The following is a 57,671-nucleotide window of genomic DNA, read 5'->3' on the forward strand; positions in this document are numbered from 1 at the left end:
GTATGCAAAGAAGTACTAGAGCAACAGCGTTAGGTTTAAGTGGGGAGCAAGTGGCCCAGCTAGATGAACCGGCAGACTTCACTACTCAAAAGGTTAGTTTCGCCTCAGATGGTACAATGGACGAAAAAGCGGATTACAGCGATATTCAAAGTATGGTTGCCATGGTGGCTACGATTTTACTTTTAGTTTTTATCATGACCTATGCCAGTATCATTGCCCAAGAAATTGCTTCAGAAAAAGGGACACGGATTATGGAAATCATTTTGTCCAGTACGAAAGCCCAAACGCACTACTACGGGAAATTGGTAGGAGTGTTGTTAGTTGCTTTGACGCAAATGGTGATTTACGCTTTGATGTTTGGCATTGGCTGGCAAAAATTCAAAGATATGGAAATGGTGCAAAACGTGATTGGCGGGTTATCATTGGAAAAAGTCTTTGGCCCATTCCTGATTTTCACCGTGATTTTCGTAATGTTGGGTATTTTGATTTATTCTGTGTTGGCTGCTTTATGTGGCTCTTTGGTGAATAAGGCTGAAGATACCGCCAAAGCCATAGTACCAGTGACTTATTTATCCATGGCGGGTTACTTTATCGCTTATTTAATGGGGTTAATGGATCCTCACAGCGCCGTCTTAAAAGTTTCCTCTTATATTCCTTTCTTTTCTAGTTTCTCTATGCCGGTGCGTTTGGCCTCGGATACCGCTACTATCGGCAATGGCATCGTCTCTGTGGTAATCTTGCTAGTGGTAACATTGGTGATGATGTTCTTATCAGTAGGACTCTACAAATCAAACGTTTTAGTCTACAATGACAACGGTGTTTGGGCAGCCTTTAAACAATCTTGGGTGCTTTTGAAAAATGAACAAAAGAAATAAAGACAACACGCCAAAGCTCTTTTATAAAAAGGGCTCTGGCGTGTTTTTGTTAGAGTAAGGAAAAGTGCCACAAGTAAAATTTCATAGTACCAAATCTAACTATGTTTGGCTTTAGGAGTTGGTTCAGTCTTTACTATTGGTTGCATAATTACAATTGTTGAACAAAGAAGTCAAATATTTTTTGTTCACTCGAAATGTTTTGACAAGTTAATTCCGGATGCCACTGGACGCCAAGAATGCGTTGTTCTGGATTTTCAACAGCTTCAATTACCCCATCTGGTGCTTGGGCAATCACTTTAAGACCTTTGCCTAGCGTGTTGATTGTCTGATGATGAAAAGAATTCACTTGATAGTTTTCCGGCAAAAATTGTCCTAGTAAACTTGTGGCATCGATTTTTACGGGATGGGTGGGCTGGTTAAAGGAAGTGGGAAGTTGGACGTGTTTTAACGTTGTATCAGGACGTAAGCTTAAGTCTTGATACAAGTTTCCGCCTAAGGCCACATTTAACAGTTGCATTCCCCGACAAATGGCTAAGATGGGCTTTTGCTGTGTCAACGCTTCCTCAATTAAAGCCAGCTCAAAAGCATCCCGCACCGGATCAATGGCGCCTAGTTTTTCATGGGGTAATTCTTGGTAGCATCTAGGGTCTACGTCTTGTCCGCCAATTAACAAGAGCTTATCAATACTTGCGACATAGTCTTTTGCATCTGACTCTTGTCCAATAGGCAAAAGCCAAGGCAGCCCCCCAGCTTGTCTAATCCCTTCCACAAAATTTCGGGGAGTGTAACTTATCCAGTGGGCTTCACTGGCTTCAATCATCGTGCGTTGGTTGCTGCTAATGCCAATCCGTGGTTTCACAAGCAAACCTCCCTTACCCTATTTTTCTCGAATCACTTCAATCTTATAGCCATCAGGATCGGTAATGAAGTAATAAGAAGGGCTAGTTCCTGGCAGACCTTTTAAGTCAGTGACAGTAAAACCTGCTGCTTGATGTTTTTCGTGAAGGGCTTCTAAATCAGCAACAGCAATAGCGATGTGGCCATAGCCATCCCCTAAATCATACCCGGGATGATCATAGTTATAAGTCAATTCTAACTCATAATCATCCTCAGGCAAGGTTAAGTAAACCAAGGTAAATTTGTTTTCCGGAAAATCCCGGCGACGGCTTTCCACAAAATCGAAAGCTCCTTGATAGAATGTTAAAGAAGCCTCTAAGTCTTTGACACGGACACAAGTATGGGCCATTTTCATAAGTTCTCATCCTTTCTTCGTACACAGTGAGTAATTTAGTACAGGCAACTTGCCTATTACTTTCATCTTACCATAAGAGGAATTTTGTGGAGAAGAAATACGCTTTTTCTTGTATCAAAGGCTTTCTTTCGGTAAACTTAGGGGAAAAGCAGATAGTAGGGGGATGTTTGGGCGTGGTACCAATTTTTGGGGAAAAAGAAGTGGGAAAGAATTATCAAGATCGTTTTGGAGCTTATGTAGTAATTCCAAATCAACAGGGAGAATTGGTTTTAGTCCAAGCACCAAATGGGGCGTATTTTTTACCTGGTGGTGAAATTGAAGCCGGAGAAAATCATGTGGAAGCCATTGAGCGGGAAATGTTGGAAGAAGTCGGCTTTGAAGTAGTCTTGGGGGACTACTTTGGCGAAGCGGTGGAATACTTTTATTCTCGCCACCGGGATACTTATTTTCAACACCCGGGGTATTTTTATGCAGTGACAAGCTTTAAAAAAGTGGCAGAACCTACAGAGACCACCAATGTAATCGAGTGGCATACTCCTAAAGAAGCTTTAGCGTTATTAAAGCGGGGGAGCCATCGTTGGGCTGTCGAACAGTGGTTAAAAAAGCAGTAGCATCGAAAAAAGCAAAGATACTAAATTAAAGAACCACTACTTTTCTCAAGTTATTCTTGAGAGAGTAGTGGTTCTTTTTGATTGTGCTTCAATTGTGGGCTAGTTGCCTAGAAGAGAATTACAGTACATATTGCTCCACAACCAATGCTACGCCATCTTCATCATTTGAGGCAGTTTCTACATCGGCAGCTTCTTTAACTAAGTCAATGGCATTGGCCATGGCCACGCCGATACCCGCGTAGTCAATCATGGTTAAATCATTTTCATTATCCCCAATGGCCATTACTTCATCGGCAGTTAACTCTAAATGGCTAGCCAATTGGGCCAAAGCCACGCCTTTACTTGCTCCTGGATGAAGGACTTCCAAGTAAAATGGTGCGCTTTTGACAACCGTATAGCGTTCGCGAAAGTCAGCGGGTAGTTGTGCAATGGCAGCATCCAAAATTTCTGGTTCATCAATCATCATCAGTTTGATCATTTCCACTGGATTGCTAATCATTTCATCAGCGGTACGGTATTTAATTGGCATGTGTACCAACCAAGATTCGTGGACTGTATAAGGGCTGATGTCCCGATTGGCAGTATAAATAGCATCGTTACTGGAGACATGGAGATGGACCCCTAATTTTTGAGCCATGTATTGAATATCTACATAGTCATCTTTGGTTAAATGAGCAGAGAAAATCTCGGCTTTTGTCCCCACATTTTGGACTAGGGAACCGTTATAGGTAATCACGTAATCTTGGTCGCTTAACAAGCCTAACGCTTCCAATTCTGGTTGGACACCAGGTAGGGGACGACCGGTGCACAAGACGATTTTGACCCCTTTGTTGCGAGCAGCAATCAACGTATTTTTTACCCGCTCGGTAAGTTGGCGTTCTGAATTTACTAAGGTACCATCGATGTCGATGGCGATAAGTCGAATGGACATGTAAGAAACTCCTTTTTATGAGATTGCGAGCTAGCATGAAAGAGCACAAGCACTGAGCTATACCAACGCGCCATTGTGAATATGGGCGGCAAATGCTTGATAGGTTTCGCTAAACAAATCATAATTGTTCGAACAAGCAGGGTCAACCATTTCTTTTGGAAAATAAAAGCGATGATCCCCGGTTTTCTGCCCAGCGATAGCGGCGACTAGTTGGCTGACTTTAGAAAGTTCCACCAAGGTGCCGTCATTTTGCTGCAATTCAATTTGAGTTCGATGCACTCCAGATTTTGGTCGATAAAAGTCATAAGGTAGATCATAACTGGAATTTACCGCTGTATAATAGTGAGGATCAAAGCCTACTTCTTCCACCAAATCTTTCAAAGTAGCAATTAACGGCATTTGCGTTTCTTCATCAAAAGTAGCGGATTTCAGTGGTTTTCGATTTAACCAGCGCTTCGCCAAATCACTGAGTAAAATGTCTTGTTCGTCAGACCATTGAATAAAATAAGTGGTCAAAACACCATCATCTAATTTCAAATAATCAGCTAAAGTAAAGTCTTCTGCCAAAAAAGGAATCAAAAGCTGAGAATGCAAAGCAAAGATTTCAGGTGTTTCCTGGTAGAGTTCATGGGCCCGATTTAACAAATGTTCCAACATGACTTCCATTCCTCGAGAGACTTTATGGAAGTAGACTTGTAAATACATTTGGTAGCGACTGACAATATAGTCTTCCACTGCATGCATACCGCTGTAACTAAAAGCAATTCCCCCGGCATAGGGCCGAATCACGCGCAAAATCCGGGTCAGGTCAAAGGTGCCGTATTCTGTGCCAGTAAAGTAAGCATCCCGCAACAGATAGTCCATACGATCGGCATCAATTTGACTAGAAATCATTTGCACTACTTGAGGATTAGGGTAGTCATGGGTGATCACACTGGCTACTTGTTCAGGAAAACCTGGTGCCACCCGGTTTAAAATTTGAAAGACCTCTGTCTCTGGGCTAGTGATAATTTCTACGGTAATGGCTTCGTGATCGGTGTGGAAGATGTGTTCAAACGTATGAGAAAAAGGACCATGGCCCACATCGTGAAGCAAAGCCGCACACAAGGTCACTAAGCGTTCGTTGTCATCCCAACCCCCAGGCCCAATTTTTTCTACAGAGTAGTTTCGGGCAAAAATATCACAAATTCGGCGGGCGATTTCATAAACTCCCAGGGAATGACCAAAGCGACTGTGCTCTGCACCGTGAAAGGTGAAAGAATTTGTGCCTAATTGTTTCACTCGGCGCAAACGTTGAAACTCCTTGGAATTGATTAAATCCAAAATCACTTGATGTTGCACGTGAATATAATTGTGTACAGGATCTCGAAAGACCTTTTCTAATGGTAGTAACTGTTCTTTATAAGGAATCATAACCGTGCTCCTTTATTATTTGATTGCGCTCTTGCATGCTGGCTAAGCGTTTTTGATAGCTGGATTGATCAGGCAAATTGTTTAACCAGTCTTTCGTATCGAGAAGTGGACTTTGGGGAAATGCCGAAGCTAAACGCTGCATCACTTCTGTTACAGTCAGTCTTTCCGGTAAAAATTCTTCTAAATTTGCCATGCTGTTTGGGTTTACCTCAGGATAGCCCATGGTGCCAAAGGCTTCTTTAAGACCTGCTTGGTAAAAGTTGCGAACCAATTTTCCCCGGTTTTCTTGGTTTCCGTTCACGCTTAAATAAAGCATGATGGCCACACCTTTTTTAATTCGGCGTTGGGCAATACCGGCAATTTTTTGCCCTGCCACGGAAAGATCAAATTCCCCTGGACAATAAGAAGTTGCCACTTCACCAGGAGTAATCACAACTTCAGGAAAAGCGTCTTGGATTAAATGATACATTTTTTCATAAGCTTCATCAGTGGTAAGTTTCTGCTCTTGTAAAGGTAAAATCAATGAGACATTCAAAATTCCTGCATCGGCCACGACGCCAAGACCTCCAGAATTACGCACCACCGGGTGATAACCGGTAGCAGCTAGACTTGTTAGACCGTCAGTAAGATGGGGTAAACGGGTATCTTTCATACCTAAGATCATACCAGACTCCAATTGCCAGAAATGCAAGAAAGGTTGATTTGTCTCTCCACATGTTTCAATTAAAACATCCGTTAAGGCAAAAGGCTCAAAAAAATGAGCTTGTTTGTAAATCGGTTGGTTCAATAGCTGAATAGGTTTCATAAAAAAACTCCTTTAGTTCGGTTAGGCACTCTTATTATATACGAAAACCGCAAATAAATAACTTTCTAGGTCTGCATAAAAAAGATTGTTTGACAAAATCTGAAAATCATTGAACAATAAGAAAAAAGAACTTAAAAGAATTGCTCCTGAGTGAGGATTGCTAGCTTAGGAGGTACATAGGAAGGAGTCATTTTATGGAACTAAAAAATGGTGTGCCAGTCTCAATTAAATTGGCCACAAAAGTTACCCAACAGCGAGAAACCCAAGATTTTTATTTTGAGCTAACCGGTCAATTGGTGACCATTGGAGATACTTTGTATATCCGCTACCAAGAAGTGCAAGAAGACGGGCAAAAGATTCCCGTAACCATTAAAATTATGCCGGATGGTGGGGTACAATTAACTCGGTCTGGGGAAATGCGCATGCGCTTGAAATTCGTCTATCGGGAAATGGTAAACACTTCTTATAATACACCCTATGGCACCATGCTTTTTTCCACTTATACGAAAAATTTACGGGTTAGCTTAAAAGATCGCCCGACTTCTGGCAAATTATTAGTAGAGTACGACTTGTACATGGCTGATGAACAAATCGGCAATTATCAAATTAATCTAGATTTCACTGCTTAATTTTACGAAATAAAAATTGCTTTTTTGCCTTGGGTTTTGTATGATAAGGGGTAGACTGTGAAAGGACGTGTCCTAATTTGGAAATTAAAGTATTTGAAGGCTTGAATAAAAACGAGCTATCCATGATCGAAGTGGCTCACGCGATCTTAGAGCAAAAAGAAGATGTGATGGATTTTTCTGATCTAGTAAATCAGATTCAAACTTACCTAGGGAAATCCGATAGTGAGATTCGGGATTCATTGTCGCAGTTTTATACTGATTTAAACATTGACGGCAGTTTCATCTCCTTGGGGGAAAACCGCTGGGGCTTGCGTTCTTGGTATGCCATCGATTCCATCGATGAAGAGTTGAACCACGGTCTAGATGAGGATGAAGAAGAAGCACCTCGTAAGCGGAAACGCAAACGGGTCAATGCCTTTATCAATGACGACGAAGATGCAATCGATTATAACGATGACGATCCAGAAGACAGCGACTTAGCTGATACCGAGGATGATAAAGAATTGTACGATGATGACGATGACGACGATGATGACGAAGAAATCGCAGAATACAATTCTGATTTACAAGAAATCGGCGCCGACGAACCAACGGATGATGAAGTAGAAGTTCCTGGTGGGATTGAAGAAGACTTGTCGATTATTGATGATGACGATGACAGCTTTGACGACGAAGAAGAAGACTAATCACTACTAAAAAACCACCAACGAAAATTGGATTTTCGTTGGTGGTTTTTGTTTGGTTTAAAGGATTTAATGAAATGGGCATGGATACGATGTTTTTTAATCTCAAAACAAAGAATGCTACTCTTATTGTTTTACAGGTTTCAAATTTGCCATCTCTAAATTTTATCGCTAAAATGAGTTCACTTGATTAGTTAAGCAGTGATGGAGGGATTTTTTTGAGTGCTTATACAACACCAATTCTTACGGCTTTGTTTTTATTTCCTTTTTTAGCAGCCTTAGCAATTGTTCCTTATGGCATTTGGCAATATCGCAAGTACGGCTCAGTTTCAAAGGGAAAACTGCTGATTTTATTTAGTTTTAGCTTTTATTTATTGTGTGCTTATTTTTTGGTGATTTTACCTTTGCCAGATCCTCATGAGGTGGCCAAACTGACTACGATTCGGTATAATTTAGTGCCATTTACCGCATTGCGAGGCTTTTTGCATGAAACGGTGTTGCAGCCAACAAATCCTAGTACTTATTTGCCAGCCTTAAAGCAAAATGTTTTTTTGCAACCTTTCTTTAATTTAATGTTGACATTGCCCTTTGGTTTTTACTTGCGTTATATTTGGAATCTTTCCTTAAAAAAAGTGATTATGGCAAGTTTTTTCTTATCTCTTTTCTTTGAGTTGACCCAATTAAGCGGTTTGTATTTTATCTATCCGCGCTCGTATCGCTTATTTGATGTAGACGATTTAATTTTAAACACTAGTGGGGGGCTCTTAGGTTACTTGTTGACGCCAGTCCTTACTTGGCTGTTACCTTCCATGGAAAAACTAAATGTCGAAGCGATTAAAAAACGAGACAAGGCGAGTTTTTCCCGGCGTTTACTTGCTTTAATGGTGGATTCTATTGTATTTAATCTAATTTTTGAAATCGTGGCGCTTTTTGTACCCCAGTTTTCTTTGGAAAATTATAGTATTTATCTGATAGGTATCTTTTTTTATTTCGTGATGATACCTTATTTTTGGCAAGGAGCAACCATTGGCAAACACTTGGTGAAGATTCGCATGGAGAAAGTTGATGGTAGAAAAGCGGGTTTTGGTGCGTTGATTTTCCGTCAATTTTTACTTTTTGGTATTTCAATCTCGACGCTGCGCTTTTTACTGCCTGTAGTCTTACTAGAAATGCAGAGAGATCAAGGGCGTCATTTGGAATTTTATCTACTGGTTTTAGGAGCAATTGCCTTGTTCTTACTCTTCTTTTTGATCAATGTCTTGTTTTTACTATTTAATAAAAATCAGCGGATGTTTTATGAAAGAATGACCGGGTTAAAAGAGGTAGGTTTTTAAAGTTTTTTTGAAATGGTAAGTAAATGGAAGAATGAAGTTCAAGTTTACGATTAAACCAGCTCAGTTAGTGATATAGCAGTTAGACAGCTCGTATTGTCTAACTGCTTTTTTAAACACTTAATGATAGTGAAAGGAAGGCAAATAAGAAAGCAGTTAATCTGAGCTGATTGGCAAAGAGAAGAAGCAATCAATTTTGTTGAGTAAAAATGAAAACCGCCATACTGAATAAAAATGTTTTCTCTTCAAGGAAAGATGAAAAAAATATCAGAGTATGCTAAGATTAAAACTCTGAAATACTATTTTTACATGAAGACGTAGGAGTGTGCGAAGCTCATCTCTAAAGCGTTGATTCATACAGAACTAAAGACAAGAAGAATCTGTGTTAATGTACGGATTTTGCTGATTTAAGTGTTCATGACAGTTTTGCTCTAACCTTGGAACGTGCTAAAGTTATGACGTAAGTGATGTATCTTTTTATGTATCTCTTAAACATAAAAAAACACCTTACAAAATGTAAGGTGTCAGAATCATTGAAATATCAACGATTTAAAGGACGCGCTCTAAGGGAATCGAACCCCTGTCTCAAGAACCGGAATCTTACGTGATATCCACTACACTAAGAGCGCTCAACTGGAACATTTAATAGTGTACCTAATAATTGAAAAAAAGACAAGAGGAAATTTTATGAAATTTCAACAAAACTTTTCACAAACCCAAAAACAAACACAAAAATTGGCTTTGACTCAAAAATTACAGCAATCCATCCAAGTTCTGCAATATTCAGTGGAAGAACTGACGAACTTTGTTGACAACGCGGCTTTAGAAAATCCTTTAATTGAAGTTACTGAAGCTAACTATACATTAAATTACTCCAAACCAAAAAGTAATAATGGGGAAGAATTGAATTATCTTAATCAAATTCCTGATACCCGTATCTCATTGTTTGAGCATTTAATTGATCAGATTCATATGAATTACCGGGATACTTACTTGCGCACATTGGTTTTATTTTTAGTAGAATCCATTGATCTAAACGGCTTTTTGACTATTTCTTTGGAAGAAGCCTGTCAAAAAACCGGGGCAGATGCCATTCAAATGCTGGATGCACTCACATTGATTCAGCGATTAGACCCTGCTGGGGTAGGCGCACGGAATCTTCAAGAATGTCTTATGCTGCAAACAGAACGGGATGATCATGCTCCGGCTATCGCTTATTTGGTTTTAGAAGAGCATTTTGATCAATTGGCAGATCGAAAATGGCCAGAGATTGCCAAAGCCATTGATGTGCCCATAAAAGAAATTCAAGGAGTCTTTGATTATATTCAGACTTTGACCCCAACACCCGGTGCAAGCTTTGGTTCGACTGATGGACTTTATATTATTCCCGATGTGCAAGTGATAATAGAAGGGGAGCAACTGCAAGTTCGCTCAAATCGCCGGGGAATGCCAGAAATAAAATTTCAAGAAAATTATTTTGAACAAATGAAAAAAAGTCAAGACACGGAAGTCTTAAAGTATTTAGAAGGGAAAAAACAAGATTTTCAATGGTTGCAAAAAACCATTCAACAAAGAGGAGACACGATTTTGCGTGTAACAGAAGCAATCTTGAGACACCAACGAGCTTTCTTTTTTGATGAGCAACGGCCCATTAAGCCGTTAATTTTAAAAGACATTGCAGAAGAACTGGAAATCCATGAGTCCACGGTCAGCCGAGCGGTAAATGGCAAGTATATGGAAACTCCGATTGGCGTTTTTGAATTGAAGACCTTCTTTAGTCAAAAAGTGGGGAATCAGACGGAAGCCGGGGATGATATTTCCGCGGATACAGTGAAACAAGCCTTACAAGAAATCATCCAAGGAGAAAACAAACAAAAGCCTTATTCTGATCAGAAATTGGTAGAATTATTGAAAGCCAAATCATTTGCTATTTCTCGGCGGACGGTAGCTAAATACAGAGAAGCACTGAAAATCCCCAGCTCATCCAAAAGGAAACGTTTTGACTAAGGTAGGATAGATGAAAATGCGGCAAAAAACAGCCGCATTTTTTCTGTTATTCAATAAAAAGGTCCTGTTCGACAAGCAAAAAAAGAGGGCCTATCAGTTGCAACGACTTTCCATAGATGGTATGATTACCAATGTGAGGTCGTTGATTCCTTCCCACAGGTTAATTTTTTTTGTGGTGAATGGGTCGATTTAGGTCTATGTTGGACTATATTGGTCCCACGGAGGAATGGCACATGCTTGATGAATTAAAATTGATTGAAGCGGTCGCCCCCGATATCCTCGCCGTTTTGCAAGAACGATTTAAGATTTTGCAAAACATCTACTGGATGCAACCTATTGGTCGGCGGAATTTGGCAGAGAATCTGGAGATGACAGAGCGAATTTTACGCTCAGAAACAGACCAACTCAAAAAAATGCAGCTGATTGAAGTGAGTAAAAGTGGCATGACCCTAACTGAAAAAGGGGAAGCAGCTTACAATGGTTTAGGTAAAATTATGGACCAACTGTTTGGGATGCACCAATTAGAAAAACGCTTGGCGGATCATTTTGGCATCGCCCGTTGTGTGATTTCGGCCGGGGATAGTGACCGGCAACGGAGGATCATCGAGGAATTTGGTGATTGTCTAAATGAGGCACTGGATCTTTTACTACCTGAAGGCAATAATATTATTGCGGCAATGGGTGGTACGACCATGGCAGCTGTGGCGGAGCGCTTAACCAATTTGGAAAGCGAGAAACGACACAATTTGTTTGTTCCTGCCAGGGGCGGAATCGGTGAAGCAGTTAATCTGCAAGCTAATTCAGTTAGCTCAGTGATGGCAATACGGGCAAATGGAGATTATCGTGCTTTGTATGTACCGGAGCAATTGAGCCCGGCAACGTATCAATCTCTCTTACAAGAACCTTCTATTTTAGAAGTCTTAAATCTGATTAGTCATGCCAACTGTGTGATTCACAGTATCGGTCGTGCTTTACACATGGCCGCCAGACGCAAGATGTCAGAAGAAGAAATCCTCATGCTGAAGCAAAAAAATGCTGTAGCAGAATCATTTGGTTATTTCTTCAATGAAAAAGGTGAAGTGATTCATAAAGTGCCTAAAATTGGAATTGAGTTAAAAGAATTACAAGATATTCCGATTATTTTGGCAGTTGCGGGTGGTAAAAGTAAAGCCAAAGCGATTCAAGCTTATATGAAAAACGCACCAAAACAAACGTGGCTCATCACAGATGAAGCCGCCGCAAATGAGATTTTAAAAGGGGCAACCCTTTAAAATAAAAAATATTTTTGATTTTCATAAGGAGGAAATCTCAAATGACAGTTAAAGTAGGTATTAATGGTTTTGGACGTATCGGACGTTTAGCATTCCGTCGTATCCAAGATGTGGATGGAATCGAAGTAGTAGCAATCAACGACTTGACAGATGCAAAAATGTTGGCTGACTTGTTGAAATACGATTCAACTCAAGGTCGTTTCAACGGTACAGTTGAAGTTAACGAAGGTTCTTTCACAGTTAACGGCAACGAAATCAAAGTCTTGGCTAACCGCAACCCTGAAGAATTACCATGGGGCGAACTTGGCGTAGATATCGTTTTGGAATGTACTGGCTTCTTCACAACTAAAGAAAAAGCTGAATTGCACTTGAAAGCTGGCGCAAAACGCGTTGTTATCTCAGCTCCAGGTAGCGCTGATGTTCCTACAATCGTTTATAACGTTAACCATGAAATCTTAACTGGTGACGAAACAGTTATCTCTGGTGCTTCTTGTACTACTAACTGTCTAGCTCCTATGGCTAAAGTGTTGAACGACCAATTTGGTATCGTTGAAGGCTTGATGACAACTATTCATGCTTACACTGGCGACCAAAACACTTTGGATGCTCCACACCCTAAAGGTGACATGCGTCGTGCCCGTGCTGCTGCGATCAACATCGTTCCTAACACAACTGGTGCTGCTAAAGCAATCGGCCAAGTTATCCCTGAATTGAACGGCAAATTAGACGGTGCTGCTCAACGTGTTCCTGTACCAACTGGTTCATTAACTGAATTGGTTACTGTATTGGATAAACAAGTAACTGCTGACGAAGTAAATGCTGCTATGAAAGCTGCATCTAACGAATCTTACGGCTACAACGTTGACCCAATCGTTTCAACTGATATCGTAGGCATGACTTACGGTTCATTGTTTGACGAAACTCAAACTAAAGTTATGACAGTTGGCGACAAACAATTAGTTAAAACTGTTGCTTGGTACGACAACGAAATGTCTTACACTGCACAATTGATCCGTACTCTTGAATACTTCGCTAAACTTTAAGATTAACTCTTAAACAGCGAATTTCAAAAGTTCGACTTGAAGCGGGGAAGCGCGTCGCTTCCTCGCTTTTTTAGTAATATCCCAATATATGGAGGTAAGAACATGGCTAAAAAAACTATTGAAGATATCGATTTAAAAGATAAAAAAGTTTTGGTCCGCGTTGACTTCAACGTGCCATTGAAAGATGGCGTAATTGGCGACGACACTCGGATTAAAGCAGCTTTACCAACAATCAAGTATGTACTTGACCATGATGGCAAAGCAATCTTGTTCTCTCACCTTGGTCGTGTGAAAACAGAAGAAGACAAAGCCGGTAAATCTTTGGCTCCTGTGGCAAAACGTCTAGGTGAATTACTAGGAAAAGAAGTAACCTTCGTTCCTGAAACTCGTGGTGCTGAATTAGAAGCAGCCATTGCCAACATGAAAGACGGCGATGTTTTAGTATTTGAAAACACTCGTTTTGAAGATGTTGACGGTAAAAAAGAAAGCAAAAACGATCCTGAATTAGGCAAATACTGGGCTTCTCTAGGGGATGTCTTCGTAAACGATGCCTTTGGGACTGCACACCGGGCTCACGCTTCTAACGTTGGGATTGCTTCAACTGGTATCCCAACTGTTGCGGGCTTCTTGATGGAAAAAGAAATCAAATTCATCGGCGAAGCAGTAGAAGATCCTAAACGTCCAATGATCGCAATTTTAGGTGGCGCCAAAGTATCTGATAAAATCGGCGTTATCAAAAACTTGATTCCAAAAGCTGACAAAATTATGATCGGTGGCGGGATGACTTATACTTTCTACGCTGCAAAAGGCATGAAAATTGGGAAATCTTTAGTTGAAACTGACAAAATCGAATTGGCAAAAGAATTAATCGCGGAAGCTGGCGACAAATTAGTTTTACCAATCGACAACGTTTGTGCAGCTGAATTCTCTAACGATGTACCTACTGAAACCATCGAAGGCGAAATCGAAGGCGACGTAATGGCGCTAGATATCGGCCCTGCATCTGTGGCTTTGTTTGCTGAAACATTAGCTGGTGCGAAAACAGTTGTTTGGAACGGACCAATGGGCGTGTTCGAAATGTCTAACTTCGCTAACGGTACAATCGGTGTTTGTGAAGCAATCGCTAACCTTGAAGGCGCAACTACTATCATCGGTGGTGGGGATTCTGCAGCAGCAGCTGAACAACTTGGCTTTGCTGACAAATTCACGCACATCTCAACTGGTGGCGGTGCTTCTCTAGAACTTCTAGAAGGTAAAACATTGCCAGGTCTAGCTGCAATCAACGACAAATAATTTCTGTTGTGTTCAGCCGCTTTTGGCTGAACCACAGTTTTGTAGAAAAAAGGAGCGAACAACATGCGCAAACCAATCATCGCAGGTAACTGGAAGATGAACAAAACTTTGTCTGAAGCCAAAGCATTTACTTTGGCCGTGAAAGATGCAATCCCTTCAAAAGATGTTGTGGATTCTGTTATCGGTTCACCAGCTTTGTTCTTAGCACCAATGAACTGCAAACGGAAAGACTCTGAGCTTCAATTAGCAGCTCAAAACTGTTTCTGGGAAAATGAAGGTGCCTATACTGGTGAAACTTCACCAGCAGCTTTAGCTGACATGGGAATCGAATACGTAATCATCGGCCATTCTGAACGCCGGGAATACTTCCATGAAACAGATGAAGAAATCAATAAAAAAGCCAAAGCTATTTTTGCAAATGGCATGACTCCAATCCTTTGCTGTGGCGAAACTTTGGAAACTTACGAAGCTGGCAAAACAGCTGAATGGATTGAAGGCCAAATCACTGCAGGTTTGAAAGACTTATCTGCTGAACAAGTTTCCAGCATGGTCATTGCTTATGAACCAATCTGGGCAATCGGTACTGGTAAATCAGCTGATGCCAACATCGCAGACGAAATCTGTGGCGTTGTCCGTAAAACAGTTGAAAAACTTTATGGTAGCGAAGTTTCCGAAAAAGTTCGTATTCAATACGGCGGTTCAGTAAAACCTGAAAACATTGCCGAATACATGGCAAAAGAAAACGTAGATGGTGCTTTGGTTGGTGGCGCAAGCTTGCAACCAGACTCATTCTTAGCTTTGCTTTCAGCTGTAAAATAATCTGAAAGTCTTATGAGAATTACGTCGTTTGATTTGCGAAATGGCGCTAAATTCACTAAAATTGTTCATAGGGCCTTGTGCCTTTAGAAAAACAACTCAAAGGAGAGAGACAAACATGTCAATTATTACTGATGTTTATGCACGCGAAGTCCTAGATTCCCGTGGTAACCCAACAATCGAAGTAGAAGTTTACACAGAATCAGGTGCTTTCGGCCGTGGAATGGTTCCTTCTGGAGCATCTACAGGTGAATACGAAGCGGTTGAATTGCGTGACGGCGACAAAGCTCGTTACGGCGGCAAAGGCGTTCAAAAAGCTGTTGACAATGTTAACAACATCATCGCTGAAGCTGTTATTGGCTACGATGTTCGTGACCAAATGGCAATCGACAAAGCAATGATCGCTTTGGATGGCACTCCTAACAAAGGCAAATTAGGCGCAAACGCAATCTTAGGCGTTTCAATCGCTGTTGCCCGGGCTGCTGCTGACTACTTGGAAGTACCTTTGTACCACTACTTAGGTGGATTCAATACAAAAGTATTGCCAACTCCAATGATGAACATCATCAATGGTGGTTCTCACTCCGACGCTCCAATCGCTTTCCAAGAATTCATGATCTTACCTGTTGGCGCGAAAACTTTCAAAGAAGGTTTGCGTATGGGTGCTGAAGTCTTCCACGCATTGAAATCTTTATTGTCTGCTCGTGGTTTAGAAACTTCTGTTGGTGACGAAGGTGGTTTCGCTCCTCGTTTTGAAGGAACTGAAGATGCTGTTGAAACAATCGTAGCTGCAGTTGAAAAAGCTGGTTACAAGATTGGAGAAGATGTACGTCTTGGTTTTGACTGTGCTGCTTCTGAATTCTACGAAGATGGCGTTTACGACTATACTAAATTCGAAGGCGAAGGCGCTGCAAAACGTACTTCTGACGAACAAGTAGCTTACTTGCAAGAATTAGTTGAAAAATATCCATTCATCATCACTATTGAAGATGGTATGGACGAAAACGACTGGGATGGCTGGAAGAAACTTACTGCTGCTCTAGGCGACAAAGTTCAATTAGTTGGTGACGATTTGTTCGTTACAAACACTGAAAAATTAGAAAAAGGTATCGACATGGGCGTTGGTAACTCAATTCTAATCAAAGTTAACCAAATCGGTACATTAACTGAAACATTCAACGCAATTGAAATGGCGAAAGAAGCTGGCTACACTGCCGTTGTTTCTCACCGTTCTGGTGAAACAGAAGATTCTACAATCTCTGATATCGCTGTTGCAACTAACGCTGGCCAAATCAAGACTGGTTCATTGTCTCGTACTGACCGGATTGCTAAATACAACCAATTATTACGTATCGAAGACCAATTGGGTGACGTTGCTGAATACAAAGGCGTTAACTCTTTCTACAACTTGAAAAATAAATAAGCCATTACGCTTGTTTACTTGATTGGAAAAGCCTGTGAGGAGAAATCCTTGCAGGCTTTTTCTTATGCAGTTAGATTATTTATGAGGTATACCAATTTTTGCGTACTGCCGTTTTTCAAGTATTGCTAAGTACAAAAAGCGTCTAATTTGTCATACCTGGTGATTTAACTTTCTTCTGTTTTTCTTAAGAAAAGGGGCGTAAAAAATGCTATTTCAAGAAGGCGTAGAAGAATTTTTGTTGGATTGTCGGGTAAGAAATTTGTCTAAAAGGACGATTGAAACGTATCAATCTCAAATACGAGTTTTTAGTCGTTACATAAAATCAGAGTTCGAACTAGATAAGTTGGAAGAAATCAAGAAACCTCATGTAAAGAGCTTTATCTTGTGGATGAAGGAAGAACGGAGTGCAAATTATATTAATCAGATTTTAAAAGCTCTCAGGACCTTCTATAAGTACCTTTTTACGGAAGAATATATTGATCGTAACTTTATGCTAGATATTCAATATTTGAAATCAGAGAAACGCTTAATCAATACTTTTAACGATCAAGAGGTAGCAGCGATGATTGGATTTTACGATCATTCAGGATTTGTCAATCAACGGAATCGACTAATCATTGAAATTATGGCTGATTGTGGTCTACGTGCAGAAGAAGTCCGCTGCTTATCAAATGATAATTTTAAGGGAACTTTCTTTCAGTTAATGGGGAAAGGTCGTAAAGAACGGGTTGTTCCTATTTCGCAATATCTGCAATTGTCCATCAAAAAATACCAGAAAACAAAACGAGGTTACTTTAATAATTTGCGCAATTATCGTGAAATAGATGACTATCTTGTCGTCAATAAATCTGGTAAGAAAATAACTAATAATGTTCTTTTGGAGAAAATAGTCAAAGATGCAGCAAATGGAATTGGGGTCAGGGATGAGGTCAAGCGAAGAAGTTGTCATAGCTTAAGACATTATTATGCACAGAAACTATTGAAGAGTGGTGTCAATCTTTATACAATTAGTCGCTTATTAGGGCACTCCAATATCAAGACCACGCAAACCTATCTCAATTCCTTGAGTGATGCGGATATTTTGGAAAATACAAAAGTCACACCATTGGAACGGTTATTAAGAGAGGGGAAGATGTGATGGGGATACAGATTAAGAAGCAGTTGAAAGTAGCTACAATTAGATTGAAAAAATAAAAAAAGATAGTTATTCTTTTCCTAGGCGATTTGTTGGTTGATCACAACAAATCGTCTTTTTAATGCTAGAATAGTAAATAGCAATGTACTTAATTAGGAGGAATAACCAATGGCTTCAGCCGAATTAAAAATCGAAGAACAGTTGTGGCAAACAGCTGATAAATTACGTGGCAGTATGGATGCTTCCGAATATAAAAATGTTGTTTTAGGATTAATTTTCCTGAAATATGTATCTGATAGTTTTGAAGAGAAGCATACAGAGTTATCAGAAGATGAATATGCTGATCCTGAAGATAAAGATGAATACTTAGCGGAGAATATCTTCTGGGTACCGATCGATGCTCGTTGGTCAAATATCAATAAGAAATCCAAGACTCCAGAAATTGGCCAGATCATTGATAAAGCCATGATTGCGATTGAAAAAGAAAATCCAACTTTAAAAAATGTTCTACCGAAAAACTATGCTCGACCTCAATTAGATAAAGTACGCCTAGGGGAAACTATCGATTTAATTACCAATATCAAAGTAGGGGATAAGGCAAGCCAAAGTACGGATGTTTTAGGTCGGACTTATGAATACTTTTTAAGTAAATTTGCCAGTGCAGAAGGTAAAGGTGGAGGCGAATTTTACACGCCTCGCTCAGTAGTTAGTTTGCTTGTAGCCATGTTAGAACCTTATGAAGGGCGTATTTATGACCCTTGCTGTGGTTCTGGTGGGATGTTTGTGCAATCAGAAAAATTTGTCCAAGAGCATCAAGGAAAAATTGGTGATATTTCGATCTATGGGCAAGAATCCAATCCAACGACTTGGCAATTGTGCAAAATGAACTTAGCCATTAGAGGAATTGATGGAAATATCGGGCAGCACAATGCAGATACTTTCCATAATGACTTGCATAAGGGACTACGAGCTGACTATATTCTTGCAAATCCACCTTTTAACATCAGTGATTGGGGTGGCGAAAAACTAACAGAGGATGCTCGTTGGAAATATGGGATTCCACCAGTTGGTAATGCTAACTATGCTTGGATTGAACACATGGTATCCAAATTAGCACCAGAAGGAACAGCTGGCTTTGTCCTAGCAAATGGTAGTATGTCTACTAGTCAAAATGCTGAACTAGCTATCCGTAAAAATCTAGTGGATGAAGACATTGTGGAGTGTATTGTCACCTTACCAGGACAGATGTTTTATTCCACTCAGATTCCAGTATGTTTGTGGTTCACAACAAAATCAAAAGCTAAGATTAATGAACGAGATCATCGTGGTGAAATATTGTTTATCGATGCCCGTAAAGAAGGCTTTATGGCCGATCGTACTCACAAGGAGTTTAGTCAAGAAGACATCGCTAAAGTAGCAGATACTTATCATGCATGGAAAGGTACAAATGAACAAGAATATGAAGATCTAGCTGGCTTTTGTAAATCAGCAAGCTTGGAAGAAGTTCAGAAACAAGACTATATCTTAACTCCAGGCCGTTATGTTGGTTTAGTGATTGAAGAAGAAGATAGTGAACCTTTTGAAGAAAAAATGGAACGGTTGACGACAACCCTTTCAGAGCAATTTGCTAAATCTCATGAGTTGGAAGAAGAAATTAGAAAAGCCCTAGGAGGAATAGGGTATGAGATTTGAACAACTATTTGAAACATCTTTAAGAAATGGATTAAGTAAACCTAAAAAGGTTCGAGGAATAGGATATCCGATGATAAACATGGGGGAAATCTTTTCTCATGATATTATTTATGATATACCAATGGATTTGGTACCCATGACGGAAAAAGAAAAAGAGAATGGTTATCTTAAAAAATATGATTTATTATTTGCGAGACAGTCTTTAACATTAGCTGGAGCGGGAAAATGTTCTATATTTTTAGGAAATAATGTAGAAACAACATTTGAATCTCATTTGATAAGAGTTAGATTAGATAAAAAGAAATGTAATCCGCTTTTCTATTATTACTATTTTCAATCTTTAATTGGAAAATCTAATATTAGTGGGATAGTGGAGCAGGTTTCGGCTGCTGGGATTCGTGGTAGCGATTTAAAAAGATTAGAAGTTCCAATGCCAAATATATTAATTCAAAATAAGATTGTAGATATAATGTATAAAATTGATTCTAAAATCGAACTCAATAATCAAATGATTGCTACGTTGGAGGAGCTGGCAGCGACGCTTTTCAAACGGTGGTTTGTTGATTTTGAGTTTCCTGATGAAAATGGGAATCCCTACAAATCCAGTGGCGGTAAGATGGTAGATAGTGAGTTAGGGGAAATACCTGAGGGGTGGGAAAACGGTACATTAAGCGATATTGGAGAGATAGTTGGTGGTGGAACTCCTTCGAAGAAAATGATTGAATATTACGTTGAAGGAGATATTCCTTGGATTACTCCAAAAGATCTTTCAGAACAAAAGAATACTTTTATTTCAAACGGGAAAACAAATATAACTGAATTAGGTCTAAAGAAAAGTAGCGCTAAGATGATTCCTGAAAAATCAGTATTATTTAGTTCTAGAGCTCCTATTGGATATATTGCTATTTCTACTCAGCCAGTTTCTACTAATCAAGGTTTTAAGTCAATTATTCCTAAAAAATCGAAGCATTATGGGTTTGTATATCTGTTATTGAAATCACAAGTTAATAACATTGAGAGCAGAGCTACTGGGTCGACATTTAAAGAAGTTTCAGGAACAATTATGAAGAATTTTCCAATCATTTTACCTAAAGAGAATATACTTAATGATTTTTCAAAGTTAACTGACTCGATTTTCAAATTAATACTTAATCTAGAGGTAAATGTAAATAATCTAGAGCAAACTCGAAATCTAGTTCTTCCTAAACTTCTTTCAGGAGAATTGGAGGTGTAGCTGTTGAAAAGAATAGACATTGATATTACCAATCAAGATATAATTAAGGAATTACTTGATCAAAATCCATTGGGTAGAAATAAAAATTTAAAAGTCATGATTCAATTCTTAAATAATATTGATGGTCAATTAGTTTTAAATTTAGATGGTGGTTGGGGAACTGGAAAATCTATTTTTTTAAAACAATTAGAATACATCAATCAACAGGATTATGAATTTTCGCCTACAATTGTTGAAAAAACTACCCCTAACTTAATCAATAATTTTAAGGAAAAGTATGAAATATTCTATTATAACGCTTGGGAAAATGACTTATACGAATCGCCACTGGAATCCTTAATATTTCAAATACTAATAAAGTTTAGTGAAGCGGACGAAAGAGGGGCTCAAGTCAAAGAAAATATCAATCGTTTCAACAGCTTTTTGAAATCCGCTGGTATTATGGCTAGTAATGTAGTTTTGAAAAAAATATCAGGCGGTTTGATAGAATTGTCTGATTTTAAAGCTGATAAAGAGGATGTCACTAAAACAATAACTTCTACCGAAAAAAGAAAGCAAGCAATTGAGGAATTGTTGAAACTAGTAGTGGAGTCACTAAATAAACATTTACTAATTGTAATTGACGAATTAGATCGTTGCAAACCATCTTATGCTGTTGAGCTTTTAGAAGTGATTAAGCATTTCTTTAACTCAGATAATATAGTATTTCTTTTTGCAAGTAACAAGGCGGAGCTTACTCAAACTATTAAATTAATTTATGGGCAAGAGTTTGATGGGTATAGGTATTTAAATCGTTTTTTTGATTTTGAATTTACTTTACCTCCTATAGATGTCAGAGAATATTTAAAATATAAATTTTCAAATGAGATTAGCTTCCAGTATCGGTATGTTGATACAATCACGGCCGTCTGTAATTATTTTGATCTTTCTATGCGAGATATTGATAGATATGCTTTGCTTTGCAGCACACTTAAAAACTTTTGGTCTGGTAAAAAGAATAGGTACTATAATCATTATTTTATTAATATTATTATGATCCCCTATGCAATCGGTTTAAAAATTTTTAGTGTTGCAGAATTTAAAAACTTTATTTCTGGTAATGGAGCAAAACAATTTATTGAGTTTTGTCAAAAAAATAACTTTACAGATAGTGAATTTTTCGGTAGAAGAAATTTTGGAAAAGATAATGAGAATAATCCTTTCAATTTTGAAGTAGAAGCAGAAGAAGTCTATCAGTATATTACGAAGGTGAATGATTCTTCATTTGAAGGAGAGAGCGAAAAGCATGTGATGAAAGATATGTTAGACATCCTTACTATGCTAAGTGACATCAATTCATTTTGATAATGGCATAGTCATAGTAAATTTTTAAGGAATTGGAAATGGGAGAATGGATATTAGTAAACTAAAAGGAAGCATAGAAATATTTACAAGTGATCTTAATGAAAAACTACTAGGAATATCCGCTGTTTTAAACAAAGCAATCCAAGATTACAAAGATGCTTATCCAATTTATGTGAAGGCTGTAGAGAATGCGAGGGAACATGGCTGGTCAGTCCCAGCAATGTGGCAAATCTCTTTTATTTCTTATGAAAGCGTGGCCTACATGAATGAGGATCAAATAACGGATTACTATGTAACTGAATTTGAAAAAGATAATTATGCATTAGTTTATTCTGAATTAGGTTTTCTACGAGAACTAGTTCCCAATGGCTATAGTGAAGAAATCGATAAAATTATTGATATTTTGAAGTCTGATTTTGAAAAGTATACATTAATGATACCCGTCTTATTTTCATTTTTGGATATGCTTTGCGTCATTCTAATAGAAGGTAATTTAGAAACTAAAGAATATATGAAAAAGAGCATATTGGAGAAGTATCAAGAAGAGAATCCTTGGACTGGCAATAAAGATATCAAGGCTTTTACTTCAATAGTCCATGAAAATTTAGTACTTTTGCTAAGAGAGCAGATAAAGTATAGAAGGTTTGATGAGAAACCTATTTTTAATAGAAATTTTGTGTTGCACGGTAGATTTAATCCAATAAAATATGAGAAGAAAATGTTTTATCAGTTAGTTTTGTTATGCTCAACTACAGCTATTTTTATTCATGATTTGGAAGAAAAAGAAATATATCTAAAAAAAACTAATCAGGTTTAATTGTATCAGAGAATATGCTGAAATATTTTTTGAAGGAGGTATGCCCGATGTCAGATAATTTCCATTTCACCGAAGCAGAACTAGAAGAAACAGCTTTAGAATGGTTGGAAGAAGTGGGCTATACTGCTTTATCTGGCTCGCAATTTGAACCAGGTGGTGAATTATCTTCTCGTCAAAGCTACAATGATGTCGTGCTAGTAGACCATCTAAAAAGTGCATTAATGACAATTAATCCAGAAGTAACAATGGACGTGATCGATGAAGCGGTGCGTAAGGTGACGATTCCGCAACATCCCAAACTAATGGTCAATAATCGAACGTTTCATAAGTACATTACAGATGGTATTGATGTGGAGACTAGAGAAGGTATCAATAATGTCACGAAAAAGTTATGGTTATTCGATTTCAAATATCCAGAAAACAATGAATTTCTCGCAATCAACCAATTTGTGATCCAAGAAGGAGACAAGGAGAAACGTCCTGACGTAATTCTTTTTGTAAACGGATTACCGTTGGCCGTTATCGAGTTAAAGAATGCGACGAATGAAAATGTAGGGACTAGTGATGCCTTTAACCAGTTACAAACTTATAAGTCAACCATCCCCACATTATTTCACTTTAACGAGATCATGGTGATTAGTGATGGCTTTAATGCCAAGGCTGGAACTATTTCTAGTAATGAAGAACGGTTCATGGTTTGGCGCACAATGGATGGTCACAATGAAACAGGGACAGCACATACACAGCTAGAGGTATTAATCAAAGGTATGCTGAATCCAACTGTATTATTGGATTTGATTCATCATTTCATCTTGTTCAAAGACGATGGACGGGATATTATCAAAATCTTGGCAGCTTATCACCAATACCATGCAGTGAATCGTGCAGTGGAGGAAACGAAACGGGCAGCTTCTAGTGAGGGAGATCAAAAGATTGGGGTTGTCTGGCATACACAGGGGTCTGGAAAGAGCTTATCCATGGTCTTTTATTCAGGAAAATTGATTCAAGAATTGGATAATCCCACTATTGTGGTTTTGACTGACCGTAATGATTTAGATGACCAGCTCTTTTTGACCTTTAGCCAATCAAGTGAAATCCTACGTCAATCGCCAAAACAAGCGGAAAGTCGTGAGGATTTGAGAAGTTTATTGTCTGTGGAAGCTGGTGGAATCGTCTTTACCACGATGCAGAAGTTTTCTCCTGATGAAGGAGTGAAGATGGCAACCTTAACTGACCGTCGCAATGTGATTGTAATGGCAGATGAGGCCCATCGTAGTCAATACGGTTTTTCGGGAAAACTAACCCAAGCAGAAGACAATGAGTACGTCATGAAGTATGGCTATGCAAAGTATCTTCGTGATGCCTTGCCGAATGCTTCCTATATCGGATTTACAGGAACTCCGATTGCAAGTACTGATAAATCTACTAGAGCAGTTTTTGGCGACTATGTAGATGTTTATGATATGACTCAAGCTGTTGCTGATGGAGCGACGGTAAAGATTTATTATGAAAGTCGGATTATCCCACTAAAATTACCAGAGGGAACGGATCTGGATCCTATGGTAGATGAAATCATGGAAGAGCAAGAAGATTATGTGGTTTCTAAATCAAAGAGTAAGTGGAGCCGCCTAGAAGCTGTAGCAGGTGCGCAGTCTCGTTTAGAAACTTTGGCTAAAGATTTTGTGACGCACTTTGAAGAGCGGCAAAAAGCTTCATTTGGCAAATCAATGATTGTTACCATGTCTAGACGGATTGCGATTGATTTGTATAAGGAAATCGTGAAGTTACGTCCTAATTGGCACTCAGATGATGATGACAAAGGACGGATCAAAATTGTTATGACAGGTTCATCCAGTGATCCTGAAAGCTGGCAACCATTCATTGGAAATAAAGCTCGTCGGGAAAAGCTAGCTAATCGGATGAAGGACAATGATGATCCTTTGCAAATTGTGATTGTGCGAGATATGTGGTTAACAGGATTTGATGTACCAGCGATGAATACCATGTATCTTGATAAGCAAATGAAAGGTCACAATTTGATGCAAGCCATCGCTCGTGTGAACCGAGTCTTCAAGGATAAAGAAGGTGGCTTGATCGTCGATTATATTGGGATTGCAGATAGCTTGAAAGAAGCTTTGCAAGAATATACTCCTAGTGATCAGGAACAAGCAGGAGTAGATGTTGTGGCTGCTGTGAATATCATGTTAGAGAAATACGATTTGATCACTGAATTGTTGTATGGTACGAACTACGAATCCTTTAATAGTGAGAAAGCTTCTGTAAAAATGAAGACACTGAACAATACGATGGACTATATTCTAGGATTGGGTAAAAAGCAAACCAAGCTCTTCAAAGATCTAGTAACAGAACTATCGAAAGCATTTGCTTTGTGTGCGACGGAAGAAGCAGCGCAAGAAATCAATGCGGAAGTGGCTTTCTTTAAAGCTGTTAAGGTTGCGTTGATGAAGCTGGATATTACAGGAAGCAAACCAACACAAAAACAAGTGGATGAACAGTTGAAACAATTACTCTCAAAATCAGTAGTTGCAGAAGGTGTTGTTGATATTTACGAATCTCTTGGATTGGAAAAGCCTGACTTGTCTATTTTATCGGATGAATTTTTAGCTGAAGTTCGTGCTTTGCCACAAAAGAATGTTGCGGTAACATTATTGGAACGTTTGTTACGTGGGAAAGTGAAATCTATTCAAAGAACGAATTTGGTTCAGTCTAGAAAGTTCACTGAAATGCTGAATGGTTCCATTGATAAGTACAATAAGCGAACCATTGAAACATCGAAAGTCATTGAAGAGTTGATACAAATGGCAAAGGAAATGAGTGAGGCTGTTCAGCGTGGGGAGGACTTGGGGCTTTCCAGAGATGAAATTGCCTTTTATGATGCACTAGCAGACCACGAAACGGCTAAAGAAGTATTAGGGGATGACACTCTAAAAGCAATCGCCCACGAGCTGACTGTTGCAATCAAAAATAATATGAGTGTCGATTGGTCGGTTAGGGAGAGCGCACGTGCCAAGATGCGAGTGACTGTACGAAGATTATTGAAGAAGTATGGTTATCCACCTGATTTGCAGAAGATGGCTGTAGATAAGATTGTGCAACAGGCAGAGTTGATGGCAAGTACGTTATAAGTTCTATAGTATTTGAGATAGTTTTTGAAGTGACTGTAGTATCACCTTAAACGAGAAAGGTCTGTTTTATTATGTCGTTAGGGTATGATTTGTTTCGTAAATAACTTGAAAAATAAATAAGCCAACACGCTTGTTTACTTGATTGGAAAAGCCTGTGAGGAGAAATCCTTGCAGGCTTTTTCTTTCTGTCTTATTCTGTGATAAAATCGATTGGTAATTGAGAGTGAGGAGAGCAAGATGGAATTTATGGCGATTCAGTATGGATCGGCTGATTATCAACAAACTTTGGATTTACGAGATCGCGTGATGCGCAAACCTTTAGGCTTATCCATTGCAACAGAAGATTTTAGTAAGGAAGCGGGGGCATTTATATTAGGCGCTTTTGAACAGGCAGACTTACTCGGCGTAGCGGTCTTATCTTTGGATAGGGTTAAACAAGTGGCCATGCTAGAGTATCTCTGTGTGGATACTGCAAAACAAAGCAAAGGAGTCGGCCAGACACTTCTTGAAAAAATGGAAGCCTATGGAGCGGAACAAGGTATGAAAGAAATGAGGTTAGAAGCCCGGGTCAGTGCTCAAGTTTTTTATGAAAGACAGGGGTATCAAATTACTGGGGAACCTTATTTATTGGAAGTCGCTCCAGTTCCTCATATTTTAATGACAAAATCATTGAGTGAATCGATTAATCAACCTTAAAAAGACAGATAAAGAGTCTTGACCATCTAATAATGGTAGAATAAAACGAAATTAGTTGATTTAGTAAAGGGGACAAGGAGATGACAAAAAATCGCTTTGAAGCATTTACAGATGCAGTAGTTGCTATTGTATTGACAGTTTTGGTCTTGGATTTGGATTTGCCGGCCGCGGGTTCTTTTCAGGCATTATATGAGGTGCGTCACGAGTTTTTGATTTATTTGGTTAGTTTTTTTAGTTTGGCAATATATTGGAACAACCATCATCAGCTTTTACATGGAGTAAAGAAAATCGGAGGCTGGACATTGTGGGCCAATAATCTTTTGATTTTGGCATTAAGTCTCTTTCCTTTTTCTACTTCTTGGGTTAGTGATTTTCCCGGTGCCCTAGGTGCTCAAGTCTTTTATGGTGGGGTAATTTTATTTGCGGATTTGGTTTATTTCTTGCTGTGTTGGGCGTTAATTGCGGTGAACGATACCGAAGTCAAAAAACACATTCACGCTTTTATGCGTAAGACAGGTGTAACAGTGGTGATTAACTGTTTAGCTTTGGTGATTGGTTGGTTGGTGCGACCAGAATTGATAATTGTAATTGATGGCTTGTCGTTATTGTTGTGGGTTGTTCCTTATAAAAGTGTCAGCTTACAAAAAAAATAGAAGAAATTGGGTGGACCTCGTCTGTTTAGAGAGATTCCCCAAAGAACTTCTATTGATTCAAGTAAAGTCCGATACAAAAAGAATTAGTTTATCGCTGTTAGCAAAATTCAAGGAATAAAATCCTTGGATTTCATCAATAATAATCTGAAAATTTTTGAAATATTTTCATGACAAAGTGTAATTTGTGTAGTACCATATGAGAAATAGACTGGAGGGAATCGGATGGTAGACATTAAATGGGAAGAATTAGGCTTTTCTTATATTAAGACGCCCTATCGTTTTATCGCTCATTGGCGGAATGGTGCTTGGAATGAAGGAACATTAACAGAGGACAATCAGTTACATATTAGTGAAGGTTCCCCAGCGTTGCATTACGGTCAACAGTGCTTTGAGGGATTGAAGGCTTATCGACGCGAAGATGGAAAGATTAATCTCTTTCGTCCCGATCAAAACAGTCAGCGAATGAATCGCAGTGCTCGGCGACTTTTGATGCCGATGGTGCCAGAAGAGTTGTTTTTAAAAGGGGTCAAAGAAACGGTTAAGGCTAATGAAGAATACGTGCCACCGTATGGCAGTGGGGCTACTTTGTATATTCGTCCCTTGTTAATTGGTGTGGGAGATAATATTGGCGTACATCCTGCTACAGAATACATCTTTTTAGTTTTTTGTATGCCGGTAGGGGCTTATTTCAAGGGTGGTTTAACGCCAACGAACTTTATCGTGTCCGAATATGACCGGGCAGCGCCTAAAGGAACGGGAGCGGATAAAGTAGGAGGAAACTATGCAGCTAGTTTAATGCCAGGAAAATTAGCCCACGAGCGCCATTTTTCTGACTGCATTTACTTAGATCCAGAAACCCATACGAAAATTGAAGAAGTAGGCTCGGCAAACTTCTTTGGTATTACGGCTGAAAATCAATTTGTTACACCTAAATCTCCCTCTATTTTGCCAAGTATTACCAAGTATTCCTTATTGCAACTAGCTGAGGAACGCTTGGGGATGGCGGTTGTGGAAGGGGATTGTCCCATCGATGAGTTGGATCGCTTTGTTGAGGCAGGCGCTTGTGGGACGGCAGCGGCCATTAGTCCCATTGGCGGAATTCAAAATGGTGAAGATTTCCACGTCTTTTACAGTGAGACAGAGGTTGGTCCAGTGACTCAGCGTTTATATGATGAGTTAATCGGCATTCAATTTGGGGATATTGAAGCTCCTGATGGTTGGATTCAAGTGATTGAAGTTTAATTAGAAAGTAGCCTAGACGTAAGGTTCTAGGCTTTTTGCGTTTTAGAAAAATATGCTAAAATGACCCAGTATTAGAATTTCATCTGAATGAGTTGGATAGTAGGAAAGAGGAATGTTGAAATGACCACAAGTATGGAAAAAATTAATCAATTTCGAGATGCGCGCAATTGGCGACCTCATCACAATGAGAAGGATTTGGCCTTGTCTTTATCTTTGGAAGCCAGTGAGTTATTAGAAATTTATCAGTGGAAGACTCCTGAAGAAGGCAATCAAGACCGGGAACATCTGAAAGAAGAAATCGCCGATGTATTGATTTATGCTTATATGTTAGCGGATAATCTGGGTTTTGATATTGATGAAATCATTGCTGAAAAATTGGTGAAGAATGCTGTGAAGTATCCAGTGGAATAAAAAAATCCAGAACCTTTACTGCGTCTAGTAAAAGGTTCTGGATTTTTTATTGTTAGTAAGTTTGTGTACCCTCAGATAATGTATTCCAGACTTTCAGCCCATCAACCATTCCTTTGACTTCATGAACGCGCACAATTTCCACGCCAGCTTGTGCGGCAAAGAGTGAGGCGACAATGCTGGCATAATCCCGTTCTTGGGGGAGACTATCCCCGATAATATGCTGGATGGTGCGTTTGCGGGAAACGCCATAAAGCAATGGAAAGTCTTGAAAGCGAAAGGCCTCTGGATTTTTCAAAATGGCAATATTTTCTTCCGGGGTCTTGCCAAAGCCAATACCAGGATCAAAACAGAGACGCTCTGGTGCAATGTTATAAGCGAGACAACGCTCGTACTGTTCTTTATAAAATTCTTGAATATCTGCGGCAACAGAGAGCTCTTTGCGGCGAGGGCGAGAATGCATGATAATTATTCCTGTTTCTGGCGCTTCCGCTAAAATACCTAGCATTCCAGGAGTATCTAGGCCCTTAATGTCATTGATAATATCTGCTCCAGCCTCAATGGCGACACGGGCAACTTCGGGAAAATAAGTATCAATTGAAAGAGGGATAGTGGTGCGCTTTTTTAATTCTTGAATCACAGGTAAAATCCGTGCAGCTTCGACTTCTGGTGACACTTCTTTGTAACCAGGGCGAGTAGACTGGCCACCGATGTCGATAATATCGACTCCTTGTTCAATTAATAAAAGAGCATGCGCTAGAGCATTATCAACACTAAAATGCTCGCCACCATCGGAAAAAGAATCTGGGGTGACGTTTAAAATTCCCATAACTTGATTATTTTTACGAAAATCAATCATTTTCCTGCTCCTTTATTTGAGAAATTATTTTTTGTAAAGCACGGACTCGAGGACTGAGAGCATTGCGCTTGTGATTGGTCAGTTGAGCTAATGTCTTGTCTAAATCGGGCAAATAAAAGATTGAGTCAAAACCATAGCCACCACTTCCTTTAGGTGGAACAAGGTAGCCAAAAAGACTGTCTTCTGCGCTAATAATTTGACCTTCTGGTGTGACATAAACAAGACAAGCGTGAAGGGTTAACTGACGCTTTTTTAAATTTTGAAGTTCTGGAGTGTTGTAAAGAGCTAGCAACTCCTGATTTTTTTCTTTGTCTGTGGTGCTCTTAAAAAAGCGACTGGTATGCACGCCTAAAAGTTCAGGAAAGGCGGCTAATTCTAAGCCACCATCATCGGCTAGAACCGGTCGTTGAATTAATTTGGCGTAAAATTGAGCTTTTTCTAGAGCATTTTCATAATAGCTTGTGCCAATTTCTGGGGGAGCCGTTTTAGTTGCAAGGTATTGAGTAATTCCGGTTAATTGAATTTCTGGATGACTTTTACTTAAAGCTTGCTGCATTTCTGCTAGCTTTCCTGTATTCCAAGTGCCTACCACAATCTCCATTGGCTGTCTCCTTATCCTTGAATGGCCTGTAAAAAGTCCTCTTTCATTTCTCGGTCTTCTTTAAAACAGCCACTGTAATAAAAAGTTTTGGTGCGACTTTGGGGACTGCGCACGCCGCGCATCGCCATACATAAATGCTCCGCTTCAATAGCGACAGCCACTCCCTTTAAAGGAATGTGCGTGGCTAGTTCTGTTGCAATCATCTCTGTTAAGTTTTCCTGTACAGAAGGACGGCGAGCACAATGCTCCACTAAGCGAGGCAATTTGGAAAGGCCAATCACTTTATTTTCCGCAGGGATATAGGCGATGTGTACTAAACCAAAAAAAGGCAACAAGTGATGTTCACACATGGAATAAAAATGAATATCTTTCACGACCACCATTTCTGTCTGACTGGTGGAATCAAAAAGTTTGTAATCATCGAAGGGAGTCGTCAAACCGCTGAAAACTTCGGCATACATGCGGGCAACCCGAGCTGGTGTTTCTTGTAATCCCGGGCGCTCTGGATTTTCTCCAATGGCGAACAAAATATCCTTTACTGCCTTTTCAATAATTTGCTGTTTGTCCATGTCCATATTTACCACACCTTTTCACTTAGTCTGACACTTTGACGGTCGCCAGTTTCTTCAATCCACTGGTCTAATCTTTTACCCAGTAGGAATTCTTCTTGGTAAACATCTGCTAAAGGAATCAACACAAAAGCCCGTTTGGTAATTTCTACGTGGGGAATGGTTAAGCTAGGTGTCTCGAGCTTAATATCTCCCAAAAGTAAAATATCAATATCCAACGTTCGTGGTCCCCAATGCACATCTCGCACGCGGCCAAAGTCTGCTTCGATTTGATGAATCTGTGCTAGTAACACATCTGGCTCTAAGTCTGTTTCAATGCGCAAAACGGCATTGAGAAAATCATCTTGCGCCACAGGACCATAGGGATCTGTTTCATATAAAAAAGAAGATGCCAAGACTTGAACCTGGGGTAATTCAGCTAAACGCTTACGAGCACCAACTAAAATTTCCAGAGAGTTACCTTGATTACTACCTAATGCTAAATAACCAATCAATGGTCAAACCTTCTTTCTAATTGGACTTCCACATTGTCAAAAGCTCCCGGCATAGGCACACCATATTTGCGTACCCGCACCAAAGCGTGGTCTAGTTGCTGACTGAAGTCTGCTTCAATATCATCTAGTAAAGCCGAAGCCACGGCCTCAATTAAGTTAAACGAACGGCTGGTAATCGTCTGAGTAATTTTTTCATTTACGGCGGCGTAATTCACTGTGTCTTTTACGTCGTCGGTTTTACCAGCTAGAGAGAGATCTAAGAAAAGTTCAATATCGACTTCTAACTGTTGCCCCAGAACTTTTTCTTCTGGTAACACTCCATTTTTTGTATAGAATTTTTGATTGTTAATGCGAATGACGTCCATCTTTGCTCCTCCTTGATTTACTCCATGATATTGGGCTAATTATACCAAAGGAACGAAGCAGACGGGGAAATTTGCATTGATTTTTCTGTTTTTTCTTTTTGCTACGTTTTTTATGTAGAAGCCACTAGCTTGTCTACCTTATACAAACAACTAAAGTGCTAAAATTTTTTGTTATTTATCTGGTCAAAGGAACGCTTTCTTACTAATTAGAAATGGAAACTTTCTGAAAAACAACTGTTTATCTTGCTATTTAATGGAAATATTGCAAGAAAAAGGCAGTATCACTAGCGCTTATGGCATAAGTTTGCTAAAATATAAACGTTGGTTAGGTAATAGCCTAACAAATTAGGACTCAAATTAGGAGGAAATTTATCATGCCAGTAGTATCATCAGTAGAATTTCTGAAAGCAGCTCGTAAAGGCGGTTACGCAATTGGCGGGTACAACACAAACAACTTGGAATGGACACAAGCAATTTTAGCAGCAGCAGAAGCTAAAAAAGCACCAGTGCTTATCCAAACTTCTATGGGCGCAGCAAAATACATGGGTGGTTACAAATTGATCGTTGATTTAGTAAACAACTTAATCGACTCAATGGGTATTACAGTGCCAGTTGCATTGCACTTAGACCATGGTGACTATGAAGCAGCTTTGGAATGTATCGAAGTTGGTTACTCTTCAGTAATGTTCGACGGTTCTCACTTGCCATTTGAAGAAAACTTGAAATTGGCAAAAGACGTTGTAGAAAAAGCACATGCAAAAGGCATCGCTGTTGAATGTGAAGTTGGTTCAATCGGTGGGGAAGAAGACGGCATCATCGGTGCTGGCGAATTAGCAGACATTAACGAATGTGTACAAATGGTTGCTACTGGAATTGACTCTCTAGCTTGTGGTATCGGGAACATCCACGGTGTTTATCCTGAAAACTGGCAAGGTCTTGCATTTGACCACTTACAAGAAATCGCTGCAGCTGTCGGCGAAGATGTGCCATTGGTATTACACGGCGGATCTGGTATCCCTCAAGAACAAATCGAAAAAGCAATCTCTATGGGGATTTCTAAAGTCAACGTTAACACTGAATTCCAATTGTCATTTGCTAAAGCTACTCGCGAATACATCGAAGCTGGCAAAGACCGCGAAGGCAAAGGCTTTGACCCTCGTAAATTGTTGGCACCTGGTAAAGCTGCCATCATCAAAGACGCTGAAGAACACATCGACTGGTTCGGTTCAGCTAACAAAGCGTAATTTGATTTCCAAATGTGATAAAACTAAGGACTACCGAGTTTTCGGTGGTCCTTTTTTTATCCTGAAAATAAGTCCAGCTAGATTATTTTTTAGAAATTTCTCTGTAAAATAAAGAGACCTATTTTTGTTGGACAAAAAATTAGCATAGGATTACTATTACGGTGGGTTGTGCAAATTTAGTACTTTACGCTTTAGGTTGGATTTAAAAAATTTGAAATTGTTTTTGGAGGCAGAAAGATGAAATGGGTTAAAAAGGGTTGGGTAGTTGGTATCGGTTTAGTTTCAGTATTAATGTTAGGTGCTTGCAATCAAGGTAAAACAAGCACTTCATCATCGGAGACGGTTAGCACATCAACGACAAAAACAAAACAAAGTTCCAGTCTTGAGGAAAGTACAACGAGTAGTATGGAACAAACAAGTAGTTCTGAAAGTTCCGAAGTGACAGAAATGTCCATGGATTTTGCACAAATTCAGCAAGGGGTTTATTCAAGTTTACAAGGTTCTTGGGAAGAAGTGGCGGTTTCGTTAAATCGGCATGACGGTACTGGAAATACTTGGATTGAAGGACAAAATGAACAAATCGAAATTTCTCAGAATCAAATTGTAGATGGAAATATGACTATTTCTGGCAGTGTTTTACATGATGGCGAGAATAAAAATTTGTCTTTTAGAGAATCCGATGGTTATTTAGCTGCTGACTCAGACGATGGGGCCATTATTTGGAATGTGTATTTTTATCCGAAAGGTGTCGCTCTAGCTGACTGGGGAGAGGAAATTCCAGAGACAATTGATACATCTAAAGAGCGAATTGTGATTCGAACGAGCAATAATAATTATATCCAAGTTTTTCAAAAATCAGATGAAGCAGTTTCCAATTTACAACCTACTGCTAGTCAAAATCAAATGAATCTTAGTGAAATTAAAACTGGTGATTACACTAGTGTTGAAGGGAGTTGGGTCAATGCTCGGGGGGCTACCCTTGAAATTGCGAATCAACGTATAATCCTAACTGATCTTACTGGCTATGGTGAGGGAGGGACTATCACGGGATTAAGGCTTGATATGCCGGATTCCAATGGTGCAGATGGCCAACCCATTGTTGAAGAAGGGCAAGGAGGGATTGTAAGTCCCCGTTACAATCCAGAATTACGCGTAGTAGATGATGCTGGTTTTGTGACTCTTAACACTACTTATACTGGTGCTTTACTGTGTGTTTCCTTTTTACCAGAAGGGGTAGCCGGAGATATTCAAGGCGGGGATATTCAGCAAGAAAAAATTGTTGCCATTGGAACACAAAATAACGCGACGGCTGTTCCCGCTGATTATGTTTATTATCGCAGTAATTAAACGTATCTCAATTTTTAGAACTCCCTATTGCAAAAGCAATCGGGAGTTTTTTGCATGATTGAATGTAATAAAGCTTTTGGGGATTTTTTGGTATGATAGAGTAAAGTTGTAGCAGAAAAAATTCAGTGGTTAAATTTGGAATATTATGAAGTGAAGTATTTTTTGTAGTTATTTATTTTTGAAGAAAAATGTGTTGGACATAGTTTTTTGATTGAAAAATCACGATTGCAACGGGAATGCAACCGCTAGTTGACAAAAAACAACCCGCAATTTCTAGTGGGTAACTGGATTTTCCTGTATTTTAATAGTAGGAAGTGGTCAAAATTCAATGAAGAGGTGAGTAAAATGATTTTAGCAGATAAGATTATTCGAGAACGAAAGAAGAATGGTTGGACTCAAGAAGAGTTGGCTGAATTAATGAACGTCTCTCGGCAATCAGTCTCAAAATGGGAAAGTGCCCAGTCAATCCCTGATATCAATAAAGTGATACGTTTGTCAGAATTGTTTGGAGTCAGTACGGATTATTTGTTTAAAGATGAAATGGAAGAGCCAGAATTTGTGGACAGTGAGGAAGCCGCCAATCGTCGTCTAACCCTAGCAGAAGCCCATCAGTTTTTACAAATTAAAGAGCGAAGTGCCAAAATTATCGCCTTTGCTACTGTGCTGTGTATTTTGTCGCCTATTACATTGATTGTTTTAAGTGGGATTCATAGCCAAAACCCAGCTCGAATCAATGAAACCTTAGTAACCGGAATTGGGTTATTCGTTTTGATTGTCATGGTGACTTGTGCAGTAGCTTTGTTTATTTACAGTGGTTCTCAAACTGGCCCGTATCATTTTTTAGATGAAGAGATTTTTGAAACTGAATACGGTGTGACAGGAATGGTCAAAGAACGGAAAAAAGCCTATGGTGGTCAGTACAACCGGAACAATATCATCGCTACTTGTTTGGCAATACTTGGAGTCTTGCCATTGATTTTAACTGCTGTAGCTGAAAATGAACTGTATATGATTTTTGGTTTAGCGACGCTTTTAGTGATTGAAGCTGTTGCAGTGGCTTTGTTTATTTTAAATGGCATTCGTTGGGAAAGCATGCTGAAGCTCTTGCAAGAAGGGGAGTACAGCAAAGAAAGAAAGCTGGAAAGCCATCGGAATAATACAATAGCCGCAATTTATTGGCCTGTGATGCTTGCTCTTTACTTAGGATATAGTTTCTTGACCAATAATTGGCACATTAGCTGGGTGATTTGGCCAGTAGCGGGGATCCTTTATGGGGCGGTGATCGCTATGGCAAGTTTATTTAGAAAGAAATAGAAAAAAGCAATCAGGTACGCCTGATTGTTTTTTCTATAGTTGACTAGCACAAGCATCCCAGGCTTCTTTCTGTCACTGATTTGTAGTATAGTTTGAGAAGACAGATTTTAGTTGGGAGTAAATCATGATTCAAACAGATAAAATACAATCAAAAATGACCAGATTTTATAGAAAAATAGCCCTGTTTTTAGGACTATTTGCTGCAATCAGTTTAGCTGGTTGTCAAAAAACACCACAAGAGACTGAATCAAGCACTACCAGCCAGACGACCCAGATAACGAGTACTAGCCAAAGTAGCATTACGACTAGTCAATCCACGGTAGAATCCACTGCTGAGACAAATAACGAGAAAACGCCAGACGAGCTGATCAAAGCCAAAGCAGAAGCTGTGAATCTGGATTTAGCCACGAAAGACTATACTGGCACGCAAACCATTGAAGTCAATGGGAATGTTCCTTTATTTACTAGTGAGGAGCTTGATATAAGTAATGGGGCCTGGGAACGTTATGGTGCCTTGGATCAATTAAACCGGGCCACTAAAGCTGAGGCTATGCTTAATCAAAGTATCATGCCTACTTCTAAGCGAGGGGATATTTCCAGTGTTAGTCCTACTGGCTGGCATAATAAAGAAATCAAGGGAGGCTATCTGTACAATCGTTCTCATTTGATTGGCTTTGCTCTTTCCGGTGAAAATGCCAATTGGCAAAATCTGATCACCGGCACCCGCCAGTTGAACAGTCCAGGTATGTTGCTCTATGAAATGGATATTAAGAGTTACTTAGAAGCTGACGCTAACCATTATGTTCGGTATACAGTGACACCCATTTTTCGCGGTTCTGAGCTGTTAGCTCGCGGCGTTCACTTAGAAGCTCAGTCTATTGGGGATGACCAAATAAAGTTTAACGTCTATATTTTTAATATACAAGAAGGCGTGACGCTAAATTACGCCGATGGTACCAGTGTCGTCTCACCAGAGTATGAGGTGGCTGAAGAAACTCTGGACAGTCAAAATACTGTTAACAGTGAGAGCAATGATGATGTTAATCAAGTCATCTACATCACCCGCAGTGGAGAAAAATACCATAGTCATCCTCATGGAGCGGGGGATTTCACTAAATCAAACTTGGCTAGGGCACTCTCTTTAGGGTTAAAACCTTGTAAAGTGTGTTACGGTGACTAAGGAGAATTGTTTTTAAAAGACTTGCCAGTTTATCATAAATGGCGTATGCTTCAATTAATAAAACTGTTTGCAGGGGGACGCAATGCGTTGAGAAGGTTAAAACCTGACCCTTTGAACCTGTTGGCTAAAACCAGCGTAGGGAGCAACGTCTAATGACAGCAAGAACAACAATCCGCAGTCCATTTAGGCATCTCCTTAAATCTGGAGGTGTCTTTTCTTTTGTCCTGAAAGAAAAAACCTCCCCAACGACCAATCAAGGAGGATTTTAAAATGAAAACAGCATTAACTATTGCCGGTTCTGATTGTAGTGGAGGAGCCGGAATCCAAGCCGATTTAAAAACATTTTCAGCCCATGGTGTCTTTGGCATGTCCGCCATTACTTCTGTAGTGGCAGAAAATACCGTGAGAGTCATTTGTTATCAAGATATGACGCCAGAAGTTATTCAAGAACAGATTACCGCCGTCTGTGAGGATATTTTTCCTGATGCGGTAAAAATTGGCATGCTTTCTTGTAGAGAAACCATGGAAGCCGTAGCCGCAAGCTTGAAAAAATGGCAACCAAAGCAAATTGTGCTAGACCCGGTGATGTATGCCAAAAACGGGAGTGCCTTAATGGACCCGGAAGCCATTGATACATTAATTCAAAAGGTATTGCCCTATGCGACGTTAATTACCCCCAACATTCCAGAAGCCGAAAAAATTGCGGAAATGAAAATTGAAAGTTTAGCTGATATGGAAGCGGCTGCGCGTAAAATCTACCAAACAAGTGGGGCGGCGGTCTTGGTCAAAGGTGGTCATAAAGTAGGAGATGCCACAGATTTACTCTTTGACGGTCAAAATGTAAGCCAGTATAGCGCGCCTCGGATTGACACTAAGAACACCCACGGAACTGGGTGTACCTTATCTTCAGCCATTTGTGCCCAGCTTGCCTTAGGAAAAAATTTATCTGAGGCGGTAGTAGCTGCCAAAGAGTACATTACAAAAGCCATTGAACAAGCTTTACCCCTAGGTCACGGTCATGGCCCGACTCACCACTTTTGGGCCTTTTATCCTAATGATTGAATTATTCCTTAAATCCTTTCAGAGAGTGTGACGTATTTCTATGTCACACTCTTTTATTGTGGGCTTAATGCAAGGAAAGAGAGATTCTTATTTAGAAAAGATGGCCTTTGTGTTAGAATCGGAAGAGATAGACAGAATTTTGTTAAGAAAAATAACATTTAAGGTGAAGATAGATGAAGAAAATTAAGATACGTGGCGGTCGGCCTTTAAAAGGTGAAGTGACCATTAGCGGTGCCAAAAATAGTGCAGTAGCGTTGATTCCAGCAGCCATTTTAGCGGATTCTCCCGTGACTTTAGAGGGGGTACCGGATATTCAAGACGTCCATTCTTTAATGGATATTTTAGCGATTATGGGGGTGAAAACCACCTTTAACAATAATACTTTAGTGATTGATCCCACTGAGTTGGTTTCCATTCCTATGCCTAGTGGTAAAATCAATAGCTTGCGTGCTTCTTATTATTTTATGGGGGCACTTTTAGGGCGCTTTGGCGAAGCGGTAGTCGGTTTGCCAGGGGGCTGTTATTTAGGACCACGCCCCATTGATTTACATATTAAAGGCTTTGAAATGCTAGGAGCCCAAGTGACCAATGAACACGGAGCCATGTATTTGCGCACCCCTGACAAAAAGCTTCATGGAGAACGGATTTTCCTTGATATGGTATCCATTGGAGCCACTATTAATATTATGTTGGCCGCAGTGAAAGCAGAAGGCAAGACGATTATCGAAAATGCTGCCCGGGAGCCTGAAATTATTGACGTGGCAACTTTATTAAACAATATGGGGGCTAAAATTCGTGGTGCAGGTACCAATGAAATCCGCATTGAAGGAGTAGAGAAACTTCACGGCTGTCGTCATTTTATCATCCCCGATCGCATTGAAGCAGGAACTTATTTAGCTATGGCCGCAGCGGTTGGCGAGGGTGTTAAAGTCAACAATGTGATTTATGAACACTTGGAAAGCTACATTGCGAAATTGGAAGAATTAGGCGTACCAATGGAAATCAAAGAAGACAGTATCGAAGTTTTCCCAGTCAAAGAATTAAAGCCCGTAGTAGTGAAAACTTATCCTTATCCCGGTTTTGCTACGGATTTGCAACAGCCAATTACCCCATTGTTAATGAAAGCCAAGGGTACTTCAGATGTCATCGATACCATTTATGCCAAACGGGTAAATCACATTCCGGAAATGATCCGTATGGGAGCCGATGCCCAAATCGAAGGGAATATGGTGATGGTCAATGGTCCTACAAAACTCCATGGGGCAGAAGTGGAAGCTAGTGACTTACGAGCCGGAGCAGCTTTGGTGATTGCTGGATTAATGGCCGATGGTGAAACGACGATTACCAATGTGGAATATATTTTAAGAGGTTATGATCACATTATCGAAAAAATCACCGCTTTAGGCGGGGACATTGAGATGATTGAAGAATAAAAAAGAAAGGATACATTCATGAGTGATTATCTAACAATGTCCGAGCTGGAGCATAAAACGTTAAAGGAAATCTATCGTTACGCTCAGGATTTCAAAATTCCTTATTACAGCCAGATGAACAAAAAAGAACTCTCCTTGGCGGTCATTCGCGCCCAAGCAGAGAAGCAAGGTTTTTATTATATGGAAGGTGTCTTGGATATTGTCGGTCAAGAAGGTTATGGTTTTTTGCGGCCGATAAACTTTGGTCCCAGTGCAGAAGATATTTATATTTCTTCTTCCCAAATCCGCCGATTTGGTCTGCGAAATGGAGACAAAGTAGCCGGAAAAGCTCGCCCACCAAAAGAATCAGAACGCTACTACGGTTTGATGCATGTGGAAAGCGTCAATGGCAAAGACCCAGAAGAAGCCAAAGAACGCCCACATTTTCCTGCGTTAACTCCTTTATACCCCAACCAACAAATCAAACTAGAAACTACTCGAGGCCGCTTAGCTACCCGGATGATGGATCTTTTTGCACCAGTAGGCTTTGGTCAGCGGGGCTTAATTGTGGCACCCCCAAAAGCTGGGAAAACCAGTATCATTAAAGAAATTGCCAATGGGATTACGGACAATTATCCTGATGTGGAATTGATTGTTCTCTTGATTGACGAACGTCCAGAAGAAGTTACGGATTTAGAACGAAGTGTCAAAGGAGAAGTGGTTTCTTCCACCTTTGATTTGCAACCGCAAAATCATACCCGAGTTTCCGAGTTAGTCTTAGAACGGGCCATGCGTTTAGTAGAAGACAAACGAGATGTAGTGATTTTAATGGACAGCTTAACCCGCCTTGCCCGGGCTTATAACTTAGTAGTCCCTCCTAGTGGCCGTACTTTAAGTGGGGGGATTGACCCTGCGGCTTTGTACAAGCCTAAGAAATTTTTCGGTGCTGCCCGAAATATTGAAGAAGGTGGCAGCTTAACGATTTTAGCAACTGCCTTAGTGGACACCGGCAGTCGCATGGATGATGTGATTTACGAAGAATTCAAAGGGACTGGCAATATGGAACTCCATTTATCCCGGGAACTAGCAGAACGTCGTATCTTCCCAGCCATCGACATCAAACGCTCTGGCACCCGCAAAGAAGAACTGCTCATGAGCGAAAGCCAATTAGAAGAAACATGGAAATTACGAAACCAGATGAATGGAGATGCTCTGGAGTACACAGAACAATTCCGTAATTTGTTGAAGAATACTAAGAACAACCAAGAGTTGATAGATTCTATTAAAGATTTGACGATTAAAAGTACCCCTCGCAGAAATCAAAAAAGGTCATAAAGATAATTGCATCTGACTGTGAAACATGGTAAGATGTTCATGTTGTAAATTGACAAATAACTCTGGTGAAGCAAATGAGCCAGGGCAAAGGAGCGAACTAAACATGAAACAAGATATCCATCCGAATTACCATCCAGTAGTGTTTATGGATTCAACTACCGGTTTTAAATTCTTGTCTGGTTCTACTAAGAACTCTCAAGAAACAGTTGAATGGGAAGACGGCAACACGTATCCATTGATCCGTGTCGAAGTAACATCTGACTCTCATCCATTCTACACTGGACGTCAAAAATTCACCCAAGCAGACGGACGTGTGGACCGTTTCAACAAGAAATACGGTCTCAAAGACGCAAACGCTGCACAATAAGAAAAACGCTGATATATCAACGTTTAGCAGATTCCATTTTAGAATGGGGTCTGTTTTTTTGTTTTTGATCATATTTTGACCTTTTGAGGTTATAAAGTTGGTATATTTTTTCGAAAAATTTCTAATGCACAAGAAAATACTTTGACTTTTTAATTTTCTCTCGATAAACTAAAATAAACTGTCTATATGAGGATTTATAATGAGAAAAGCCAGAAATCAGCTCTTTTTAATTTTGTTATTATTGTTAATAAGCGCATGTACTAGGAGAAATTCCAGTGAGTCTACAGGTACAATTACAGAAATTAGAGAAAATACGGTTACGATTTTAACCGATGATTACAAAAAAGAAAATGGTAATCAAGAAGTAGGAGATTTGTCTTTTACTTGGGACCAAACAAGAAATTTAAAAGTCGGCGAAAAAATAAAATTTTATAGTGAAGGACCGGCGGCAACAACTTTTCCCGCAACTGTAACGGTCACAGAAGTGGAAAAATTAGCAAAGTGAAATTTTAGTGCTTAGCTGTGAGAATTTAGGCTATTGTAGAGGATATCTTTTCGAAATTATGTTTAAGATTGATTGAATGGACAAGCTAAACTTTGTGAAGAATAAGTAGAAAAATTCATAAGAAATAGTAAGGTGACATAAAATGAAACCTAAAATCGAATTACTTTTTACCTTAGATGAAGGCTATATACGACCACTTAAAGTGGCATTGCTTTCGATTTATGAAAACAATCCCTATCAATCTTTTCGCATTTGGCTAGTGCATGAACGAATTTCTTCGGAAAGTTTAGCTTCTTTACGTGTTTTTGCTGAAGATTTGGCTTTTGAATTTCAAGTAGTGAAAGTTGATGGCAGTAACTGGGAGAGTGCCCCTACTGTGGCGAGATATCCAAAAGAAATGTATTTTCGTCTTTTGGCTGGAGAAATCTTGCCTGAGGAAATCACGAAAGTTTTATATTTGGATCCAGATATTTTAGTAATCAATTCATTAGAGGAGTTGTGGAATCTTGATATAGAGAATTATTTAATAGCGGCTGCCACCCATATCGGTCTTCTTGATGTCGCTACTCCTTTAAACAAAGTTCGCTTGGATTTAGACCATGCTTATTACAATTCTGGCATCATGCTACTGAACTTAGAACAAGCTAGAGAAAAAGTAAAATGGACGGATATCAGTCAAGTAATTCAAAAATATAATCATTATTTGTTATTACCAGATCAAGATATTTTAAACTATCTTTACGGCAAATACGCAATAACAATTCCCGAAGAAAAATGGAATTACGATGCACGAATGTACACGAAATATTTGGCTCGCAGTCTAAATAAGAAAGATATTCATTGGGTGATGGACAATACCTCGATTCTTCATTTTTGTGGAAAGCCTAAACCTTGGGATAAAAAACATGATAATCGTTTTACCGCATTGTATGCGAGCTACCAAAAACGAGCTGAGCTACTTGAAGAAAGAATCCAGAAGATGGTTGAAAAAGAGAAGTAGTAGTTGTAATACGAGGAGTCGTTTGTCATTAAAAGCCAATAAATCATCCTTAACGGCAGGCCAACTCTGGTCTGCTTTTTTATACTCTCAAGTCTAGCTATATTTGACTTCACGAATTCGTGTTGCCTTTCTTAAGTGTAAAGCTTTCTAGGGGAGTTGTAGTTTTTCGTAGAATGAAGCAAGTGCTTTTTGTGTAGTTTTTATGCTTAACTTTTTTAGATTTTTAAACAGAAAAGAATACTCATTTTTTAATGGGAGAGCTTTTGCAGTGAGATTTACATTTCTCAGTTGCAGGAACACCTTCAGCGTGCTAGTATAAAACCATTCAAAATTAGGAGGTCTTTCATGAGCTGGAATCAAAAGCAAAAAAAAGAAGCCTATGAGCTGTTATTATTGCAACAAACCGGATTGTTAGAAGCAGAAGACAACTGGTTAGCAAATTTGGCTAACTCTTCGGCTTTATTAAATCAAACGTTGAAAGAAACGGTCTTTGCTGGTTATTATTTATTCGATGGTAACGAGCTAATCCTTGGACCATTTCAAGGAAAGGTCTCTTGTACGCGGATAAAATTGGGCAAAGGCGTTTGTGGTGAGAGTGCCGCTAAAGAAGAAACTATGATCGTGCCCAATGTGAAAGAACACGCCAACTATATTTCTTGTGATGGAGCAGCCATGTCAGAAATTGTAGTACCCATGGTGAAGGATGACCAGTTAATTGGCGTTTTAGATATTGATGCCGGTGTGGTAGAAATGTATGACGAGATTGATCAAGAATTCTTAGAAAAATATGTGGAAATTTTATTAAATACTTACAAACACTAAAAATCGTGGTGCGGAACTTTCCGCTCACGATTTTTTTGTAGATTCAGTTTTACGAATGAGCTCTCTTCGGAATTAAGTCAAAACCGAATCTTTATAAAAATTATAGGTGCCGATTTTGCCTTAATTATTGGGAGCTAAACGAGTTCGTTAAACTTTCTTGTTACGCCGTTGTAAGGTAAATAAGTTGTCTTTCAACAGAAAGGTCTCTTCACATTGTTCCTATATTTTGTCGCTACTGAAAATATTTACTAGCATAATACACGTAATTTCAGTCGAAAAGAAACAGAAGTTATCTTTATTGTTAAAAAACAATAATAAATAAATGAGAATATCCCTTGACGTTTATCATTATGAAATGCTATTATAAGATTACAAAATGATTAAAACGAGGTGAAGGTATGAATCAAGAAACAATTCAACTAGGTCAAGCATATGAATGTCATCCCGTGGGATTGCAAAACCGTATCACCGGAGAAGTGATTAAAAAACTCGAACGCTGTGTGATTGTTAATGTGGAACGTTATGATTATATTGATCATGATGAAATCCAAGAGCGTTGTGGTAAAGTTGTAGTTCGCTACGAAGAAATTTATGGTAAAGCTTTAGTTTCTTGTTTCTTTAGCTAATTAAGCCTTGCAACTATTTGGAAAAACAGGAAACCAGATAGTGAAGTGAATCAGAAAAAAACAATTCAATTTTAAAGCTAAAACGTCTCAAACTTTTTTGAAAAGTCTGAGGCGTTTTTGTGTAATGCCAATGGTGCAAGCCGTTCTTTGTATCATCATTCCTAGCTTATGCTTCTTCATCCCTTCTCTTTCTAGGAATCAGAAATAAATTTGAGATTTTTCAGAAAGTTCTTGACACCACTCTTGGTGATGAGTATGATGATAAACAATAAAAGATTTTTCCGTTGAATTGGAAAGTAGATTTGGATCCCTTTCAGAGAGACGCTGGGTGGTGGGAAGCGTTAAGGTGAGAAGAATTGAAAATGGCCAATGAGGAGCTTTTGGTGATAGGTAATCAAAAGCGGAGTGTCCACCGTTAAAAGGACCGCCGATCTCGCAAGTGCGACGTCGGGCAGAGGAGATGCTAAATCTCAAACAGAGGTGGTACCGCGTATTTACGCCCTCTTGTCAGTCTTTGATCGAAGACTGGCAAGAGGGCGTTTTTGTGTATTTGATTTGAGTTGCTAATAAGTGGTTCAAAAATCAGTAATCGCTATTGTGGAGTGATGAAAAGGAGGACGTAGGATGGAAAAGCAAGTGTTTATTGAAACATACAGTCGAGAGCGCTGGGGGACTGATAGCCTCAAGTGGGATGGTGCCAAAGAACGCTATGGAAAAGCGGGATTATTACCGGTATGGGTGGCCGATATGGATTTTGCGGTACCGGAGTCTGTTCAAGAGGCACTGACAAAACGAGTGCAGGCCGGAATTTTTGGCTATAGTTTAGTACCTGCTGATTATGTGGCTTCTTACCAAGGTTGGCAAAACCGTCACTTTGGCACGCAGTTTCAAGCAGAGTGGCTGTTTTTTTCCACTGGCGTCGTCCAAGCGCTCTATGATCTTATCGAATGCTTTACTAACCCGGGGGACAGCGTGCTAGTGCAGTCACCGGTTTATTATCCCTTTTATGAGGGAATCAACAATAAAAAACGCAATTTAGTTGTATCACCACTTCAAAAGACGGCTGGTGGCTATCAAATGGATCTGGCAAATTTCAAAGCACAGATTATTGAGAAGAAAGTAAAATTGTTTATTCTTTGTTCTCCTCATAATCCGGTGGGACGGGTCTGGACGGAGGAAGAATTGGCAGCAGTATTAACAATTTGTCAGCAACAGGATGTATTGGTGGTCAGTGATGAAATCCACAGTGATTTCATTGCTCCAGGAAAACAGTTTGTGTCAGCCCTGAGTGTAGCAGAAAATCTAGAGAATTTGATTGTTTGCAATGCTCCCTCTAAGACGTTCAACATGGCTACATTGCTGAATGCCCATATTTGGATTCCATCTGAAAAAAGGCGGGCAACCTTTGCCCAATGGTCTCAACAGCAACGAGCCACCGAATACTCCAGTTTAGGACAATTGGCAGCTATGGTTGCTTACCGCAGTGGGGATGAATGGTTTGCCGCGCTCAAGCAAGTCATCTGGGATAACGCGAATTATTTAGAAAGAACGTTTCAAAGAAGAGTTACCTTTAGCAGAAGTTGCAGAACTTCAAGGCACTTACTTATTATGGGTGAATCTTGGTAACTATCAGATTGCAGATCTTCCTCATTTCATGGAGTCAGTAGGGCTGGCAGTGGATTACGGTTCTTGGTTTGCCCCAGAGAGCGAGCAGTATATCCGTATTAATCTAGCTACCACTCCTGAACGAATTATTCAAGTTGCCGATCGTTTAGTTGAAGCTATTCAAAAACTATAGAAAGCAGGAATTTAATATGAAAAAAGAAATCGCCACTATTTTAGCCCAATTAGGGAACCGGACAGATCAACAGACTGGAGCGATTAGCGCCCCGATTTACCTCTCTACGACCTATGCTCATCCGAATTTTGGCGAAAGCACAGGCTTTGATTATACCCGTACGAAAAATCCCACTCGCAGTATTTTGGAAGAAGGGCTGGCCCAATTAGAAGGCGGGGCTGGAGCCGTGGCAACTAGTTCTGGCATGAGCGCCATTCAATTAGCTTTTGCCTTGTTTCCTGTGGGGAGTCATTTCTTGGTTTCCCGTGATCTTTATGGGGGGAGTTATCGCTTCTTTCAAGAGTTAGAAACACAAGGAGTCGCTTTTTTTACTTATTTCACTGATTTAACAGATTTAAAAAAGCAGTTGAGCGCTGAAGTGTCAGCAGTCTTTCTTGAAACGCCGACTAATCCTTTAATGAATGTGACAGATATCAGTTCTGTAGCAAAACTTACCCAGGCAAACGATGCCTTATTACTAGTAGATAATACATTTTTGACGCCATTGCGCCAACAGCCTCTGTTAGCCGGAGCAGATATCGTCATTCATTCTGGTACGAAATTTTTAAGTGGGCACAATGATCTTTTAGCCGGTGTAGTGGTAGCCAAAGACCCAGCTGTTTATCAGCGTTTAGCTTTTCTAGCCAATACAACAGGACCTTGTCTGGGGAGTTTTGACAGCTGGTTGTTTATTCGTAGTCTTAAGACGTTTCCCATTCGCTTTGAAAAACAAGAAGAAAATGCCAAGAAATTGGTGGACTTTTTACAAAACCATCCAGCGGTTAAGGAAGTGCTCTATCCAGGAGTTGGGGCGATGATTAGCTTCCGCTTGCAAGAGAAAACTCAAGTGCCAAAACTACTGCAGCGACTACAACTCATTTCTTTTGCAGAAAGTTTAGGGGGAGTAGAGACGCTGATTACGTATCCAACTACCCAGACCCATGCAGATATTCCTCAAGAATTACGAGAAAGCTATGGCTTGACAGCGGATCTACTTCGACTATCAGTAGGAATTGAAGGAGTGAATGATTTGGTGGCTGATTTAAATCAAGCACTAAAGGAGGAGTGAGGATGGATTTTGCAATCATCAAAGAGACCGCGCCTCTCTACTGACAAGCTTTATAGGTAACACTAGGAAAACAATTGATTGTGACCAAAGGAACGACGGCTGAAACCTATTTTACGAAAGCACATCCAAAAGTGAAGCCGGAAAAATATGAGTCAAAACCTCAGTAATTTCAAGCATTAACCGACGGCCGGGCTGTGGCTTTGGCAGATGACAATTCTTATCTCTACGCTTGGGTGAAGGAAAATCCTGATTTTGAAGTGGGCATTAAAGAGATTGGGGAGGTCTCTACCATTAATCCAGCAGTGAAAAAAGGCAATCAAGAGCTGCTGGATTGGGTTAATCAAGAGCTTTCCACACTTTCTAAAGAAGGTTTCTTTGAACGAGCCTATGAGGAAACCTTGGCACCGTTTTTTGGAGCAGATATTGAGGCCAAAGATATCATTGTGACAAACTGATAAGGAAAAAATTTCCACTTTGTTGAAGGCTTATTTTAAAAAATCCAAGATAGAAAGTTTGATAAATGAATAGAGGGAAGCCTTTGATTAAAAAGGATTCCTCTATTTATTATTTTAAAAGAAAACTTTCAGAGGTTAATGACTAAAGCTTAAGGGTATCGAGGGTTTGCATTCACTCCGAAATTCGCTACAATGATAAAAAAGATAGTTGGAGAAGATAAGATGAAAAAGATAACCATCAAAGAAGTTGCGGAAGAAGCTGGCGTTTCCAAAACCACGATTTCACGATTTTTGAATAATAATTACGGCAATATGTCAATAGAAACCAAAAACAGAATTGCAGAAGTAATTCAGCGTTTGAATTATCGTCCTAGCAGACAAGCACAGGCCTTAAAATCAAAGCATAGTTATTTGATTGGCGTAGTTGTAGCTGATATTTCCAATTTATACTCTTCCTTGCTTTTAAAAGGAATCGGCTCAATTTTGGAAGAGCAAGGCTATCAAATGATCATAGTAGATGCGGCTAATTCGGTAGCCCAAGAAACCGAATTGCTAGAAAAACTATTGGATCAAAATGTGGAAGGCATTATTCTTCAGCCATCTTCTCGTCAATCAGAAAATTATACCTTTATTACGGAACGACATACCCCATTGCTATTAGTCGATCGGCAAACAGAGCCTGAAAAATGGTCTTCAGTTATGACCAATAATATCGCTGCCACGCAAGAGCTGATTGAAAGAGCCCTAGCGAAAGGATATGAAAATGTTGTGGTTGTAAGCGAGCCGATTAAAGAGGCCAACACTCGAGAGCTGCGGTATCAAACTGTTAAAAAAACGACAGTAAAAGCGGGAAAAGAATGTCAATTGGTTGAGTTGACAGCAAAAACTCAATTAGCTGAATTACTGAAGCCTTTATTAACTAACTCAAAGAAAAGTTTGCTCTTTGCAGCTAACGGTCGTGTATTAATGGAAACGTTAGCTTGGCTAATTGAAGAAGAAATCAATGTTCCAGCAGAACTGGGGATTACCGGCTTTGACGATTGGAATTTGACGGCATTAGTCGGTCCGGGAATCACTAGTATCGAGCAGCCTTCGAAAAAAATTGGAGAAATTGCGGCCGAGCATTTACTGGAATTACTAAAAGAACCGCAAGCAAGACAAGAAATTATTGTACCCTCGACTATTCAATGGCGAAACTCAATCTAAAAAATGTTATTTTTTTATTTTTTTTTGAAAAATAGGAATGTTTGGAAACCGATTTCCAAACATTCCTACTTTTTTTGTTGAACCTTCGATGTTTTTTAAAACTGAAAGCGTTGACAAACTTTGGAAACCGGTTTACTATACGGATATAGAAACCGGTTAACTAACAGAGAGGATGCGGAATTACCATGAATACAAAATTAGTGCTGAACTTCTTAGTTTTTGCTGACAGAGTGGCAAATGGCGAATTGCAAAGTGAATTATTACCAGACATAGTTGACTTGGGTTTTAGCCAAGTTGAAATCAGAAGAGAGTATTTTAGAAACATTCAAGAAGAAATACCCGTTATTCAAAAAGAAGCCGAACGCTTACATTTATCCTTATTCTACAGTGTTCCGGATGAAGTGTATGTTGACGGACAAATTAATCCTAACCTGTCCCAATATTTGGATGAAGCAAAAAAAATGGGCGTTACCCATGTTAAGTGGAACATTGGTGATTTTAACGGTGATCTTCATGAGGACGAGTTGAGTGCACTGCTTGATTATGGGATTGGGATTTCAATCGAAAATGATCAGACTCAAACATCGGGCACAATCAAAGCAATTACGACATTTATGAAAGCGATTAATAAGACAGATCTAGATTTAGGCTATGTTTATGATCTGGGAAATTGGCGGTTTGTCGGCGAAGATGAAATTGAAGCGGCCAAACGATTGAAGGAATATGTTCGTTATATTCATGTGAAAGACGTTCGTTACGAAAAGCAAAAACCGCAAGCTACTAGTTTGGATCACGGTGAAATCGATTGGCGTAAAGCGTTGCAAATGCTACCTCAAGAGGTTCCTGTGGCAATCGAATATCCAACCACTTTAAACGCCGAAATTATTGAAGCAAAAAAATTATTGGAGGAGGAATTCTAATGACAGATCAACAAACTAAAATCGATCCAGAAAAATTTGCTTATCACTTTATGGAAATGACTCAGCCGACTGCAGGGATTTCAGAAGATATGGAAGCAGCAGCGAAAAAAGCATTGGCTGCTTATCTTGCCGGTTACTATTTAATTCAAAAATTTAATCATTTGGAAAATGATTTCTTTGTAGAAGATCACGGAAAACCAATCTCGAAATATCAACGTATCTTAAGCGAACTAAACAATTACTAGGAGGTGAGCACTTATGGGAAGCGCAATTACCGGAATATTATTAGCTTTAACCTTTATTGTCTTTGTATTATATGCAATGAAAGGCGGGAACTTAACTGTTGGTTTTTTCGTAATGGCATTATTATGGACGATTATCGGAATGGTGCCCTTTAATATTGCAATCAAGGAAATATTCACAGATCCTGTCTTGAATTACGGAAAAACTGCCGCCTACATTATTTTTGGATCTTGGTTTGGCCGAGTTTTGGTAGATACCGGAATAGCCGGTAGTATTAGTCGTCGTACGGAAAAAGTCGGAAAGAAAAGTCCAGTATTAGCTACTATTTTAATCGCTCTAGTAATCGCTTTAATTTTTACCAGTTCTTATGGTGTTGGCTCAGCGATTGCGGTGGGGGTAATTCTTTTCCCAATCATGTTTTCAATTGGGGTACCCAAAAATATCGCTGTAACAATTTTTACGATGGCTATTGGTGCTGCGATGTATGTCAATAATGTTTTGTTCGTCCAATTTCAAGTCTTTTTCCCAAAAGTAGAGTGGGGAGCACATTATCAACGTTTTGGCTTTGTTGCCATGGGAATTCAAATGGTTGTTTTAATTGTTTTTATTCTCTTTAATGCAAAAAAAATTCGTAATGGAAAACCAGAAATTGTTGAAAGCAATACTGAAGCCGAAATAGTTGAAGTACCGATTTGGACTTATCTTTTGCCAGTATTACCCGTTGCATTGAGTATTTTTGCAAAATGGGATGCCGTTCCAGCGCTGTTGATTTCAACGATTATCGCCTTTGCTGCGACAGGAAATATGAAAGGTTACAGCAAGTTTGTTACTTTGATGAATGAAACGGTGAAACATGCGATTAGCGATATTTCTGGATTATTGATCATGTTGTTTGTCTTAACCATGTTCCAAGCGGCAGCTGTACATGCAATGTCAGGTTTCACTGAGGTTTTCCAAGCAATCATCCCTAGCAGTAAACTAGTATTAATTATTATCGTTGCAATTATCGCACCTCTGTCCTTCTTCCGTGGCCCTTTGATGCTCTATGGAGCAGGTGCCGCAACAGCTGCCATCTTAGTTGGAACAGGGATGTTTGATCAATATTTCTTATATGGATTACTAGTCGTTCCTTCAATGATGGGAGTATCAGCATGTATTACGCAATCATGGAATCTATGGTCGGTCCAATATGCTCGACTAGATACTAAGACATTCTTAATTACAGGGGTGCCATGGGCGTGGGTTGCCACCGTCTTTAATTTGTTTGCCGCATACATTTTGCTTTAAAAATAAAAGAAAAGAGGAAATGAACATGAGTGAATTTTTAACTATTGGAGAACCGATTGCTTTATTTGGATCAGAAGAAGTGGACAAATCTTTAAAGGATGCCCGGCATTTTCAAAAATTTTTAGCTGGAGCGGAAGTCAATGTGGCAGTGGGAGTTTCCCGGCTGGGACATAGCAGCGAATACATTACTCAAGTTGGTAAAGATCCTTTTGGAGAATTTATTATTGACCAATTACACGAAAATCAAATTGGGACGGACTACATTTCAGAAAGTGCTGATTTTTGGACTGCTTTTCAATTAAAAGACCGCGTAAGTGAAGGAGATCCAAGCATCTTTTATTTCCGTAAAGGATCTGCAGCAGCCCACTTTGATCAGTCTGTGTTAGATAAAATTGATTTTTCTGAAGTGAAAATGGCCCATTTGTCGGGGATTTTTCCCGCAATTTCACCTGAAGCGCAAAAAGCTTTCCGCTATTTGATTAGTTTGTTAGAAAAAAATAAAGTTCGGACCACTTTTGATCCTAATTTGCGTCCGCAGCTTTGGGCAAGCCAAGCTGAAATGGTAGCAACGATTAATGGCCTCGCTTCCCATGCTGAGATTGTACTACCAGGAATCAATGAGGGTGAAATTCTAATGGGGAGTCGTGAACCGGAAGCGATTGCAGATTTCTATTTAAACAATGGGGAAGCAACTCAGACGGTTATCGTAAAATTAGGTACAGCAGGTGCTTACGTCAAACAAAAGAATGGGACAAGTTTCACTGTTCCCGGCTTTACGGTTGCTAAAGTGGTAGATACTGTTGGTGCTGGAGATGGTTTTGCAGTAGGATTAATCACGGCTTTGATTGAAGAAAAATCATTAAAAGAAGCAGTTATTCGAGCAAATGCCATTGGGGCGATGGCCGTTCAATCGCCTGGCGACAATGATGGCTATCCAACGCAAGAAGAGTTAGCAAAATTTTTACAAAAACAGGAAGTGTAAATATGAGACTACAAACAGCGATTGACCGTGTCCCCTTGGAAGAAGCGGTGGCTTTAGCCAAGCAATTGGATGGTAAAACGGATATTCTAGAGATGGGCACCTCACTGGTAAAAGACTATGGAAATTTGGCAATCGAGCAACTAAGAGCGGCCCTTGCCCAAACTGAATTATTAGTCGACAGCAAAACAATTGATGAAGGCGCCTATGAGTTTAATCAAGCCTTTTCTTATGGTGGTGATCTCGTTACCGTTATGGGAGCTGCCTCGTTGGACACGCTACAAGCTTGTTATGAGGTGGCACAAAAATTCAATAAAACGATGATGATTGACTTATTAGAAGTTTCAGATGAGAAAATTCAACAAATCAAGGATTTTCCTGAAGCAATCTATGCCTTACATCATTCAATCGATCGGAAAGATCACTTTGATGCTGTAGCAAGCGTCGCTGAATTCCATGAGAAATTTCCTGAAATCAAACGGTTAGCAATTGCGGGTGGCATTGACCTAAAGCAAGCACAATTACTAGCTGAACAAGGAATTATCGAAGTGATTATCGTGGGATCAAAGATTACTAAAGCACAAGATCCTTTAGCTGCAGTCAATGAATTTACGGGAGCTGTTCACAAATGAAAACAATCGAAACGATTATGCAAGAAATCAACCAAGTCATGGAACTTATTGACGAAAAAGAATTAGAGCAAGCCTTGCCATTATTCCAAAAAGACAAACGAATCTTTGTTATCGGAGCAGGTCGTAGCGGATTTCAGGCCAAAGGTTTTGCTATGCGTCTGATGCATATTGGTTATACAGACTACGTGATGGGAGAAACCATCACACCGTCCATTCAAAAAGGGGATACGTGGGTAGCTATTTCTGGTTCGGGAACAACGAAAGGAATCCTTGCTGATACCGAAGTAGCGAAAAAGTTAGGTTTAGACATTGTTGTTTTAACCAGTGATCGAGAATCTCCGTTGGCTAAATTAGCTGATAAAGTAATCGTTGTACCTGGAGCAACCAAAACGGGAGCCGGAATAAAATCAGTTCAATTGTTATCAAGTCTCTTTGATCAGACGGTTCATATTACCCTAGATGCGTTAACGCTAAAACTGGCTGAACGGGATCAGACTTCAAATGAAGATGCCCTGCATGAGCATGTGAATGTTGAATAACTGTAAAACTAGACATTAGACATACAAAAAAAGCGTTGAAATCCTAAGAAATCAACGCTTTTTTTGTTCTGTAATTACCCAATGAAGGGATAAATGGAGCTGGCGGGAGTCGAACCCGCGTCAAGCTATTAATTACAGTTATTGAAGTATCCCTACAATGCTTTACAAAAGTAATTTGCAGTTAATAAAGGAAGCGTACTACTTTAACACCAGTATATTTTGTTACACTCATAGTATAGTTCAACTAATTAATGTTGTCCACGTCTATCTCATTTCATAACAGAAAAGACTCTGACTTTTCAAAAATTGATGCGTATTTTAAAAGTTGGTCAGGGTAGGAGAATAATATATACGTGCCCCCCTATATGGGGGTGTCTGATAATTTTCAGACTACTTAAAGTCACAGTTGAAATGCAGACCAGAAATTATTTATGTCAGTTGGTATCAGTTACTCTTAAGTTATTGATACTGTTGAGTGTTGTTGATATAATAAGGTTAAATTGGTATCAAATTCTTAGTGTCAGAAAGGTTGGGTAGATATGACAGTATATGGATATAGTAGAGTATCAACTAGTAGTCAAGAACTAGCTACACAAAAGGAACGTCTAACTCTGGCTGGGGCTTCTGTGATTTATAGTGAGAAGTACACAGGTACAAAGAAAGACGGACGTGTAGAACTAGCTGCTTTGCTTGAAATTGTAAAAAGTGGGGATGCCGTACTCGTAACAAAGATTGACCGCCTAGCCAGAAGTATCACTGATTTGCGTGAGCTAGTACAAACATTTTTGGAAAAGGGGACAACAGTGTCATTTCTTGATAATAACTTGATATTTGAGCCTAACAAGAAGGATAGTATGCAAACTCTGATGTTAAACATGTTGGGGAGTTTTGCTGAATTTGAGCGGGATCTTATTGTTTCCAGAACTGCTGAGGGAAAAGCCTTTGCAAAAGCTAATAATAAGAATTTTACAGAGGGACGCCCAAAGCGTAAATTAAATGCTAAGTATCTACATGCAATAGAGTTGATGAATAGTTTTTCCATGCGGGAGGTAGAAAGAAAGACTGGTATTTCAAGAGCTACCCTTTTTAGAATTAAAAAGCAATACAAAGAGGAGCAACAGGTAAGTGGTACTCTTGATTGAGTACTGCTTTTTAATTTACCTACATACATTATCAACTGCTTTTGGGTGTTTGCAACAAATTATACTGTAATTGTTATGTAAAGAAATACCGTCATATCATTGCTATAAGGATAGCTGCTATCCCGTAAAAACAGTTGATATAACGGTACCCACCTTATTTTTTGTTAGTCTTATTGTTCACGGTACACTGTTTACAATTTCCTTTACTGTCACTTTATTTACATTGAAGAAAAACGCTCACTCTATCTCTATAGTATTATTAATAGAGGTCTTAAAAGATTGAAGAGATAAATGGGAAGGTAATCTTTTATTATGCAGCCTTTGTTGTCATGGTTACAATGGAAATACATTTTTGTTCCAATATTTCTGTTTTAATTTGGCAATCTGAGTATTCAGCATTATCATATACAAGCTCTTTCAAGAACTCTGTTCTCTCTTGAAGTTCTAGGGCCTTTTGTTGTAATTCTGATAATCTGCAAGTAATACTAGAATCTTCAATCAATAAGCAAATAGTATCCACTAAATCATTAGCAATATCCAATAGTGTTGAAATGAGTTTTGTTTTTTCTGTCATGAAATCACTATCCTTTATGTTTGTTCTATGGCGTCTTAATGTACTAGTTCCAATTCCAATAACGTTAGCGGCTTCTACTTGCTTTAGGGGCGTTTGATTGCCATAGAACCCACAGTATAATCTTCTTACATTCACTTCACATTTTTCCACTCTCCCAGCGAGTCTTTCCAATCTATGTGTACACTCTTTTTTTATTTTAGCGGTGGTTTCACGCGTCAGAACCTTTAGTCTTTGTTCCTCTTCTATGGTTACTTTCAACCAGTCATATACTGTTTTACGCCGTGGCTTATTTTCATATTCACTATTTTGTATTGCTGATAGTTCTCTTTCACTTAGTGGACTAGTAAATAATGAGTTGACAAAGTTTAATTGGCTATCAGTTTCACCCAACAACTTTAAACTAAGTAAAGTATAATGTCTACAGCCATCCATATTGCCACCACGTAAATTGGTAAGTATTACAATATCCTCGCGCATATATTGATTATAGTAGTTGTGTTTTTGACCATCTATACTCTTCTTTTGCTTTAATTCTTTTGCTATCTCATGTTTAAACTCCTCAAGGTCAACCCTTTTAACTAAGTGTCGTCCAGAATAATCTGCTATATTGACTATATTGACTATGTTGTCTTTAGAGAATTGGCGCTTTCTTACAAATCTATAATAGAAATCATCAAGAAAATTATAAGTTAGCTCTGGATTGAATTTAACAAAAGAAGAAAAACGTCCTCTTTTGCAGTTGAATGAGGAGGGGATGCGTAAAAGTCTTGCACAGTCTATTACTTTTGAATCAGCATGTGCCTCACTTCCAGAGGGTAAAGCATCATTGATTTTTTCTGTGATTACAGTCATTACTTCTCGCCAACTGTCAATATAACTAGACTTAGGTAATTTAAAACCCAATATCCAATACAGATGAAAGCCACCGCCACTGTCAATTATTGCAGTAGGTTCTGGCAATCCACTATTATCCAAAGCAATCATGCACTCTTGTTTTGTACAGAGGTCAATGTCTGCCCATAGTGATGTCAGTGCTATTACATTTTCACTATTCCGCTTTTTAGCAACTTGAAATATGTTTGGTGTGAAATAAACGTCTTTAGCGTTTTGTATTAATGCAATATCTTTAATGGGTTCTTGGATACCTGTGGAAAAAGTTTTCATACATTCTACAATTTTGATAATTGGTTTTCCTTGTTCCAGGCAATCATCTTCAACTATAGAGTATTGTTCTTCTTTGACAAGTTTTGTGTAATGGCGTGTACCTACATTTAGGTCACCGCCTAGTACATTAATTAGTTGCTGAAACTGGTCAGACTCTTGCAAAGTGTGTATTCTTACTACCTCCATTATAATTATTTTTCATAATCTATTCTCCTTTCAATTTATTGGGGAGGGAAGTCAAATTCCCCATACTTCCTTATTCAGCAAGTAATGAAAAAAGTGGACAAAAAATCACCCCGTACACAGATATATCTGCAAAATAAACTGAAAAGTGGACACTTTGTAGGATTTTTTTTGATTACAATAAAACACATTATTTCTTTATCACTGTGCACTAGGCGGGTAAGGGAACTGTTAGGGTAGATTAATTAATATTATAGAGATGAGATGAGCGGTTCTTGTTTAATAAGATGTAGGGGATAGGATAATAAAAATAAAGCCAGAATCTTCCATGCAATTCCTTACATAGACTCTGGCCATTTTATAGTTTGACTTCTGGGTTAAAGGTATTTCTTTAAATCTTCAGCTACTTGTTCTTTGCTAAGATAAAGATATTGTGTTGTTGTATCAATGCTAGAATGTCCTAATGCTTTACTTATCAAAGGAACTGGTGCATTCTTTTTCATTAGATTTGTAGCATAGCCTCTTCTTAATGCGTGGGGATGTATGTTTTCTAAGTTCAACATTTCTTTGTAAATGCCAAGCCTTTTTTGGATAACGTTATTGTTAAAACTAGTTTGGACTGGTGTGCCATTTGATGTGATGAAAACAAAGCTATTTCTTGTTTTTCTGTGGCGTCTGATATTGGAGTTGTGTTCTGTCAGAGTCTTTAAAAGATTTATCAGTTGATTATCCAATGGTAGTTTTAAGTAGTCATGGTTTTTCATGATTGATCCTGGCAAGTTCAGGTAGCCATTCACAAGGTCAATATGCTGTTCCTGCAACTTACTCAAAGTTGATAATCTAATACCTGTCCGATACATCAACAAAATTGCCGTTGCATCTCTCAGTTCAAACCAATTAGAAAGATTCAACAAAGATAGTAGGGTAGAGACGTCTTTATCTGTTGCGGCTGGTTTAACAGTTTTATCAACTTTAATAGTGATAGCTTTCCAGAACTTTATTGTCAGCCAGCCATTGTCATAACATCTGCTTAATATTGCCTTGAAACTTTTTAGACGGATATTCTTTGTGGAATTGCTCAGAGTTTGCATACTGTTTAACCAGTCATAGATACTTTCTACAGACACTTCACAAAGATATACGTGCCCCGTAATGGCACAATAGTTTTCTGTCCATTTCCTATATTCATGCAACGTTCTTTCACGTCTACCAGCCAACTCTAACTGTTGTAAAATAACGTCTAAAGCTCTGGCAATAGATAATGTACTGGTCTTTGTTGATGTACTGATAATTCCTTCATCCCTCTGTGCTTTACAGTTAGTGATACTGTATAACTCTTGTGTCATAAGCTATTTCACCTCTTCATGTTAATCTGATGTTAAAAACGGCCAAGTACGACTCTTAGTCCTTTAATATATGCAAAACAAAAAGCCCCTAAATGCTGATGTAACAGCACTTAAGGACTTCTTCAAAACTGTAGTACTAATGGAGCTGGCGGGAGTCGAACCCGCGTCCAAACATCTCGCTACTCAAGATTCTACGCTCATAGTCAGTTCTATTTGGAGGTTTCGCTAAAACAATCGCCGAGT

The 57,671-nt window shown here is 39.2% G+C and carries 56 protein-coding genes, 1 tRNA gene, 1 other RNA gene, 1 pseudogene, 1 riboswitch and 1 other annotated feature (1 of these 61 running past the window's edge); of the genes and pseudogenes, 45 read left to right on the plus strand and 14 right to left on the minus strand.

Going from position 1 to position 57,671, the window contains the following annotated elements; all coding sequences use genetic code 11:
* Positions 1–875: ABC transporter permease (locus AB5754_RS04825; protein ID WP_368259492.1), on the plus strand; the 875-nt coding region annotated here is incomplete at its 5' end.
* 148 nt (positions 876–1,023) lie between these two features.
* Here the strand turns inward: AB5754_RS04825 and AB5754_RS04830 are convergent.
* Both AB5754_RS04830 and AB5754_RS04835 read right to left on the minus strand, forming a co-directional pair.
* Entirely contained in the window at positions 1,024–1,734 is a 711-nt protein-coding gene (locus AB5754_RS04830; RefSeq protein ID WP_368251885.1) for a gamma-glutamyl-gamma-aminobutyrate hydrolase family protein, read from the minus strand.
* Between the two features lie 18 nt (positions 1,735–1,752).
* Positions 1,753–2,127, minus strand: coding sequence for a VOC family protein (locus AB5754_RS04835; protein WP_368251886.1), 375 nt, complete (start codon positions 2,125–2,127; stop codon positions 1,753–1,755).
* Positions 2,128–2,300: 173 nt separating this feature from the next.
* Here AB5754_RS04835 and AB5754_RS04840 point away from each other — a divergent pair, with 173 nt between their 5' ends.
* Positions 2,301–2,738 carry an NUDIX hydrolase gene (locus AB5754_RS04840; protein WP_311832958.1) on the plus strand — a complete coding sequence of 146 codons (438 nt, stop codon included), beginning with the start codon at positions 2,301–2,303 and terminating at the stop codon, positions 2,736–2,738.
* Between the two features lie 118 nt (positions 2,739–2,856).
* Here AB5754_RS04840 and yidA read toward each other — a convergent pair whose 3' ends face one another.
* From yidA to AB5754_RS04855, 3 genes are read right to left on the minus strand one after another with little or no spacing between them, the layout of a single operon-like run.
* Positions 2,857–3,669, minus strand: a complete 813-nt coding sequence (yidA, locus tag AB5754_RS04845) for a sugar-phosphatase (RefSeq protein ID WP_368251887.1) — start codon at positions 3,667–3,669, stop codon at positions 2,857–2,859.
* A 57-nt stretch (positions 3,670–3,726) separates the two neighbouring features.
* Complete coding sequence (locus AB5754_RS04850) at positions 3,727–5,082, minus strand: HD domain-containing protein (RefSeq protein WP_368251888.1); 1,356 nt, start codon at positions 5,080–5,082, stop codon at positions 3,727–3,729.
* A complete protein-coding gene (locus AB5754_RS04855) occupies positions 5,069–5,887 on the minus strand; it encodes a biotin/lipoate A/B protein ligase family protein (RefSeq protein ID WP_368251889.1) in 819 nt (272 codons plus the stop codon). The genes AB5754_RS04850 and AB5754_RS04855 overlap by 14 nt, the downstream gene beginning before the upstream one ends.
* Positions 5,888–6,081: 194 nt before the next feature.
* Here AB5754_RS04855 and AB5754_RS04860 point away from each other — a divergent pair, with 194 nt between their 5' ends.
* The 3 genes from AB5754_RS04860 (at position 6,082) to AB5754_RS04870 (ending at position 8,533) form a co-directional block, all read left to right on the plus strand.
* Positions 6,082–6,516, plus strand: a complete 435-nt coding sequence (locus AB5754_RS04860) for a DUF1934 domain-containing protein (protein WP_368251890.1) — start codon at positions 6,082–6,084, stop codon at positions 6,514–6,516.
* 77 nt (positions 6,517–6,593) lie between these two features.
* Positions 6,594–7,202 carry a DNA-directed RNA polymerase subunit delta gene (rpoE, locus tag AB5754_RS04865; RefSeq protein ID WP_311832867.1) on the plus strand — a complete coding sequence of 203 codons (609 nt, stop codon included), beginning with the start codon at positions 6,594–6,596 and terminating at the stop codon, positions 7,200–7,202.
* A 215-nt stretch (positions 7,203–7,417) separates the two neighbouring features.
* Positions 7,418–8,533 (plus strand): VanZ family protein, encoded by a 1,116-nt coding sequence (locus AB5754_RS04870; protein ID WP_368251891.1) that lies wholly within the window; start codon positions 7,418–7,420, stop codon positions 8,531–8,533.
* Positions 8,534–9,087: 554 nt separating this feature from the next.
* Here the strand turns inward: AB5754_RS04870 and AB5754_RS04875 are convergent.
* Positions 9,088–9,159 (minus strand) — tRNA-Arg (locus tag AB5754_RS04875).
* Between the two features lie 58 nt (positions 9,160–9,217).
* Between AB5754_RS04875 and rpoN the strand changes: the two genes are divergently transcribed.
* The 16 genes from rpoN to AB5754_RS04955 all read left to right on the plus strand — a co-directional run bounded on the left by rpoN (position 9,218) and on the right by AB5754_RS04955 (position 28,753).
* Complete coding sequence (rpoN, locus tag AB5754_RS04880) at positions 9,218–10,537, plus strand: RNA polymerase factor sigma-54 (RefSeq protein ID WP_368251892.1); 1,320 nt, start codon at positions 9,218–9,220, stop codon at positions 10,535–10,537.
* Positions 10,538–10,716: 179 nt separating this feature from the next.
* Positions 10,717–11,808, plus strand: coding sequence for a sugar-binding transcriptional regulator (locus tag AB5754_RS04885; protein WP_368251893.1), 1,092 nt, complete (start codon positions 10,717–10,719; stop codon positions 11,806–11,808).
* A gap of 41 nt (positions 11,809–11,849) precedes the next feature.
* Entirely contained in the window at positions 11,850–12,851 is a 1,002-nt protein-coding gene (gene gap / locus AB5754_RS04890; RefSeq protein ID WP_311832871.1) for a type I glyceraldehyde-3-phosphate dehydrogenase, read from the plus strand.
* Positions 12,852–12,953: 102 nt separating this feature from the next.
* On the plus strand, positions 12,954–14,144 hold the full coding sequence (gene pgk, locus AB5754_RS04895; RefSeq protein WP_311832872.1) for a phosphoglycerate kinase: 1,191 nt from the start codon (positions 12,954–12,956) through the stop codon (positions 14,142–14,144).
* A gap of 63 nt (positions 14,145–14,207) precedes the next feature.
* Positions 14,208–14,963 carry a triose-phosphate isomerase gene (tpiA, locus tag AB5754_RS04900; protein WP_311832873.1) on the plus strand — a complete coding sequence of 252 codons (756 nt, stop codon included), beginning with the start codon at positions 14,208–14,210 and terminating at the stop codon, positions 14,961–14,963.
* Between the two features lie 115 nt (positions 14,964–15,078).
* Complete coding sequence (gene eno, locus AB5754_RS04905; RefSeq protein ID WP_311832874.1) at positions 15,079–16,383, plus strand: phosphopyruvate hydratase; 1,305 nt, start codon at positions 15,079–15,081, stop codon at positions 16,381–16,383.
* A gap of 205 nt (positions 16,384–16,588) precedes the next feature.
* Positions 16,589–17,521: a tyrosine-type recombinase/integrase gene (locus tag AB5754_RS04910; protein ID WP_368251919.1), complete on the plus strand. Its 933-nt coding sequence runs from the start codon at positions 16,589–16,591 to the stop codon at positions 17,519–17,521.
* Between the two features lie 165 nt (positions 17,522–17,686).
* A complete protein-coding gene (locus AB5754_RS04915; protein WP_368251920.1) occupies positions 17,687–19,210 on the plus strand; it encodes a type I restriction-modification system subunit M in 1,524 nt (507 codons plus the stop codon).
* Positions 19,200–20,444 carry a restriction endonuclease subunit S gene (locus AB5754_RS04920; protein WP_368251921.1) on the plus strand — a complete coding sequence of 415 codons (1,245 nt, stop codon included), beginning with the start codon at positions 19,200–19,202 and terminating at the stop codon, positions 20,442–20,444. Before AB5754_RS04915 ends, AB5754_RS04920 begins: the two co-directional genes overlap by 11 nt.
* Before the next feature lie 3 nt (positions 20,445–20,447).
* Positions 20,448–21,788, plus strand: coding sequence for a P-loop NTPase fold protein (locus AB5754_RS04925; RefSeq protein WP_368259493.1), 1,341 nt, complete (start codon positions 20,448–20,450; stop codon positions 21,786–21,788).
* 46 nt (positions 21,789–21,834) lie between these two features.
* Positions 21,835–22,605 carry a hypothetical protein gene (locus tag AB5754_RS04930; protein WP_368251923.1) on the plus strand — a complete coding sequence of 257 codons (771 nt, stop codon included), beginning with the start codon at positions 21,835–21,837 and terminating at the stop codon, positions 22,603–22,605.
* A gap of 47 nt (positions 22,606–22,652) precedes the next feature.
* Positions 22,653–25,751: a type I restriction endonuclease subunit R gene (locus tag AB5754_RS04935; protein ID WP_368251924.1), complete on the plus strand. Its 3,099-nt coding sequence runs from the start codon at positions 22,653–22,655 to the stop codon at positions 25,749–25,751.
* Positions 25,752–25,988: 237 nt separating this feature from the next.
* On the plus strand, positions 25,989–26,447 hold the full coding sequence (locus AB5754_RS04940; RefSeq protein ID WP_368251925.1) for a GNAT family N-acetyltransferase: 459 nt from the start codon (positions 25,989–25,991) through the stop codon (positions 26,445–26,447).
* 80 nt (positions 26,448–26,527) lie between these two features.
* On the plus strand, positions 26,528–27,100 hold the full coding sequence (locus AB5754_RS04945) for a TMEM175 family protein (RefSeq protein WP_368251926.1): 573 nt from the start codon (positions 26,528–26,530) through the stop codon (positions 27,098–27,100).
* A gap of 222 nt (positions 27,101–27,322) precedes the next feature.
* Positions 27,323–28,342 (plus strand): branched-chain amino acid aminotransferase, encoded by a 1,020-nt coding sequence (locus AB5754_RS04950; protein WP_368251927.1) that lies wholly within the window; start codon positions 27,323–27,325, stop codon positions 28,340–28,342.
* A 120-nt stretch (positions 28,343–28,462) separates the two neighbouring features.
* On the plus strand, positions 28,463–28,753 hold the full coding sequence (locus AB5754_RS04955) for a nucleotide pyrophosphohydrolase (protein WP_311832878.1): 291 nt from the start codon (positions 28,463–28,465) through the stop codon (positions 28,751–28,753).
* A gap of 52 nt (positions 28,754–28,805) precedes the next feature.
* Here AB5754_RS04955 and folP read toward each other — a convergent pair whose 3' ends face one another.
* Genes folP through folB form a run of 5 tightly spaced genes read right to left on the minus strand, consistent with a single transcriptional unit; the run spans position 28,806 to position 31,638 of the window.
* The gene (gene folP / locus AB5754_RS04960; protein WP_368251928.1) at positions 28,806–29,609 is read right to left on the minus strand and encodes a dihydropteroate synthase; all 804 of its coding nucleotides are present in this window, start codon (positions 29,607–29,609) and stop codon (positions 28,806–28,808) included.
* Positions 29,602–30,210: a non-canonical purine NTP pyrophosphatase gene (locus AB5754_RS04965; RefSeq protein ID WP_368251929.1), complete on the minus strand. Its 609-nt coding sequence runs from the start codon at positions 30,208–30,210 to the stop codon at positions 29,602–29,604. Before AB5754_RS04965 ends, folP begins: the two co-directional genes overlap by 8 nt.
* 11 nt (positions 30,211–30,221) lie before the next feature.
* The gene (gene folE, locus AB5754_RS04970; RefSeq protein WP_311832881.1) at positions 30,222–30,785 is read right to left on the minus strand and encodes a GTP cyclohydrolase I FolE; all 564 of its coding nucleotides are present in this window, start codon (positions 30,783–30,785) and stop codon (positions 30,222–30,224) included.
* A 2-nt stretch (positions 30,786–30,787) separates the two neighbouring features.
* Positions 30,788–31,273: a 2-amino-4-hydroxy-6-hydroxymethyldihydropteridine diphosphokinase gene (gene folK / locus AB5754_RS04975; protein ID WP_368251930.1), complete on the minus strand. Its 486-nt coding sequence runs from the start codon at positions 31,271–31,273 to the stop codon at positions 30,788–30,790.
* A complete protein-coding gene (folB, locus tag AB5754_RS04980) occupies positions 31,270–31,638 on the minus strand; it encodes a dihydroneopterin aldolase (RefSeq protein ID WP_311832883.1) in 369 nt (122 codons plus the stop codon). Before folB ends, folK begins: the two co-directional genes overlap by 4 nt.
* 374 nt (positions 31,639–32,012) lie before the next feature.
* Between folB and AB5754_RS04985 the strand changes: the two genes are divergently transcribed.
* From AB5754_RS04985 to AB5754_RS05100, 24 genes and pseudogenes are all read left to right on the plus strand, one after another.
* Entirely contained in the window at positions 32,013–32,882 is an 870-nt protein-coding gene (locus tag AB5754_RS04985) for a class II fructose-bisphosphate aldolase (RefSeq protein ID WP_311832884.1), read from the plus strand.
* 237 nt (positions 32,883–33,119) lie between these two features.
* On the plus strand, positions 33,120–34,229 hold the full coding sequence (locus AB5754_RS04990; protein WP_368251932.1) for a DUF6287 domain-containing protein: 1,110 nt from the start codon (positions 33,120–33,122) through the stop codon (positions 34,227–34,229).
* Positions 34,230–34,574: 345 nt separating this feature from the next.
* Positions 34,575–35,543: a helix-turn-helix domain-containing protein gene (locus AB5754_RS04995; protein ID WP_368251933.1), complete on the plus strand. Its 969-nt coding sequence runs from the start codon at positions 34,575–34,577 to the stop codon at positions 35,541–35,543.
* A 124-nt stretch (positions 35,544–35,667) separates the two neighbouring features.
* On the plus strand, positions 35,668–36,723 hold the full coding sequence (locus AB5754_RS05000) for a DNA/RNA non-specific endonuclease (RefSeq protein ID WP_368251934.1): 1,056 nt from the start codon (positions 35,668–35,670) through the stop codon (positions 36,721–36,723).
* Between the two features lie 61 nt (positions 36,724–36,784).
* A riboswitch (TPP riboswitch) is annotated at positions 36,785–36,882 on the plus strand.
* Positions 36,883–36,993: 111 nt separating this feature from the next.
* Positions 36,994–37,785: a bifunctional hydroxymethylpyrimidine kinase/phosphomethylpyrimidine kinase gene (thiD, locus tag AB5754_RS05005; protein WP_368251935.1), complete on the plus strand. Its 792-nt coding sequence runs from the start codon at positions 36,994–36,996 to the stop codon at positions 37,783–37,785.
* Positions 37,786–37,958: 173 nt separating this feature from the next.
* Positions 37,959–39,218 carry a UDP-N-acetylglucosamine 1-carboxyvinyltransferase gene (locus tag AB5754_RS05010; protein ID WP_368251936.1) on the plus strand — a complete coding sequence of 420 codons (1,260 nt, stop codon included), beginning with the start codon at positions 37,959–37,961 and terminating at the stop codon, positions 39,216–39,218.
* A gap of 18 nt (positions 39,219–39,236) precedes the next feature.
* Positions 39,237–40,532 carry a transcription termination factor Rho gene (gene rho, locus AB5754_RS05015; protein WP_368251937.1) on the plus strand — a complete coding sequence of 432 codons (1,296 nt, stop codon included), beginning with the start codon at positions 39,237–39,239 and terminating at the stop codon, positions 40,530–40,532.
* 103 nt (positions 40,533–40,635) lie between these two features.
* The gene (locus AB5754_RS05020; protein ID WP_368251938.1) at positions 40,636–40,899 is read left to right on the plus strand and encodes a type B 50S ribosomal protein L31; all 264 of its coding nucleotides are present in this window, start codon (positions 40,636–40,638) and stop codon (positions 40,897–40,899) included.
* A 199-nt stretch (positions 40,900–41,098) separates the two neighbouring features.
* Positions 41,099–41,404, plus strand: a complete 306-nt coding sequence (locus tag AB5754_RS05025; RefSeq protein WP_311832891.1) for a hypothetical protein — start codon at positions 41,099–41,101, stop codon at positions 41,402–41,404.
* A 142-nt stretch (positions 41,405–41,546) separates the two neighbouring features.
* Entirely contained in the window at positions 41,547–42,404 is an 858-nt protein-coding gene (locus tag AB5754_RS05030) for a glycosyltransferase family 8 protein (protein WP_311832892.1), read from the plus strand.
* Positions 42,405–42,749: 345 nt separating this feature from the next.
* Positions 42,750–43,226 (plus strand): GAF domain-containing protein, encoded by a 477-nt coding sequence (locus AB5754_RS05035; protein WP_311832893.1) that lies wholly within the window; start codon positions 42,750–42,752, stop codon positions 43,224–43,226.
* A 398-nt stretch (positions 43,227–43,624) separates the two neighbouring features.
* The gene (locus AB5754_RS05040; RefSeq protein ID WP_311832894.1) at positions 43,625–43,852 is read left to right on the plus strand and encodes a hypothetical protein; all 228 of its coding nucleotides are present in this window, start codon (positions 43,625–43,627) and stop codon (positions 43,850–43,852) included.
* Positions 43,853–44,127: 275 nt separating this feature from the next.
* Positions 44,128–44,359, plus strand: a binding site (T-box leader).
* 117 nt (positions 44,360–44,476) lie between these two features.
* The gene (locus AB5754_RS05045; RefSeq protein ID WP_368251939.1) at positions 44,477–45,478 is read left to right on the plus strand and encodes a MalY/PatB family protein; all 1,002 of its coding nucleotides are present in this window, start codon (positions 44,477–44,479) and stop codon (positions 45,476–45,478) included.
* A 49-nt stretch (positions 45,479–45,527) separates the two neighbouring features.
* Positions 45,528–45,650 (plus strand): hypothetical protein, encoded by a 123-nt coding sequence (locus AB5754_RS05050; RefSeq protein ID WP_368251940.1) that lies wholly within the window; start codon positions 45,528–45,530, stop codon positions 45,648–45,650.
* Between the two features lie 16 nt (positions 45,651–45,666).
* Positions 45,667–46,758 carry an aminotransferase class I/II-fold pyridoxal phosphate-dependent enzyme gene (locus AB5754_RS05055; protein WP_368251941.1) on the plus strand — a complete coding sequence of 364 codons (1,092 nt, stop codon included), beginning with the start codon at positions 45,667–45,669 and terminating at the stop codon, positions 46,756–46,758.
* A 179-nt stretch (positions 46,759–46,937) separates the two neighbouring features.
* Positions 46,938–47,213 (plus strand): annotated as a pseudogene (locus AB5754_RS05060) (transporter substrate-binding domain-containing protein); the annotation flags it as partial.
* A 222-nt stretch (positions 47,214–47,435) separates the two neighbouring features.
* Positions 47,436–48,419, plus strand: coding sequence for a LacI family DNA-binding transcriptional regulator (locus AB5754_RS05065; protein WP_311832901.1), 984 nt, complete (start codon positions 47,436–47,438; stop codon positions 48,417–48,419).
* A gap of 185 nt (positions 48,420–48,604) precedes the next feature.
* Complete coding sequence (locus AB5754_RS05070) at positions 48,605–49,339, plus strand: sugar phosphate isomerase/epimerase family protein (RefSeq protein ID WP_368251942.1); 735 nt, start codon at positions 48,605–48,607, stop codon at positions 49,337–49,339.
* Positions 49,339–49,584 (plus strand): hypothetical protein, encoded by a 246-nt coding sequence (locus AB5754_RS05075; RefSeq protein ID WP_311832903.1) that lies wholly within the window; start codon positions 49,339–49,341, stop codon positions 49,582–49,584. The genes AB5754_RS05070 and AB5754_RS05075 overlap by 1 nt, the downstream gene beginning before the upstream one ends.
* Positions 49,585–49,597: 13 nt before the next feature.
* Positions 49,598–50,869, plus strand: a complete 1,272-nt coding sequence (locus tag AB5754_RS05080; RefSeq protein ID WP_311832904.1) for a gluconate:proton symporter — start codon at positions 49,598–49,600, stop codon at positions 50,867–50,869.
* Between the two features lie 25 nt (positions 50,870–50,894).
* A complete protein-coding gene (locus AB5754_RS05085; protein ID WP_311832905.1) occupies positions 50,895–51,851 on the plus strand; it encodes a sugar kinase in 957 nt (318 codons plus the stop codon).
* A gap of 2 nt (positions 51,852–51,853) precedes the next feature.
* Complete coding sequence (locus tag AB5754_RS05090; protein ID WP_311832906.1) at positions 51,854–52,480, plus strand: orotidine 5'-phosphate decarboxylase / HUMPS family protein; 627 nt, start codon at positions 51,854–51,856, stop codon at positions 52,478–52,480.
* Complete coding sequence (hxlB, locus tag AB5754_RS05095; RefSeq protein WP_368251349.1) at positions 52,477–53,019, plus strand: 6-phospho-3-hexuloisomerase; 543 nt, start codon at positions 52,477–52,479, stop codon at positions 53,017–53,019. Before AB5754_RS05090 ends, hxlB begins: the two co-directional genes overlap by 4 nt.
* Before the next feature lie 539 nt (positions 53,020–53,558).
* A complete protein-coding gene (locus AB5754_RS05100; protein ID WP_368251350.1) occupies positions 53,559–54,161 on the plus strand; it encodes a recombinase family protein in 603 nt (200 codons plus the stop codon).
* A 310-nt stretch (positions 54,162–54,471) separates the two neighbouring features.
* On the opposite strand, the gene AB5754_RS05105 is transcribed toward AB5754_RS05100, so the two are convergent.
* The 3 genes from AB5754_RS05105 to ssrA form a co-directional block, all read right to left on the minus strand.
* A complete protein-coding gene (locus AB5754_RS05105; RefSeq protein ID WP_368259494.1) occupies positions 54,472–56,061 on the minus strand; it encodes a hypothetical protein in 1,590 nt (529 codons plus the stop codon).
* 398 nt (positions 56,062–56,459) lie between these two features.
* Positions 56,460–57,428: a tyrosine-type recombinase/integrase gene (locus AB5754_RS05110; RefSeq protein WP_368251352.1), complete on the minus strand. Its 969-nt coding sequence runs from the start codon at positions 57,426–57,428 to the stop codon at positions 56,460–56,462.
* A 137-nt stretch (positions 57,429–57,565) separates the two neighbouring features.
* Positions 57,566–57,671, minus strand: a transfer-messenger RNA (tmRNA) gene (ssrA, locus tag AB5754_RS05115); it runs 260 nt beyond the window's last position.

The organism is Enterococcus sp. 2201sp1_2201st1_C11_2201SCRN_220225, assembly GCF_040925905.1.
Classification (GTDB): domain Bacteria; phylum Bacillota; class Bacilli; order Lactobacillales; family Enterococcaceae; genus Enterococcus_C; species Enterococcus_C asini_A.

Excerpts from the sequence above, each read along its gene's own strand:
- AB5754_RS04835 (WP_368251886.1), bottom strand. The coding sequence starts at position 2,127 with ATGAAAATGGCCCATACTTGTGTCCGTGTCAAAGACTTAGAGGCTTCT.
- yidA (WP_368251887.1), bottom strand. The coding sequence starts at position 3,669 with ATGTCCATTCGACTTATCGCCATCGACATCGATGGTACCTTAGTAAAT.
- AB5754_RS04850 (WP_368251888.1), bottom strand. The coding sequence starts at position 5,082 with ATGATTCCTTATAAAGAACAGTTACTACCATTAGAAAAGGTCTTTCGA.
- AB5754_RS04855 (WP_368251889.1), bottom strand. The coding sequence starts at position 5,887 with ATGAAACCTATTCAGCTATTGAACCAACCGATTTACAAACAAGCTCAT.
- AB5754_RS04860 (WP_368251890.1), top strand. The coding sequence starts at position 6,082 with ATGGAACTAAAAAATGGTGTGCCAGTCTCAATTAAATTGGCCACAAAA.
- rpoN (WP_368251892.1), top strand. The coding sequence starts at position 9,218 with ATGAAATTTCAACAAAACTTTTCACAAACCCAAAAACAAACACAAAAA.
- AB5754_RS04885 (WP_368251893.1), top strand. The coding sequence starts at position 10,717 with ATGGGTCGATTTAGGTCTATGTTGGACTATATTGGTCCCACGGAGGAA.
- gap (WP_311832871.1), top strand. The coding sequence starts at position 11,850 with ATGACAGTTAAAGTAGGTATTAATGGTTTTGGACGTATCGGACGTTTA.
- pgk (WP_311832872.1), top strand. The coding sequence starts at position 12,954 with ATGGCTAAAAAAACTATTGAAGATATCGATTTAAAAGATAAAAAAGTT.
- tpiA (WP_311832873.1), top strand. The coding sequence starts at position 14,208 with ATGCGCAAACCAATCATCGCAGGTAACTGGAAGATGAACAAAACTTTG.
- eno (WP_311832874.1), top strand. The coding sequence starts at position 15,079 with ATGTCAATTATTACTGATGTTTATGCACGCGAAGTCCTAGATTCCCGT.
- AB5754_RS04910 (WP_368251919.1), top strand. The coding sequence starts at position 16,589 with ATGCTATTTCAAGAAGGCGTAGAAGAATTTTTGTTGGATTGTCGGGTA.
- AB5754_RS04915 (WP_368251920.1), top strand. The coding sequence starts at position 17,687 with ATGGCTTCAGCCGAATTAAAAATCGAAGAACAGTTGTGGCAAACAGCT.
- AB5754_RS04920 (WP_368251921.1), top strand. The coding sequence starts at position 19,200 with ATGAGATTTGAACAACTATTTGAAACATCTTTAAGAAATGGATTAAGT.
- AB5754_RS04930 (WP_368251923.1), top strand. The coding sequence starts at position 21,835 with ATGGATATTAGTAAACTAAAAGGAAGCATAGAAATATTTACAAGTGAT.
- AB5754_RS04935 (WP_368251924.1), top strand. The coding sequence starts at position 22,653 with ATGTCAGATAATTTCCATTTCACCGAAGCAGAACTAGAAGAAACAGCT.
- AB5754_RS04940 (WP_368251925.1), top strand. The coding sequence starts at position 25,989 with ATGGAATTTATGGCGATTCAGTATGGATCGGCTGATTATCAACAAACT.
- AB5754_RS04945 (WP_368251926.1), top strand. The coding sequence starts at position 26,528 with ATGACAAAAAATCGCTTTGAAGCATTTACAGATGCAGTAGTTGCTATT.
- AB5754_RS04950 (WP_368251927.1), top strand. The coding sequence starts at position 27,323 with ATGGTAGACATTAAATGGGAAGAATTAGGCTTTTCTTATATTAAGACG.
- AB5754_RS04955 (WP_311832878.1), top strand. The coding sequence starts at position 28,463 with ATGACCACAAGTATGGAAAAAATTAATCAATTTCGAGATGCGCGCAAT.
- folP (WP_368251928.1), bottom strand. The coding sequence starts at position 29,609 with ATGATTGATTTTCGTAAAAATAATCAAGTTATGGGAATTTTAAACGTC.
- AB5754_RS04965 (WP_368251929.1), bottom strand. The coding sequence starts at position 30,210 with ATGGAGATTGTGGTAGGCACTTGGAATACAGGAAAGCTAGCAGAAATG.
- folE (WP_311832881.1), bottom strand. The coding sequence starts at position 30,785 with ATGGACATGGACAAACAGCAAATTATTGAAAAGGCAGTAAAGGATATT.
- folB (WP_311832883.1), bottom strand. The coding sequence starts at position 31,638 with ATGGACGTCATTCGCATTAACAATCAAAAATTCTATACAAAAAATGGA.
- AB5754_RS04985 (WP_311832884.1), top strand. The coding sequence starts at position 32,013 with ATGCCAGTAGTATCATCAGTAGAATTTCTGAAAGCAGCTCGTAAAGGC.
- AB5754_RS04990 (WP_368251932.1), top strand. The coding sequence starts at position 33,120 with ATGAAATGGGTTAAAAAGGGTTGGGTAGTTGGTATCGGTTTAGTTTCA.
- AB5754_RS04995 (WP_368251933.1), top strand. The coding sequence starts at position 34,575 with ATGATTTTAGCAGATAAGATTATTCGAGAACGAAAGAAGAATGGTTGG.
- AB5754_RS05000 (WP_368251934.1), top strand. The coding sequence starts at position 35,668 with ATGATTCAAACAGATAAAATACAATCAAAAATGACCAGATTTTATAGA.
- thiD (WP_368251935.1), top strand. The coding sequence starts at position 36,994 with ATGAAAACAGCATTAACTATTGCCGGTTCTGATTGTAGTGGAGGAGCC.
- AB5754_RS05010 (WP_368251936.1), top strand. The coding sequence starts at position 37,959 with ATGAAGAAAATTAAGATACGTGGCGGTCGGCCTTTAAAAGGTGAAGTG.
- rho (WP_368251937.1), top strand. The coding sequence starts at position 39,237 with ATGAGTGATTATCTAACAATGTCCGAGCTGGAGCATAAAACGTTAAAG.
- AB5754_RS05020 (WP_368251938.1), top strand. The coding sequence starts at position 40,636 with ATGAAACAAGATATCCATCCGAATTACCATCCAGTAGTGTTTATGGAT.
- AB5754_RS05025 (WP_311832891.1), top strand. The coding sequence starts at position 41,099 with ATGAGAAAAGCCAGAAATCAGCTCTTTTTAATTTTGTTATTATTGTTA.
- AB5754_RS05030 (WP_311832892.1), top strand. The coding sequence starts at position 41,547 with ATGAAACCTAAAATCGAATTACTTTTTACCTTAGATGAAGGCTATATA.
- AB5754_RS05035 (WP_311832893.1), top strand. The coding sequence starts at position 42,750 with ATGAGCTGGAATCAAAAGCAAAAAAAAGAAGCCTATGAGCTGTTATTA.
- AB5754_RS05040 (WP_311832894.1), top strand. The coding sequence starts at position 43,625 with ATGAATCAAGAAACAATTCAACTAGGTCAAGCATATGAATGTCATCCC.
- AB5754_RS05045 (WP_368251939.1), top strand. The coding sequence starts at position 44,477 with ATGGAAAAGCAAGTGTTTATTGAAACATACAGTCGAGAGCGCTGGGGG.
- AB5754_RS05055 (WP_368251941.1), top strand. The coding sequence starts at position 45,667 with ATGAAAAAAGAAATCGCCACTATTTTAGCCCAATTAGGGAACCGGACA.
- AB5754_RS05065 (WP_311832901.1), top strand. The coding sequence starts at position 47,436 with ATGAAAAAGATAACCATCAAAGAAGTTGCGGAAGAAGCTGGCGTTTCC.
- AB5754_RS05070 (WP_368251942.1), top strand. The coding sequence starts at position 48,605 with ATGAATACAAAATTAGTGCTGAACTTCTTAGTTTTTGCTGACAGAGTG.
- AB5754_RS05075 (WP_311832903.1), top strand. The coding sequence starts at position 49,339 with ATGACAGATCAACAAACTAAAATCGATCCAGAAAAATTTGCTTATCAC.
- AB5754_RS05080 (WP_311832904.1), top strand. The coding sequence starts at position 49,598 with ATGGGAAGCGCAATTACCGGAATATTATTAGCTTTAACCTTTATTGTC.
- AB5754_RS05085 (WP_311832905.1), top strand. The coding sequence starts at position 50,895 with ATGAGTGAATTTTTAACTATTGGAGAACCGATTGCTTTATTTGGATCA.
- AB5754_RS05090 (WP_311832906.1), top strand. The coding sequence starts at position 51,854 with ATGAGACTACAAACAGCGATTGACCGTGTCCCCTTGGAAGAAGCGGTG.
- hxlB (WP_368251349.1), top strand. The coding sequence starts at position 52,477 with ATGAAAACAATCGAAACGATTATGCAAGAAATCAACCAAGTCATGGAA.
- AB5754_RS05100 (WP_368251350.1), top strand. The coding sequence starts at position 53,559 with ATGACAGTATATGGATATAGTAGAGTATCAACTAGTAGTCAAGAACTA.
- AB5754_RS05110 (WP_368251352.1), bottom strand. The coding sequence starts at position 57,428 with ATGACACAAGAGTTATACAGTATCACTAACTGTAAAGCACAGAGGGAT.